Consider the following 45152-nt stretch of genomic DNA (forward strand, 5'->3'; position numbering starts at 1 on the left):
AAAGCGCCGGAAGGGTGAGGGTCTGTTCTCGCCGGCAAACCGGCAAAAGCCATTGCCGCAACCGGCAAGCCTTTGCCGCCTTCGCCTCCTTCCCCCGGCAAAACCCACCCAATCGCCTTCGGGACGGCAATTGGCACGCCCCTTGCTGACCTATCGCGCAGGATTTCACGCGAGGTGACGGCAATGGCCGACAACACTCTGTTCGGGATACATGGGGCGGCGCTCGAAGTGCGCGGTCAGCGCATGGGCGTGCTTGCCTCCAACATCGCGAACGCCTCGACCCCCGGGTTCAAGGCGCGCGATATCGACTTTCAGCAGGCGCTGTCCTCGGCGACCGGCTCGGGCGGGCTGACCGACACCGGCCTCGCGGGCGCGACGAAATATCGCGTGCCGCTGCAGCCCAGCCTCGATGGCAATACCGTCGACCTGTCGACCGAGCAGACCGCCTTCGCCGAGAATGCCGTCCAGTATCAGACGACCTTGTCCTTCCTGAACGGGCGGATCGGCCAGATCACCCGCGCGCTGAGGGGCGAATAATCATGAGCAACGGACCGCTCACGATCTTCCAGGTCTCCGGCCGCGCGATGAGCGCGCAGTTGGTGCGCCTGAATACGACAGCCTCCAACCTGGCCAATGCCGGGTCGGTCGCGAGCTCGGCCGATACCGCCTATCGCACGATCAAGCCGGTGTTCCGCACCAGCTTCGACAAGGCATCGGGCATGTCTACGGTCGACGTCGAAAGCGTCGTCACCGCCGGCGAGACCCCGACGAAACGCTACGACCCCGCCAACCCGATGGCCGACAAGGACGGCAATGTCTGGGAATCGGCGGTCGATGAGACCCGCGAGCTGGTCGACATGATGGAGACCAGCCGCAGCTACCAGAACAATGTCGAAGTCATGCAGACCGCCAAGTCGCTGATCCTCGATACCCTCAAGCTCGGGAAATAAGAGATGACCTCGACCTTCGATACCACGCTCGCCAATATCGGCATCGGGCGCACCGGCGCCTCGACGCCGGCGGTGGCGCCGGCCGGATCCGGGCAGACGCTCGGCCAGGCCGATTTCCTGAAGCTGATGACCGCGCAGATGCAGAACCAGGACCCGTTCAACCCGGTCGACAATACCCAGATGGTCGCCCAGATGGCGCAATTCTCGTCGCTCTCGGGCATTTCCGAGATGAACTCGACGCTGAAATCGATCGCCGACAAACTGACCGGCACTTCGGCCAACGACGCGCTTGCCTATGTCGGCAAGACCGTGCTGACCCAGGGCGATACCGCGTTCGGCCGTACCACCGGCGGCATCGCCGGCGCAGTCGATGTCGATAGCGCGGCGAGCGACCTCAAGGTCACGATCCAGGACCAGAACGGCAATACGCTCAAGACGCTCGACCTCGGCGCGCAGACCAAGGGCACGGTCAATTTCGACTGGGACGGCAAGACCGAGGCCGGCGCCGACGCCGGCGCGGGTCCGTTCAAGGTCGTCAGCAACGCCAATGCCAATGGCGCCACCGTCGGTACCCACACTTTGGTCTGGGCGCCGGTCACATCGGTCTCGATGCCCAGCTCGGGCAGCCCTGTCCTCAACGTCGCCGGGATCGGCAACGTCGACCTCTCCGCCGTTCGCCAGATCGGCTGATCCAACCCATCTCCCAAGGAGCCTGAACCATGTCCTTCTATACGTCGCTTTCCGGCCTCACCGCCGCCCAGACCCAGATGTCGACGATCTCGCACAACCTCGCCAACGTCGACACCAACGGCTTCAAGAAGAGCGTCACCGAATTCGCCGACGTCATCGCCTCGAGCGTCAATCTGTCGCCGACAATGATGGTCGGCGCCGGCACGATGGTGAAGGGCAACGTCCAGCAATTCAGCCAGGGCAATTTCATCCAGTCGGCCTCGGCGCTCGACCTCGCGATTTCGGGTGACGGCTTCTTCGCGATCAAGCCGCAACTCAATGGCTCGAACGTTAATTACACCCGCAACGGCGGCTTCAAGGTCGATCCCGACCATTATGTCACCGACGCGCAGGGCGATTATCTCCAGGTCTATCCGGTCGATGGATCGGGCGCGGTCGTCGCGAGCGGTCTCGACCAGGCCATCAGCCTGCAGCTGCCGGCCACCAGTGGCACGCCCAGCCCGACCCAGAATGTCGGCATGACGGTCAATATGCCGGCAAGTGCCGCGGTGCCGACCACCGCGACCTTCGATCGTTTCGATCCGTCGAGCTACAATCAGTCGGCGCAGACCACGGTCTATGACTCGTCGGGCAATCCGCAGACCATGACCACCTATTTCAAGCGCGAGACGACTGGCACGCCGTCGACCTGGTCGGCCTATAGCTTCATCGGCGACAAGGCACTGACCTCGGGCGGGTCGGACCACATCACCATGTCGTTCGATGCGACCGGCGCGATGACCGCGCCGACCGGCGCGACGACGTTCGATCCGGTCACCCCGACGGGCGCCACCGCCGCGCAGACGATCGCCTTCACCCTGGGCGCTGCGAGCGCACAAACGCCGACGGCGTTCAACGTCACGTCGCGTAGCGCCGACGGTGCCGCGATCGGCCAGCTCCAAGGCGTGACGGTCGACGGCGACGGGACGGTCAAGGCCAGCTTCTCGAACGGCGACGTCAAGTCGCTGGGCAAGGTCGTGCTGGCCAACTTCACCAATCCGGCGGGCCTGCGTCAGCTGGGCGATTCCACCTGGGCGGCGACCGGCGTGTCGGGCGCGCCGGTGGTCGGTTCGCCGGGCAGCGACGGCTTCGGCAATTTGATGTCGTCGACGATCGAGCGGTCCAATGTCGACATCACCGAGGAACTGGTCAGCCTGATCGCGGCGCAGCGCAATTTCCAGGCGAATGCCAAGGCGCTCGATACCGCCAGCCAGATTTCCCAGACGATCTTCAACATCCGCAGCTGATGATCGAAAGGTATCGGGAGCTAAAGCATGGATAAGCTGATCTACACCGCGGCGTCGGGGCTGAAGAGCCACATGGCGGCGCAGGCGGCGATCGCCAACAATATGGCGAACGCGTCGACGATCGGCTTCCGCGCCGAAAAGGTCAACTTCAACAGCCTGTTGCTCAAGGGAGCGGGCTTCGACAGCCGCCAGCCGGCGTCGGAGAACGTGACCGATTTCGACCGCAGCGCGGGCGCCGTCACCACCACCGGACGCAGTCTCGATGTTGCCATTCCGGGCGACCAGTGGATGGCGGTTCAGGCGAATGATGGTAGTGAGGGCTATACGCGTCGCGGCGATCTAAACATCTCTGCGACGGGCGTTTTGGAAACCGGCGACGGTTTCCCGGTGATGGGGTCGGGGGGCCCCATCACCGTGCCGCCCGCGACATCGGTCTCGATCGCGCAGGACGGGACAATCTCGATCATTCCGGTCGGCGGCGACGCCAAGAACCCGCAGGTCATCGACCGCATCAAATTCGCCAGCGCGCAAGGCTCTCAGACCGTCAAGGGTCTCGACAATCTGATCCATGTGCAAGGCGGCGGCATTCTGCCGACCGACGAGAATGCCAAGTGCATCTCGGGCGCGCTCGAACAATCGAACGTCAACATGACGCAGTCGCTGGTCGACATGATCGAGAACCAGCGCAGCTACGAAGTACAGGCCAATTTGATGAAATCGGCCAAGGACATGGACGAAAGCGCCGCATCCGTGATGCGGATGCCGAGCTAAGGAGTAGAATGAGATGAGCAGCGCAGCGATGCACATCGCCCGCACCGGCCTGGACGCCCAGGACATGCGGATGCGGGTGATCTCGAACAACCTGGCCAACGTCAACACGACGGGGTTCAAGAAGGACCGCGCGTCGTTCGCGACCTTGTCCTACCAGACGGTGACCGCCGCCGGCGCGCAATCGTCGAGCGACAGCAAATACGCCACCGGGCTCAACCTCGGCACCGGCGTGCGCATCCAGGGCACGTCGCGGATGGAAACCCAGGGAACGATGCAACAGACCGGCAACGCGCTCGATCTGGCGCTCGACGGCGACGGCTATTTCCAGGTGCAGCTGCCCGGCGGCCAGCTCGGCTATACCCGCGCGGGCAATTTCTCACGCTCGCCCGAAGGCCTGTTGGTCACCAACGAAGGCTATCAGGTGATGCCCGGCATCACCGTGCCCGAGGGTGCGACCCAGATCACCGTCGGCACCGACGGCACCGTCTCGGCGACGGTCGCCGGCCAGACCGAGCCGGCCCAGCTTGGCCAGCTTCAGGTCGCGAATTTCCCCAATCCGGCCGGCCTGCAGTCGAAGGGCGACAATTACATGCTCGAAACCGCATCGTCGGGCGCCGCCAATCTCGGCGTACCGGGCCAGGACGGCCGCGGCATGGTCCGTCAGGGCATGCTCGAGGCGTCGAACGTCAACGTCGTCGAGGAACTGGTCGACATGATCGAATGCCAGCGCGCCTATGAGGTCAATTCCAAGATGATCTCGGCGACCGACGACATGCTCAAATACGTCAATCAGAACATCTGATGCGCATCGTCACCACCATCGCCCTCGGCACCGCCGCACTCGGGCTCGCTTTGTCGGCCGGCGCGCCGGCCGAGGCGCGCCTGCTCGGCAAGAAGAAGCCGGCCGAGGATTATTCCGCCGCCCCGCCGGCGGCGCCGCCACCCGCGCCAGCCAACGGATCGATCTTCCAGCCGCAGAACGGCTATGCCGCGCTGTATGAGGGCTCAGTGGCGAGGAAAGTCGGCGATCCGCTGACGATCGTCCTGGTCGAGAACACCCAAGCGTCGAAGTCGTCGTCGTCCAAACTCGATTCGGGCGGCGGGTTCAGCCTGACTCCGCCGAGCACCGGTGCGCTATCGCTGTTCAAGCCCAGCGACGCCTCGGTCAGCGGCGCGCGCAATTTCAACGGCAAAGGCACCGCCGACCAGTCGAATTCGCTGTCGGGCGAAGTTTCGGTCACGGTCGTCGCGGTCTATCCCAACAACACCATGCTGGTGCAGGGGCAGAAGCGCGTCACGCTCAACCGCGGCGATGAGTTTGTCCAGATCAAGGGGCTGGTCCGCTTCGCCGATATCAGCGCCGATAATCGTGTGCTGTCGACCCGCGTCGCCGATGCCCGCATCGCCTATACCGGCAAGGGCGACGTCGCTCGCGCCGGCCGCCAGGGCTGGCTCGGCCGCTTCTTCTCGGTGATCAGCCCGTTTTGATGCTCGCGATGGTTAGCACAGCTTTAACCATCTCCGTGCCAGACCGCCGGGCGACAATGATTGGATATCGTCCCATGCTGCGTGCCCTGCTCGTCTTCCTCGCCCTGATGACCGGTTTCGCCGCGACCCCGGCCATGGCCGATCGCGTCAAGGACCTGGGCGGATTCCAGGGCATCCGCAGCAACCAGCTGACCGGTTACGGCATCGTCGTCGGTCTGGCCGGCACGGGTGACGACAATCTCGAATATACCATGCAGTCGATGAAGGCGGTCGCCTCGCGCTTCGGCCTGCAGCTGCCCGCCGGCGTCAATCCCGGCCTCAAGAACGCCGCGGTGGTGATGATCACCGCCGAATTGCCAGCCTTCGCCAAGCCCGGTCAGCGGATCGACATCACCGTTGCATCGATGGGCAAGGCCAAGTCGCTGCGCGGCGGCGCCTTGATCATGACCCCGCTAATGGGTGCCGACGGCCAGATCTACGCGATGGCGCAGGGCAACCTCGCGGTCGGCGGCCTGGGCATTGAGGGCAAGGACGGATCGTCGGTCGTCGTCAACGTCCCCTCGACCGGCCGTATCCCCGAAGGCGCCACGGTCGAACGCACGGTCGATACCGGGTTCGAAACCGCGCCGACGCTCGTCTTCAACCTCGCCCGCTCCGATTTCACCACCGCGCAGAACGTCGCCACCGCGATCAATGCGCGGTTCGGGGGCGGCGTCGCCGACGCGGTCGATGGCGTGTCGATCAAGGTCAACGCGCCCGCCGGTGCCGATGTCCGCGCGACGATGATGAGCGAGATCGAGAACCTGACCGTCACCTCGGCCGACCCGCCCGCGCGCGTGATCGTCAATGCTCGCACCGGCACCGTCGTGATCAATTCGACCGTCCGCGTCGGCGCCGCCGCGATCACGCATGGCAAGCTGACCGTCCGCATCGACGAGAAGCAGACTGTCGTGCAACCTGCCCCGTTCAGCAACGGCACGACCGCGAACGAACAAAAATCTGGCGTCAACGTCGAGGAAGAGAAGCGCCCGATGTTCCTGATGAACCCGGGTCCCAAGCTCGCCGATATCGTCAAGGCGGTGAACGCGATCGGCGCCACGCCGTCGGACCTCGTCGCGATCCTCGAAGCGCTCAAGGAAGCTGGTGCGCTCAAAGCGGACCTGATCATCCTGTGACCGATATTCCTTCACCAACCCTGCCCTTGGCCCAGCCGACGGCGGGCATCTCGACCGACAACAGCCGGCTGACGTCTCGCGCCAATTTGAAAAAGGCGGGCCAGCAGTTCGAATCGGTGTTCATCGGGATGATGCTGAAGTCGATGCGCCAGGCCAATCTGGGCGACGGATTGTTTGACTCCAAGAATTCGGAAACCTTTCGCGACATGCAGGACAAGCAAGTCGCGGAGAGCATGGCCGCGCACCAGCCGATCGGCATCGGCAAGGCGATGACCGAGTTCCTCGCGAAGTCGCAAAAGGCGCTGCAGGATGCAGCGGCCGCCTCAGCCACATCGGTCGCGTCCCCCGCGCCGGCCACGCCTGACGCAGGAACCACGTCATGAGCGACATGCTGTCGATCGGCGCGAGCGGGCTAAAGGCCTATCAGGTCGCGCTCAACACCGTGTCGGAGAATATCTCCAACGCGGGCACGATCGGTTATTCGCGCCGCACCGCCTCGACTTCCGAGGTCGCCGCGGTCGGCAAGAACACGTCGCTCAATGGCATGGGCTCGCTGGTCACCGGGATCGTCCGCGCCGGCGATTTCTACGCTGCGGCCCAGGTCCGCACCGCGGGTTCCGACCTGGCGCGGACCGAAACCAGCGTCACCTGGCTCGATCGCATCGAATCGAGCCTCGACGGCAATCAGCTGAGCACCCGGTTGTCGGACTTCTTCACCGCCTCGACCACGCTCGCCGCGGATCCGACATCGCTCGGCGCGCGCGCCTCGATGCTCGAAGCCGCGTCCGGCGTCGCCAGCGCCTTTTCGAGCACCGGCAAGGCGCTCGATCAGGTTGCCCAAGATCTCGACGGCACCGCGCGCTCCTCGGTCGAATCGCTTAATTCCGCGACTGCTACGCTCGCCCGGATCAATGACGGCCTCAGCCGCGCAGCCGCCGGCACTGCCGGCGCCGCGGCGTTGCTCGACCAGCGCGACCAGGTGCTCGAACAGATGAGCGCGCTGACCGATATCTCGGTCGACTTCGATGCGATCGGCCGCGCCACCGTGCATGGCGGCGGCAGCGCCGGCCCCGTTCTGGTCTCCGGCGCGCAGGCCGCGACGGTCATCTACGCCTCCAATTCGGCCGGCGCGGTGTCGTTCAATGTGCTCAACGGCGCCGCGCAACAGAGTCTCGCCCCGAGCGGCGGCGCGCTAGCGGGCGTGGTCGATTCGATGCAGCGGGTGGTAGACGCCAAGAGCCAGCTTCAGGCCGTGGCCCAGGATTTTGCCACTGGGGTCAATACGGTCCAGGCCGGCGGGCGCGACCTCGACGGCAATCCCGGCCAGCCACTGTTCGCGCTCGGAACCGGTGGCACTGCCGACATGACGGTCACCCTCGACGACCCGCGCGGCATCGCCGCGGCGGCGGTCGGCGGCGGGACCCGCGACAATACCAATCTCGCGGCGCTCGCGGCGCTGCGCACGTCCGCCGGTTACGAGAATCGCATCGTCGACATGACGACCGCCAATGCCGCGACCCTGTCGCAACGCAAGGCGGTGGCTGCGGCGCAGGACACGATCCACAACAACGCGGTCGCCGCGCGCGATAGCGCCTCGGGCGTCAATCTCGACAGCGAGGCGGTCGATCTGATGCGCTTCCAGCAAGCCTATGCGGCGACCAGCCGTGTCATCCAGGTCGCGCGTGAAACGATGCAGACGATCCTCGATATCAGGTAACCCCGATGCAGATCTCGACCAGCCAATTCTACGCGTTCAACCAGCAGAACATGCAGTCGCTGACCGCGACCGCCGACAAGCTGCAGACGCAGATTTCGACGACCAAGCGGATCAACGCGCCGTCCGACGACGCGGTGTCTTGGCGGCGGCTGCAGAGCCTGGCGCGCGATGGCGCCGACGACACCGCTTATGGCGGCAATCTGACGCTCGCCGGCACGACCTTGAGCCAGGCCGACAGCACGCTGAGCTCGATCACCGACGCGCTCCAGCAAGCCAAGGAGCTCGCGGTCAAGGCGAACAGCGGCACGCTGTCGCCAAGCGATCGCGTGGCGATCGCCGATCAGCTCGACGCGATCGTCACCAATCTGGCCGGCTATGCCAATGTTAAGGATTCGCGCGGCGCCGCGGTGTTCGCCAATGGCGATGCCGATGCCGTGACCAAGAATGCCGATGGCACGTTCAGCTTCGCCGCCACCGGCCCGACATCGATCCCGGTCGGCGCCAACGAGGCGATCCAGCCCGGCGATTCGGCCGCGCGCGTGTTCGTCGATTCGAGCGGCGGCAACATCCTCTCGGCCATTTCCTCGCTTTCCACCGCGCTCAGGGGCACCGGTAACCTGTCGACTATCGCCGGTGCGACCGGCGACGCGCTGCAGGCGGCCAACGACCAGGCAGCGAGCGTCCAGGCCGGGCTCGGTGCCCGCGCCGCACGGGTCGATCTGGAAACCTCGCGACTCAAGGATATCGCCACCAATCGCGAAGCGGCCCGATCGGCGCTCGAGGATACCGACGTCACCGCGACGATCACCAATTTGCAAAAGACCATGACGGTCCTGCAGGCGACCCAGGCGAGCTTCACCAAGCTCGCCAGCATGTCCCTGTTCGACTTCCTGAAATAAGTCTCGCGGCGCCAGCCTCCGCAGCCGTTCCGACGGTGCTGCGGAGGGTGGCGCCGCACCCGGTTCCAGCTGTGCGGAATCGACAAACCGCAACGTCCTTAACCGGTTGGCTACGAAAAGCCGGTTAACCATCGGTCGAACCGGTCGTTATCCGGTTAGGCCGTGATTGCAGGGGGTAGTTAGAACTAAGATGTTTCCGGCAATCGGCCTCGTCGTTCTTCTCGCGATGGTCTTCGGCGGGTTCGTCTTCACCGGCGGCGCGCTGGGACCGATTCTCGAGGCCATTCCCCATGAAATGCTCATCATCGGCGGCGCCGGGGCCGGCGCGCTGATCATCGGCAATTCGCCCAAGGAGCTTAAAGCGCTTGGCGGCGGCATCATGAAAGTGATGAAGGGGCCGAAATACAAGAAACAGGATTATCTCGACGTCATCTTCCTCGTCTCGAAGCTGATGAAGATGCTGCGGATGGACGGGCCGATCGCGCTCGAACCGCACGTCGAGGACCCCAAATCCTCGGCGATCTTCGCCGAATATCCTCGCCTGCTCGCCGACCACACATTGGTCAATCTGATCGCCGACACGCTGCGCCTCGTCGTCGTCTCGTCGGGCACGCTCGACGTCCACGCGGTCGAGGAAGTGATGGATAACGCGATCAAGACCCACCACCACGAGGTCGAGGGGCCGCAGGGGACGCTGCAGAATCTGGCCGACGCGCTGCCCGCTTTGGGCATCGTCGCGGCGGTGCTCGGCGTCGTGAAGACGATGGGCTCGATCGACAAGCCCCCGGCGATCCTGGGAGCGATGATCGGATCGGCGCTGGTCGGCACCTTCCTGGGCGTGTTGCTTGCTTATGGCATGGTCGGCCCGCTCGCGACGCGCCTCAAGCAGATCATCGAAGCCGACGCCGCGATCTATCACGTCGTCAAGCAGATCATCATCGCCTCGCTGCACGGCCACCCGCAGCCGCTGGTGATCGAAGCCGCGCGCTCGGGCATCGCCCATTCCAACCAGCCGGCCTTCGCCGAGGTCTTCGATGGCCTGCGTGGACGCTGATCGTGGGGGCTCCTGCTTTCGCTTTTGATGTTCGCGCAGAGGCGCAGAGGACGCAGAGCTGTTCTCCCCCGCGTCAGCGCAGCTGTTCTAGACCACTCGGAGCTAAGGGCCGCTGGCGCGGCGACGCATTCGCTCTCTGCGCCCTCCGCGCCTCCGCGCGAATCAATATTTCCTTGAAAGCGGACGCCAACTGATGGCCGCCGCCCGCGCTCCTCATGGCAGCAACCAGCCGCCCAAGGTCATCGTCAAGAAGATCTATATCGAGGCCCATGGCGCGCATCACGGCGGCGCGTGGAAAGTCGCTTATGCCGACTTCGTGACCGCGATGATGGCGTTCTTCCTGTTGCTGTGGATTCTCGGCGCGACCACCGAGAAGCAACGCAAGGGGATCGCCGACTACTTCTCCCCGACCCTGGTCAATATGAAGGAGAATAGCGCGGGGTCGAACGGGATGTTCGGTGGATCGTCGATCACCGACAAGGACAATTACCCGCACAAAGCCTCGCAGACCGGCACCAAGTCGCTGACCATTCCCGTCGGCGCGACCGGCGGCTCCAATATCGGTTCGGGCGAAAAGGGGTCGCTCAAGGCGCGGCTGACCGTCGAGGACCGGAAGAATTTCGACGAGATGAAGCGCAAGCTCGAACAGGCGATGAAGACGCCTGCTTTCGCCAAGCTCGCGAGCCATGTGAAATTCATCCAGACCCGCGACGGCCTGCGCATCGACTTGGTCGACGACGCCGATTACTCGATGTTCGCGCTCGGCACGACGCAGCTGGTTCCGGCCGCGAGCGACCTGATCGGAATGATCGCCGGGTCGGTAAAGGCGATGGAAAACCCGATCATGATCCGCGGCCACACCGACAATCTGGCTTATGGCAATCCGCTGGCGATGAACAATTGGATGCTGTCGACCGGCCGCGCCGAAGCGACACGCCGCCGGCTGGCATCGGGCGGCCTGGTCGACGATCGCTTCTACCGCATCGAGGGCGTCGCCGACCGCGAGCCGATGATCGAGAACAACCCCGCCGACCCGCGCAACCGCCGTGTGTCGATTACCTTGCTCTACCGCGCGGGATCGTTCGATGACGGCGGCAGCACCAGCATCCCGACTTCGCCGGGCATATTGAGCAAATAGCGCCTAGTACGAATCGAGGCGAAAGGTGCGCGACGGCGCCTTTCGCCTCGATTTCAGTCGTGCGGGCTTATTTGAAGCGGAAGCCGATGCTTCCCATCACCCGCTGACGCGACGTGTGGTCGCTATATTGCGAGTAGACATATTGCGCGCCGACATAGACGGGTAGCTTCGCGTCGGCGCTGGTCAACGTATATTCCAGGCCGCCGCCGAGCTGATATCCGTCGCTGCGAAAGTGGTCGTAATAACCGGTCTGTCCGGCCGGCGCGTCGAACCGCTTGCGCTGTTCGTTGTTCACATAGCCACCCTTGCCGTAAACCAGGACGTTCGGCGTCACGAGATAGCCGACGCGCACGGCGGCGCCCCACTCCTCGAAAGATTTGTGGCAGACGTCGCCCCCCGGACCAGCCGGCGTGCAATTTTCCGTCCAGTCGTTGGCACGCCAATAGCTGCCCTCCGGCCCGACCACGATCTTGCCGCCGATCACGCCATCGAAGCCGATCGTGGCGCCATAGCCGAACTTGTCGTTGTGAACGCCTTGCGACTGGAACCGATCGCCGCCGACATTGCCTTCGATCCGAATGCCACGAAATGACGTCGAAGAATCTTGAGCGGCCGGAGTATCCTGAGCAGAAGCGGTTTGCGGGGCGATCGCCGTGACGCCGATGGCGAGGGCAGTCAGAAGCAGGGTACGCATAACAGAATTCCTTTATCGCATGATGAGCGGGCGGGAGGCGTAACCTTCGAGCGCTTCGGTTGATCCGCGAATTATTCGACAAAAAATCAGACTGTTGCCTCATCGCAACAGACACGTGATCCTTGAGCTCAAGGTCGGAACTTGCACGCTCGAACGGAGTTTGCCGTCCGCCGCCGCGCGCGAATGCGGTCGTTGCAGCCAGCCTGGTCTGGCCCTAGCCTCGCGACATGCTGTCCTTCCTCCTCTTCGCCGCGGCGAGCGCCGCGCAGCCCGTCGCTTCGGTCCGCGTCACGTTCGATCGCAAGGGGGAGACCTCCGCGCGCGCCGAGGGCTTCGCCGATCCTGCGGTCAATCGCGGCGTGACTCCCGACGATCCGGTGCGGATCGCCTCGATCTCCAAGTTGGTGACGACGGTCGCGGTGATGCGGCTGGTCGAGCAGGGCAAGCTCGACCTCGACAGCGACGTGTCCGGATGGCTTGGCTACAGCTTTCGCAATCCGGCCTTTCCCGACACGCCGATCACGCTGCGCCTGTTGCTGTCGCATCGCTCGGGCCTGACCGACAATATCGACTACGTCCTGCCGCTCGACGGCGACATGCACGCGACGCTTGCCAATCCCAAGGCCTGGGACGCCGAGCACGCGCCAGGCACCTTCTTCCGCTACACCAATTTCAACTTCCCCGTGGTCGCCGCGGTGATGGAGCGCGCGACCGGCGAGCGATTCGACCGGCTGATGGATCGGCTGGCGCTGAAGCCGCTCCGGCTAAAGGCCTGTTATCAATGGGATACGTGCGACGACGCGACGATCGCGCACGGCGTGGTGCTGTTTCGCGGCGGCCAGGTGACGCGCGACGACAATCACGGCAAGCGCCCGGCCTGCCCGGTCACCCCGGCGACCGACGGCAGCTGCGACCTGTCGCGCTGGAAGGCCGGCGCCAACGGCGCGATGTTCGCGCCGCAATCGGGGCTGCACATTTCCGCGCGCGGGCTCGAGCGGATCGGGCGGATGCTGCTCGGCAACGGCAAGGTCGACGGCGTGCGCTTGCTCTCCCCCGCCTCGGTCAAGCTGATGGAGACGCCGGCCTGGACCTATGACGGCAGGAACGGCGACATCGGCGACGGCTGGGTGTGCAGCTATGGCCTGGGCATGTTCGTGATCGCGACGCCGCAGGCGGGATGCCGTGACGATCTGTTCGGCGACGGCAAACGCCGGTTCGGCCACCTCGGCGACGCTTATGGCCTCAAGTCCGGATTATGGATCGATCCAACCGCCGGTACCGGCATCGCCTATTTCGCGACCGACGTGCCGGCCGACAAAGGTATGCGTTCGAGCTATACCTCTACTGAAGAGTCGCTAGCCCATCCTTGACGCCGCCCGCCGCGACCGAAAGGATCGCGGCCATGAAATTGCGCACCGCTCTCGCCGCCACCTTGCTCGCCGGTTGTTCGATCGGCGCCGCTCCCTCCCCCGCCATGCAAGCCGACCTGATCCTGCGCGGCGGCACCGTCTATACCGGTGACGACGCGCCGTTCACCGGCGACGTCGCGATCAAGGACGACAAGATCGTCGCGGTCGGGCCCAATCTGAAGATCGCCGCCGCACGGACGATCGATGCGACCGGCATGATCGTCGCCCCCGGCTTCATCGATCCGCACACTCATGCCGGCCCCTGGCTCGCCTCGGCCGATGCCAAGACGCGACTGGTCCCGGCGTTCCTGCTACAAGGCGTGACCACCGCGTTCATCGGCAATGACGGCGGCGGCAGCACCAATGTCGCGGCGACGCTGGCGACGCCGAGCACCAAGCCGGTCGGCCCCAATTTCCTGACCTATGTCGGCTTCGGCGCGATCCGCAACCAGGTCATCGGCGGCGCCAACCGCGCGCCGACTCCCGCCGAGCTCGACAAGGAAAAGGCGCTGGTCGCCAAGGGCATGTGCGAAGGCGCGATCGGCTTTTCGACCGGGCTGTTCTATGCGCCGCAGAGCTTTTCCAAGACCGACGAAGTGATCGCGCTGTCGCAGGAAGCGGCCAAGCGCGGCGGCTATTACGACAGCCATATCCGCGACGAATCGAGCTACACCGTCGGCCTTGCCGCCGCGATCGACGAAGCGATCGACATTGGCAAGGCGACCGGCATGCCGATCCATATCAGCCACATCAAGGCGCTGGGCGTCGACGTCCAGGGCACGGCGCCCACGATCATCGCCAAGATCGACGCCGCGCGCGCCGCCGGGGTCAACATCACCGCTAGCCAATATCCCTGGTCCGCATCGGGCACGAGCCTGGTCGCCTCGCTGATCCCTCTCTGGGCGCAGGACGGCGGCACCGCGGCGCTGGTCAAGCGGTTCGACGATCCCAGCCTCACGCAGAAGCTGCGCGAGGGCATCGCCGAGAACATGCGCAAGCGCGGCGGCCCGCATTCGCTGCTGATCACCGAAGGGCAATGGCGCGGCAAGCGGCTCGACGAGATCGCGGCAGCGATGAAGACCGACCCGATATCGGCGGCGATCGCGGCGATCCGCGTGCACGATGCCGGCGTCGTTTCGTTCAACCAGAGCGAGGCCGATATCGCCGCGTTCATGAAACAACCCTGGGTGATGACCGACAGCGACGCGTCGAGCGGCCATCCGCGCGTCTGGGGCACGTTCGCCCGCAAATATGCGAAGTACGTCGTCGCCGATAAGGTGATCAGCCTGCGTGAGTTCATCGAGCGCAGTTCGTCGGTCACCGCCAAATGGTTCGGGCTGACCGGACGCGGCGAATTGAAGCCCGGCGCGTTCGCCGATGTCGTGGTGTTCGACCCCAAGACCTATGCCGCGCAGGCGACCTACGAACAGCCGACGCTTCCCGCGACCGGCGTGAAGACCGTCGTCGTCAACGGCAAGGTCGCGGTCGACAACGGCCAACTCACCGGCGCGGCCGCCGGCCGCGCGCTGCCGCATACGCCAACGGCCGGCACGTGCGGTTGAGCCCCGCAATCTACCCCCTTCGTCATGTCGGGCTTGTCCCGGCATCCGCCGTGCAACAACTCCCCCCTCCGCTTGTGGCACAGTGGACCCCGGCCCAGGGCCGGGGTGACGAAGCAGCATAGTCCCGGCGATGCGCTTCTGGTTCGCCATCCCCTTGTGGCAGCGCGTCGTCGGTGCGCTGATTCTCGGCGTGATCTTCGCGCTCGTCTGGCCGGCAGGCGCACCGTACGTCCAGTTCATCGGCGACCTGTTCGTCCGCGCGATCCGCATGCTGGTCGCGCCGATCGTGCTGGTGACGATCGCCGCCGGCATCACCAGCCTGGCCGATCCCAAAAAGCTCGGCAGCCTGGGCGCGCGGACGATCGGACTGTTCGCCGCGACCACCGCGATCGCGGTATCGGTCGGCATGCTGGTCGCGACCGTGATCCGACCCGGCGCCGGCGCGCCGCTCGGCACCGCCGCGCCGCACGCGCTGGGCGTGGCGGTTACGCCTTATGACCAATTGATCGGCATCATTCCGCTCAACATCGTCGACGCTTTGGCCAAGGGCGATATGCTCGCGCTCATCTTCGTGGCGATTCTGTTCGGGGTCGGCACGGTGCTGACCGGCGACGCCGGCAAGCCCTTCGCCACGTTCCTCCAGGCGACGTCAGCAGTGCTGCTCAAGGTCGTCACGATCGTGATGGAAGCGACCCCGTTCGGCGTGTTCGCGCTGATCGCCAATGCTGTCGCTGCCAATGGCACGGCGGTGTTCGTCCATGTCGGCTGGCTTGCCCTCGCGGTGGTCGCGGGATCGCTGATCCAGATGCTGGTGGTGCACAGCCTGTTGCTGCGCCTCATCGCCAAGCTGCCGGTGCTGCCGTTCTTCCGCGGCATCGTCGATGCGCTGGTCGTCGCTTTCTCGACCGCGTCGAGCGGGGCCACCCTGCCGGTCGCGATGCGCGTGTCGGAGGACAATCTCGGCATCAGCCGCCCGGTCTATTCGACCGTGCTGCCGTTGGGCGCCAGCATCGGCAAGGACGGCACCGCGATGTATGTTGGCTTGCTCAGCCTGTTCGCGCTTCAGGCGTTCGGCACGCCGCTGACGGCGTCGGTCTATCTGCTCGTGCTGCTGACCGGATCGCTGGCCGCGTTCGGCACCGCGCCGGTCCCCTCCGCTTCGCTGTTCATGCTCGCCGCGGTGTTGTCGGCGGTCGGCGTGCCGCCCGAACAGACCGCACTCGTCGTTGGCTTCGTCCTGCCGTTCGACCGCCTGCTCGACATGACCCGCACGGTACCCAGCGCCTGCGCCAATCTCGCGGTCGCGACCACTGTCGCGCGCTGGGAAGGCGAGCTCGACGACGCCGTCTATCGCTCGACCGACGATGAGTGACGCCGACCTGATCGAAGCGAGCCTGTTCGCGCTGGACGGCCGTGAGGCCGCAATGCGCGAGCTGTTGTTCGACCGCTTCCTCGCCCGCTTCCCCGAGCGCCGCGCGATCTTCATGCACGTCGACGCGACCTCGGTCCGAATGACCGACGAGACGCTGCAATGGCTCCATGGGCTCGCCCAGGACCGGAAATGGGTCTGGAGCCAGGTCGCCGAACTCGTCTTCAATCACCGCAATTACGGCGAGCTGCGCCAGGACGAATATGATGTGTTCGTCGACTTCGCGATCGATGCGCTGCGCGACACTATCGACACCTGGAACGGGGCAACCGAGGGTGCGTGGCGGCGGCAAGCGGCGACGCTGAAGACACTGATCGCGCGGGCACGCGCCGAATGGGCGGCGTCGCCGCTCGCATTTTCCTGATCGGGGGACGCAATAGATGACGAAACAGGTTCTGGCACTTGTCGCCGCGGTCGCCATCGCGGTTCCAGCCGCGGCGCAGGATAAGGACCTGACGACGCGGGTCGAGGCGACGCTGGCGCAGCTGGCTGGACCCGGTACGCGCTTCGGCATCGTCGTGGTCGACGATCAGGGCCGTGACGTGGTCGCGATCAATCCCGACGCGCGCTTCATCCCGGCGTCGAACACCAAGATGTTCACCACCGCCACCGCGCTGACGACGATGGGCGATCTCACCCAGCCCGACACCACCGGCGGCGCGGCGGTACGGCTCGACGGGCGCGAAGTCGTGCTGATCGGCAATGGCGATGCACGGCTGTCGGGCGCCGACGATTGCACGGTCGATTGCCTGACGACGCTCGCCGATGCGGTCGCGCAAAAGACCCGCGTGGTCGGCGACGTGATCGGCGACGACACCCTCCTGCCCGACGAGCGCTGGGGCCCGGGGATGAGCTGGAACAACATCCCGACGCGTTCCGGCACCGCCACCTCGGCGCTGACGATGGACGATAATGAATTGCCGGTGACCGTGACACCGGGCGCGGTCGGCGCGGTGCCCAAGGTCGAACTGCCGGCTTATTACACGGTCGACAATCGCCTGATGACCGTCGCGGGCAGCAAGAATTCGGTCGAGTTCGATCGCGCGCCCAATGGCTATGAGCTTCGCCTGACCGGCACGATCGGCGCCGATGCCAAGCCCGACAAATTGCGCGTCGGGATCGACGATCCGGCGCGCTACGCCGCCTGGCGCTTCGCCAATCTGCTCAAGGCACGCGGGGTCAAGGTCACCGGCACGGTCGGCGTCCGCCATCGCCCGCTGATGCCCAGCGACGATCCCGCGATCCGCGGCAACGCCCCGCCCGCGCGGCCGCCGCTGCCGCCGGTGCTCGCCAAGCTGACGCCGCCGCCGCTGATGGACGACATGCATCTGACGATGAAGGTCAGCCAGAATCTTCATGCCGAACTCTTCCTGCGCCGCTCGTCGCTGGTCGCTGGCAGCGGATCGATCGCCGATGGTCAGGTCGCGGTGCGCGCGATGCTCGCCAAGGCCGGCGTACCGCGCGCGGCGTTCGATTTCTCCGACGGCTCGGGCATGTCGAGCTACAATCGCGTCGCCCCGCGCGGCGCGGTGATCATGCTGCGCTGGATCGCGACCCAGCCCTGGGGCGCGGCCTGGCGCGAGACGCTGCCGGTCGGCGGCGTCGACGGCACGCTGGCGAAGCGTTTCGGCGGCACGCTGCTCGACCATAAATTGTTCGCCAAGACCGGCACGCTCAACGCCTCGGCCGGCCTGTCCGGCTATATGATCGCCAAGAGCGGCCGCACGCTGACCTTCTCGACCTATGCCAACGACATCCCGCCAGGCGTCGAGGCGACCAAGGCAGTGGACGCCGCGCTGGAGCTGATCGCCGCGGAGAATTGAAAAGAGGACGTCGGCGACGGGTCGTCCATACGCCGCGCGACAATCAATGCCTAGCGTAGCCGGTCGGGACGAGTGCGAACGCCTGCCGTCGACGGGAAACGGTCGGACCGCTCCGGCAAGAGATCAAGAGTAGCACCCGGCGTCATTGCGCCGGAACACCCATGTTTTTCCTTACATCTTCCAGCTTGAGAGGCTGTGCCGGCAATGCGAAGCGCGCGGCCGGTATTGTGTCCTCGCTGATGGCATCGAGTTGCATGCCGGTGAATACCAGAGGAGCCCCGGTCTTCAGAATTTCCTGCATGTTCTTGAATGGGTTCGAGTCGCCGAGCACCTGACCCATCATCGCGACCGACATGTCGAATTGATGCGCCATGGCAGCACCGAGTGGCGCCAGCTGGGGGTCGGTGCTGATCACGACGATGGGCTCGCCGATTGGAGCGCCGCTGGTTTCTTTACCGCTGTAATATGCAATTCCCTGGCGACCTCTGATCGTTACCACGCCTCCCTTTACCAGTCGCCACGCGGGCGCATCCTTGCCCTTGTCCGCTGGCAAGTTCGGCATCATCTTTTTCATCTGTTCGGCCATCACTGTGGCCATGTCCTCGACGCGCATTACCGCCGGACCGTTGAAACTGGCCTGAATGATATAGCCGTGACCGTCATGCGTGATGAAATAGCTGTTCGGATTGGAAGTGGCCCCTCGCACATCGCCATTCGAGGCGACTTCGATTTTCAGGGTCATGGCGTTGTTGAGACCGACATAATTTCCCGTGATGTCCGCGGAAGCTGGCGCGCCCAGGGCCAACAGCGAGATGACGGACGATCGTACAACAAGGTTCATGAGAAGCCCCTTCATCAAACGGGCCGCACATATGCGCTGATGCACGAATGTCGACAATCGAGCTTACGTTCATTCCTGCTGGGCGTAGACCGTTGCTGTGGCGCGCAGGCCAGTTCCGCCGACGGGATTTCCACAAAGTCCGCCTAGCTCAAATGACGGCCATCGCATCGTCGGAATCCCCGACCCGAACGGCGCCCGATCAGACCCCACGCATCGCCCATTAAAAAAATTTGCGAAGCCATGTCGATTTCCGACAAGCTCGTTCGTCGTCCCGATGAGACGCCAATTGGGGCCGGCTCGAGCAAGGAGACTGACGATGCGTGTCATGATGCTGGTGAAATCCACCAAGGAGACCGAAACGGGCCTGGCGCCCACGCCCGAGATGCTCGAGGCGTTCGCGGCGATGGACCGGTTCACCGAGGAACTGGTCGAGGCCGGCGTCTTCATCGCCGGTGCCGGGCTCAAGCCCAGCGCCGACTCCAAGCGCATCGCTTATGAGGGCGCCGGCAATACGGTGATCGACGGGCCGTTCGCCGAGGCGCGCGAGCTGGTCGCGGGCTTTGCGATCTGGGACGTCAAGGACTTGGACGAGGCCGTGGCCTGGGCCAGGCGCTGCCCGATGATGGATGGCAGCGTGGTCGAGCTCCGGCCGTTCTACGAAGCAGCCGACCTGGCCGACTTCGTGACGCCCGAGGAGCTCGCCAATCCGCGCGGCGGCGACCGCGGCAAGCTCGGCGTCGCCTGATCGACCCCGGCCGGAGGGGCACATCCCCTCCGCAAGCCGCAACTCTGCGGTGCTGACGACCAATATGTCGACGCGCCATGCCACCATCGGAGACTGACGATGACCATCACCATCACCGCGTTCGAACGGTCGCCCGACGGCGGCAAGGGGCTGGCGCGCGACACCCGCGTTCGCTGGGCGCTCGAGGAAGCGGAACTGCCGTACGATGTCCGGTTCGTTTCCTTCGCCGAGATGAAGCAACCCGCGCATTTGGCCGTGCATCCGTTCGGCCAGATCCCCACGTTCGAGGATGGCGACCTCACGCTGTTCGAGACGGGCGCGATCGTCTTCCATATCGCCGAGCGGCACACCAACCTGTTACCGGCAGACCCCGATGCCCGGGCGCGCGCGGTCACCTGGATGTTCGCCGCGCTCAGCAGCGTCGAGCCGCCGGTCCTCGACCTCCAGACCGCCAAATTCGCGGAAGGCGACAAGCCCTGGGCGCAGGAGCGGATGCCGCTGGTGTTCGACCGTATCCGCGCCCGGCTGCGTCAGCTTGCCGATCGCCTGGGCGATGCCGAGTGGCTCGAAAGCAGCTTCAGCGCGGGCGACTTGTTGATGGTGTCGGTGCTGCTCCGGCTCAGAATGTCGGGCATCCTCGATGAGTTTCCAACCCTGGCCGCTTATGTCGCGCGCGGCGAAGCGCGCCCCGCGTACAAGCGCGCGTTCGCCGCGCAATTGGCGGTCAACGCCCCACCCACCGACTGACCGATCGGCCGCTTGCGTCGCCGCCGCCCCTGACGGACAAGGGGCGGCGTGACCGCAGGCGAGACGCACCCAGGCGAAACCCATCGGGCGATCGAGGCGACCTTTCGCATCGAACGGGCCAGGCTGGTCGCGGGTCTGGCGCGGATGGTGCGCGACATCGACCGTGCCGAAGAGCTGGCGCAGGAAGCGCTGGTCGTTGCCCTGTCCGATTGGCCGAAGACCGGCGTTCCGGCCAATCCGGGGGCCTGGCTGATGGCCGTCGCCAAGCGGCGTGCGATCGACGCCATCCGGCACGACCAGATGCGCGATCGCAAGCATGAGGAAATCGCACGAACGCTGGACGAGGAAGCCGAGGATGCGACCGCGGCGCTCGACGCCGCGCTCGACGACGATCTCGGCGACGAATTGCTCGGGCTGATCTTCACTGCCTGCCACCCGATGCTGTCGCGTGAGGCGCGCGCCGCGCTTACCTTGCGCGTGGTCGGCGGCCTGACCACCGACGAGATCGCGCGTGCCTTTCTGTCCAGCGAGGCGACGATCGCGCAGCGTATCGTCCGTGCGAAGAAAGCGATCGCCCAGGCCGGTCTGGCGTTCGACGTGCCGCGCGGCGGCGAACGAGCAGCGCGGCTGTCGTCGGTGCTCGAGGTCATCTACCTCATCTTCAACGAAGGCTATGCGGCGACGGCGGGTGACGATTTGGTCCGGCCGGCGCTGGCGCGCGAGGCACAGCGGCTCGGCCGCATCCTGGCGGGGCTGTTGCCCGAGGAACCTGAAGTGCTTGGCTTGCTGGCGTTGATGGAGATCCAGGCGTCGCGCCTCGGCGCGCGAACCGGGCCGGACGGCGCCTTCGTGACCCTCACCGAGCAGGATCGGTCGCGCTGGGACGGGTTGCTGATCCAGCGGGGGCTCGACGCCCTCGCCCGCGCCGAGGCGCTGGGTGGTCGCGGGCCTTATGTGCTGCAAGCCGCGCTCGCCGCCTGCCACGCCCGCGCGCGCCGGGCGGTCGATACCGACTGGCCCCGTATCGCCGCGCTCTATGACCGGCTGCGCGTGGTGACGCCCTCGCCCGTGGTCGATCTCAACCGCGCCATCGCCCACAGCATGGCGTTCGGACCCGACGCCGGCCTCAAGCTGGTGGACGAGATTGCCGACGCCGACGCGCTACGCAATTATGCTCCCTTCCCGGCGGCGCGAGGCGACTTCCTGTTCCGGGCCGGCCGGTTGGTCGAAGCACGGTCGGCGTTCGGGGCTGCCGCCGCGCTTACCCGCAACCTGCGCGAAAGAGCGTTTCTGCTCGCCCGGGCGGATGCCTGCGACGGTCAGGACTGACGCCAATCGACCGACACCATGTCAAAGCTGGCGTTGGGCGTCCCAAGCGGCGATCACCGCGTCACCGGTCGCTGGCCTGACCTCGAAGATGCTCTTCCCCGCCTCGCTGTGCCGCGACGGATGGACGCGGTTGGTCAGCAAGGTCCAGGCGATCCCGCGCTCAAAATCGACCCACAGCCCGGTGCCGGTGAAGCCGGTATGCCCGATCGTCTCGCCCGAGCAGGCCGGCCCGCCCGACCAGCCATCGAAGCGCCGTTCCCAGCCGCAGGTGCGGTGCTCGTAGAAGGGCGTACGGATCGCCTCGATCATCGCCGGCGAGGCGCCGCTGCCGTCGAGCAGCCCCTGCGCGAAATCGAGCACGCCCGCCACCGTCCCGAACAGCCCGGCGTGGCCAGTCTCTCCGCCCATCGCGAAGCAATTCTCGTCGTGCACTTCGCCCTTGAGCACGCGCCCACGCCACTGGCAGAGCTCGGTAGCCACTGCGGGACCGGGCGGCGGGCCGTAGCTCAGTCCCGCGCCGAGCGGCCAGGCCGAGAGCGGCTGCCCGGTGATCCGCTCGATCGCGATCCCCAACAGGATGAAGTTGATGTCCGAATAGACCGGCGGGCCGTGCCGCCATTCGCGCTGCAGCACGAACGCGCGTAACCGCGCCGGGTCGCCGCCATAGGTGTAGATCGGCTCGACCGCCGGCAGGAAGCTGCGATGCGCCAGGCAGTCGCGAAAGGTGAGCTTGCGCTCGGCGGCGTTGGCGACATCGTATTGGCGCAGATCGGGGATCGCATCGGTCAGCGGCCGGTCTAGATCGAGCCTGCCTTGATCGGCGAGGCGCAAGATCATCGTCGTCGTAGCGATCACTTTCGATACCGAGGCGAGGTCGAACCAATGGTCGAGCGTCAGCACCTCGGGCTCGGGCAGCAATGCGGCCATCCCGGCATGCGCCACCCAGCGCTGCCCGTCGGCTGCCACCACGCCCAGGGTCGCGCCGGGAATCCTGCCCGCCGCGACCGCGGTGGCGGCGGGAGCGAAGGCCTGTTCGATCATGCTGCCACGGCTCCGGTCGCGTTGGGATCGTCATCGGGCCGCGGTTTCGCACGGACAATGAACGGCAGCAGGACCAGCACCGCGACGCTCATCGTGCCCGCCATGATGAAGAAGCCGTCATAGCCGATCGCTTTCTGGAACACTCCCGACAGTCCCGCGAGCAGTCGGGGGATCAGGAAAGCGAGGCCGGAGAACAGCGCATATTGCGCCGCCGGGTAGCGCGGATTCACCAGCAGCGAGAGGTAGACGACGAACACCGCGCCTTCGAACCCATGGCCGAACTGATCGACCGCCATGGCGAGATAAAGATCGAGGTCGCCGGATGTCACGCCGAGGCCGAACAGCGAGAACAATACCGGCCCGCCGGGCGTCTGATGCGCGAGCCATGCGAAGATCCAGTTGCTGAGCGCGGACATCACCCCGCCGATCACCAGCGCCCAGCCCATCGAGACCCGGGCCGCCAGCAGCCCGCCCAAGGTCACGCCGAGCAACCCCGACACCAGAGCGACGACGCCATCGGCCGCGCTGATCTGCTTCAGCCCATAGCCCAGGAAATTGAACATCGGGTGCGACAGCGTGTTCGCCATCACATCGCCGGTGCGATAGATCGAGATGAACAACAGGATCGGAATGACGACGAGGCCGTATCGCCACGCCACGTCGACATAGGGCCCGACCGCCAGCGATCGGCGCAGCGGCGCGTGCCAGGGCAGTTTGCGAAGCCAGGGCACTGCCGCGCCGAGCACCAGGAACGGCAGCAGCCCGAGCCCGGCCACCCAATATTTCATGATGTCGGGATTATCGATCCCGACCGAGCCGATCGCGGACAATAATATCCAGCCAATCACCGCGGTCGCCGCGGTTATCGCAGCGATCGCCACCGCGCTGGTCAGCAAACCGGCCAGCAACGCGGGGATCCGACCGTCGACGCGCCCGCTCTCGGATCGCATCGCGGCCAGTAGCGGGAAAGGCAGGAACGCCAGGACGCCAATGGCCAGATAGGCGAATGTCCAGTCGGACACCGCAGCGACATAGATTGCGCCGCCGCCGGCCACCACCATCGAGATGCGATAACCCCATTGGTTGACCGCGACGAGCGGCCCCTGCTCTTCGGCCGTCGGCGCCAGTTCGACGCGCCATCCGTCCGCCGCGATCTCAAGCGTGCTGGTCCAGAAGGCGAGAAGCAATGCGAACAAGGCTGTCAGCGGCAGGCACTTGTCCGATGCGGTGAACGCCATCCCGATCGTCGACAAGAAGATGCCCAACTGGGACACCATGATCCAGCCGCGCCGCCGCCCCCAGAAGCGGCCGAACCCCGGCATGTCGTATTTGTCGAGCAAAGGCGCCCAGGCGAATTTGAACGTCGGCAGCAGCGATACCCAAGCGAAATAGCCGATCGTGACGATGTCGACATTGTGCCGCGCGAGCCGCAGGAACAACACGGTATTGAACATGTAGAATGGCAATCCGGCAGAGAAGCCGAGCAACGCGTATAGCGCCAGCCGCCCGAAGCCGGGACGTAGCGCCGCGCGTTCCGCCGCACCGGCATCCGCCGCTCCTATCGTCATGCACGCCGTCCGATCTTGCGGCTGATCAAATGCTGCATCGGCGATCCTCTCTCAGGCATTGGAGCCACGGTCCGATGCTCGCGGGGCCGCGTCAATGGCTGCGGTGTTGCAACCGCGCAACGCTTTGCCCCTGCCGCACACAAAAAGGGAACCGGTTTCATCGCTTGGCGCAAAAGGAAGGTGACAAGACCTGTCCATTTTGATGCTTAATGTCGCCAATGAAAGCGCCTCGGGAAGGGCGCGTCCAGGGGGACCATATCATGACAGGATCGAACTCGCTTCGTCTGGTGCTGGCGTCGGGGACGGCGCTTACCGCCTTGTGCCTGCTGCCGAATGCTGCCTTCGCTCAATCGACCGATAGCGATCAGACCACCGCGCCCGCGGCGACGCCGACCGGGGCTGCGTCGCCGGTATCGGACGATCAGGGCGACAGGGCCGGCAAGAGCAACGAAATCATCATCACGGGGTCGCGCATCAAGCAGGACCCGAACCGCAGCGCGCTACCTCTGCAGATCATCACTACCAAGGATCTCAGCCGCGAAGGCATCAGCAGCCCCGAGCAGCTGATCTCGTTCCTGGCCAGCAACGGCAACGGCGCCGACAATCTCGCGTCCAATTCCGACGTCGTCAGCGGTGCGGCGCGCGGCACCAACGGTCTGTCCGCCGCCAATCTGCGCGGCCAAGGCAGCGCGTCGACCCTGATCCTGCTCAACGGCCGCCGCGTCGCCGCGCATGGTCTGCAGGGCTCGGCGGTCGACGTGAACCAGATTCCGTTCGCCGCGATCGACCGGGTCGAAGTGCTCAAGGACGGCGCCTCGGCGATCTATGGCACCGACGCGATCGGCGGCGTGATCAACTTCATCACCAAGACCGATTTCACCGGCATCGACGTCCAGGGCTTCACCGACATCACCGAACAAGGCGACAGCCCGATCTATCGCCTTTCGGCCACCGTCGGCTGGGGCAAGCTCGACCAGCAGGGCTTCAACGTGATGGGCGCGGTGAGCAAGAGCTGGAACAGCATCCTGCGCGGATCGGATCGCGACTTCGTCAACGGCAACCAGCCGAATCGTGGCCTGTCGATCGACACGCGCGGCACGCCTTTCGCCACAGCGTTCCCGATCAACCCGACGGGTAGCAACGTGGGCATCACGCAAGGCGGGACGCTGCTCGGCGACGCGACGCAGTGCAACAAGACGGTGGCGAGTGTTTGTACGATCCCAAATCCCAATTATCTGGGCAATGGCGCAGGCTTCAACATTCCAGGAACGAATGTCCCGGCTACGGGCGGCGTAAATCCGCTGCGCCTACCTGGCGGCGCCGGTTGCGATTCCGTCGATGGCGGAATGAACTACGATGCAGCGCTATGGGCCACCCCCAGCGCCGCGCTTGCCTGTTCGTGGGACACCGGCCGCGCGGCGACGCTGCAACAGCCGCTCCAGACGCTGACCTATTACGGTCGCGCGACCGGAAAGCTTGGTGAACATCAAATTTATCTTGAGGTGACGGGGTCCGATGCGACCTCGCACAAGATTTTCTCGAACAATCAATACAGTGCCAACAATACGACGATGCCGATCGCCTATCCGCTCAATGCGTTGACGGCGCCGACCTATAATGCGGTCTATAACAGCATCGTGTCGGTCCTGCCGGCAGTTGCGGGCAATTACGGCAAGCCGATCGCCTTCCGCTGGCGCTGCACCGATTGCGGGCCGCGCGAATATGTCACCAATACCAAGACATTCCGCGCCGCGCTCGGGATCGACGGGCCGATCGCGCCTGGCTGGGACTATCGCGCCGGCGCCTCCTATGCGTCGAGCCGGGCGACGTCGATCCTGGGCAGCGGCTACAGCTATCGCGGCGTCTATGCGAGCGCCGCAGCGGTCGCCTATGCCAAGGCGCATGGCGACCCGAATGCGGTGCTGGGCGGCCCCGATCCGCGCGCGCCGACCGCCCCGGGCGCCAGCGCTCCCGGCATTGTCGGGCTGTTCAACAGCGGTATCCTCAACCCGTTCTCGCTGCAGCAGACGCCGCAGGCGCTTGCCGCGCTCGACGCGGTATCGGCCAAGGGCGTCAAGCTCTATGGCGGCAAATATGAGGTGCGGCAGTTCGACGCCTCGATCTCGGGCGAGTTGTTCCGCTTGCCCGGCGGCATGGTAAAGATCGCGGCAGGTGTGGATTACCGGCGCGAAAGCTACAGTTTCAACGGATCGTCGGCGGCCGACGCTTCGGCGCCTGACATTTTCAACGTCGCGTTCGACAACGTCAACGCGCTCAGCAAGGTCAACCGTGACGTCAAGGCGGCGTACGGTGAAATCCTGTTCCCGGTTTTCAAGATGCTCGAACTGTCGGCCGCGGGGCGCATCGACGATTACACCGGCTTCGGCTCGACCTTCAATCCGAAGTTCACCGCCAAACTGACACCGGTCGAGTGGCTGATGTTCCGCGGATCTTACAATACCGGCTTCCGCGTGCCGAGCTTCAACCAGATCTTCAATGGCGTCACCCAATCGCCAAACCCGGGCAATACGCTCGTCGACCCGACGCGCTGCCCGCAAGGCACAACGGCGGGGCCGCAACCAGCCTGCGCGCCGATCACGCCTGATTCGCTGAGCGGCGGCAATGTGAACCTCGGCCCGGAAACATCGAAGGAATATAGCTTCGGCACGGTGCTCCGGCCGACGTCACGTTTCAGCTTTTCGGCTGATTATTGGTCGATATCGGTGGATAATGTCATCGGCACGATCACCATACCGCAATTGCTCGCCAACATCGGCGCATTCGGCGATCGCATCCAGCGCGACCCGAACGGCATCATCACGCTGGTAGATCTGCGTACGGGCAATTTCGGGTCGCGCCGCACGCGCGGCATCGATTTTTCGGCGCGCGGCAGCGTCGACGCCCTGGGCGGCGCGATCTCGGCCGGGTTCGACGGGACCTTGCTGCTCGAGAAGAAGGAGAAGCTGCTGCCCAATCTGAAGTATACCGATCTGCTCGGTGTCTTCAGCCTGTCCGGCGACCTCGGCCTCAAGTGGAAGCACAATGCGTTCATCAGCTATACGAACAATGGTTTCGGGCTGACCTTCTCGCAAATCTATCGCGACGGTTATCAGAACCAGGCGTTGCCGGGCAGCGCAGGGCGTCCCGACTTCAACCCGCGGGTGAAGGCCTATGTCGTCTACAATGCATCGGTGTCGCAGAGCTTCGCCAATCACCTGACGCTGACCGCCGGGGTCAGGAACATCTTCAACACCGATCCGCCGTTCGCCATCACCTACGATTCGAACACCGGATCGGGCAGCTCGTGGGAACCGCGCGTCGCCGATCCGCGGGGCCGCTCTTTCACGATGACCGCCGAAGTGAAATTCTAGGCATTCCGATCGAGACGAAAATGAGAGGGGCGTCCGGCAACGGGCGCCCCTTTATCTGTCGACAGAGCGCTTGCCGCGAGTAGGTGAACGCCGGCTATCCGCGAGTCCAGCACGCTAAATCGCGACCGAAACGTCACCAGTCGTCGCACGACCTCCCCAATCCGACGACAAAAACTGCGCAAATTGCGCACTTGGCCTTCTGCCAGCGTCAACGGTCGTGCAACATGCGTGCGCGCAAACCCCTCGCCCATCATCGAAAAGGTTTGCATGCGACCGACGGCGACATTCTCCCCGGGCCCTCCCAGCCCCTGGCCAGCACTAGCGCCGGTCGGAGTGTTCCTGGTCGCCGCCGCGGTGCTGATCGTCGGACGCACGCCGCCGGCGATGATGTGGCTGGCGCCGATGTGCTTCGGCGCCTTCGCCTCGCTGATCCTGGTGTGGCGATCCGGGGCGCCGGTATTCGCCCAATCGGGCCTGTCGATGCTCGTCATCACCGAGCTCATGATGGTCGGCGTGCGCAGCGACGCGTTGGGGATGCGCCAGGTCGAAGGCCAAGTGTCGACCGCGGTCGCGTCCTCCGACGCCGGGGACGCTGGTCCGGCGGTGGCGACGACGCCCTCGCCGGCATCGCGCGTATCGATCGCGACGACCTCTACGGACGCCGCAGGCGAAGCGGACGACTTGTCGCGCAGGATCCAACAAAATCTGCCCGAGCACCTGCGTAACAGCGAAATACGAGGTGAATTGAAGGTCGACCGGCTCCGCTCGGATACCAGGCTGGCGCTGTCATGGTCGATCGGACCGGCGGGCAGCGCGACCTGGTGCGGATCGACCAGTGTGTTCGCCGCCGACGCCCAAGCGGGAGTCGCGCTGCTCGCCGAGGAAGTGGTAAAACGGCTGTCGCCGCCGCCCGGCGCGCGCCCCGGGTGCGGCAGTCAGCGGACGTAAAACTGCGCAGTTTGAGCAATCGCACCACGCCGGCCGCTAGCGATTTCGGCACTGCCCCAGCCTACCATGTCGTCATGACGAGCCGTGACGCCTTCCTGCCTCGCTACCGCAGCCGCCGCCGGCGGCTCCTTCATGACGAACGCGGTGCGGCGCTGGTGGAAATGGCGATGGTCCTGCCAGTGCTGATGCTGCTGATCATGGGCATCATCGTCTACGGACAATGGCTGGGTTGTGCGAATGCCCTGCAGCAAAGCGCGAATGAAGGCGCGCGCGCCAGCCTGTCGGGCCTGTCGCAGGACGAGCGCGCCCTGACCGCGCGTCAGACGGTCACCGACTCACTGTCGCATTATGACGGAATCGACCAGCGCAAGGTGGTGGTCGGCATCCAGGACGATGGCGCCACGCTTAACGTCACGGTCAATTACGACATGTCTGATCAGCCGGTGATGAAGCTGCCGTTCGTACCCATTCCCGACAAGATCCTCTCGCGCAGCGCCGCCGTGCGGCTGACCAATTTTTGAGGGGGCAAGAATGCGCACCAGACCTTCCCTGCTCGCCTCGACCAGCGGCAACGTCACGATCATGTTCGGCGGCGGCTTGCTCGCCTTCCTGGGGGTCGCCTCGCTCGCGGTCGACGCAACCAATCTCTATTTGGCCAAGCGCCACGCTCAGGGGATCGCCGATGCGGCGGCGATGGCCGCGGCAAGCAATATCGATGATGCGAGCGACGCCGCAGCCGCGGCGCGCAACGCCAATTCGATGCCGGGACTGTCGATCATGAGCGTCGAGCCGGGCCATTATACCGACGATTCGACGATTGCGGCGAGCACGCGATTCGTCGTGGGCGCCGATGGTGCCAACGCCGCGCGCGTTCGTGTCCATGCCGACGTGCCGCTCTATTTCGCCCGGATTTTCGGCAAGCCGACCGTGCCGGTCGAAGCATGGGGCACCGCCGCCCGGATCGACCTGGCCGCCTTCTCGATCGGCTCGCGGCTGGCCGGCGTCAGTGGCGGCCTGCCCAACGCCATGCTGTCGCAACTCGCCGGCACCGACCTGCAACTCAGCGCGATGGACTATCAGGCACTCGCCGGCGGGCAGATCGACATCCTCAAATTCAGCGAGGCGCTGCGCTCGCAGCTCAACGTCCAGGCCGCGACCTTCGGCGACTTGTTGAACATGCAGGCTACCTTGCCCCAGATTTCGCGCGCGATGGCCGCGTCGGTCACCGACGCCCAGGCGTCGTCGGTGCTGAGCGCCATTGCCAATCGGCTGCCGCAAACCTCGACCAAATTATCGTCGCTGATCGACCTTGGGCCGCTTGCGGAGAATACCCAGTCCGACCCGTCGCGACCGATCACCGTCGACGCTTACTCCTTGCTGCGCGGCACGCTCGAGCTTGGCGGACAGCATCAGATCAGCACCGATCTCGGCGCCACCGTGCCGGGGCTCACCTCGACCAAGATCTGGATCGCGATCGGCGAGCGGCCGGCAAATTCGCCCTGGCTCAGGGTCACCTCGGCGCATGATGTCGAGGTCCGCACGGCGCAAACGCGAATCTATCTGGACACCCAGGTCGCGCCGCAACTCGGCCTCGCCTCGCTCAGGGTCCCGATCTTTGTCGAATTGGCTGCCGCCAGCGCGAAGCTGAAGACCGTGTCCTGCTCCGGCGGGGCGAACAAGGCGACGGTCACGTTGACCGTGACGCCATCGTTGGGCGAAGCGGCGATCGCCGATGTCGATCCGGCCGCGCTGGGGAATTTCCAGGCCGCGCCGGCGCTCAATCGCGTGACGATGCTGCGCACGCCGGTCGCCAGCGTGTCCGGCTTCGCCGACGTCAAGCTGGGCGGCGCCGATCCACAGGACGTGTTCTTTTCGGCGAGCGATATTGCCAACCACACGGTGAAGCAGGTCAGCACCAACGACCTGTTACAAGGCGTTGCGTCCTCGCTGATTTCGCGGATCGACCTCAACGTTAACGTGCTGGGGCTAGGCCTGGGCCTGGGCACGCTGACGGCATTGGTCGGCCAGGTGCTCAATCTGGCGGCCGCGCCGCTCGACGGTGTGTTCGGCCAGGTGACATCGCTGCTGGGAGTTCATGTCGGGCAGGCGGACGTGTGGGTGAATGGCGTGCGGTGCGGCACGCCGGTGTTGGTCGGATAGCGACCGGGGTGGGGAGGAAATGGGTAGATCGAATTTAGTCTTCCGGCGCGACGATACCTGGCGGCCGCTCAGCTATCGGCTCGAACTGCCGGCCGAAATCCGCGAATTCCGATCGTGCCGCCTCGACATATTGCTGCTCGAACTGTCGGTCGCCGGCTGCGGATTATGGGCTGGATTCACGATCCGCATCGAACGACCGATCACCCTGTTCGTCGACGGCTTCGCGCCGATCAAGGCGAGCACTGCCTGGAGCGACAGCGGCTTCGCCGAACTGCTGTTCGACCAGCATCTGCATCTTAGCGTCGTTCAGCACATGGCCCGGGAGTCGGCTGCCTGTTGCCGTCGTGTCATGCCGTACGGCGTGCCAAGCGCCGCGCATGCCGAATTCGCGACGCTGTCCCAGGAGTTGGGGAAGCCGCTGCAAATCTGAGCGGGTGCGGCGGCGCGGGCTGGCGCCGCCCGAACCAAGTCTATTTGCGCGTCACCACCATCACCGCGCCTTCGCTGCCATAAACGCCGCGCAGATCCTTGATCGCCCCGACCGCCGGGACAGTGGTGCCGTCGTTGCGCAGGAATTCGGTTTCGAACCGTTGCGTACCGCCATGGCTCAGCACGGTCTCGATCGCTTCGCGCAGCATCACGCGCTGCCCTACCGGGACGAGGTCGACGACGGAGACGTTGGACAGCCGCTCGCGGGGAAGCTGCAGCAGGTCGCTCATCGCGGCGTCGACTTCCTCGATCCGTCCGCGCACATTGAACCAGATATAGCCGATCCCACCATGCGCCAGGATCGCTTCGATCAGCGCCTTCTTGGTGTCGGCCAGCCGATAGGCCTTCACGTCGTCGGTAATATCGCGCGCTAGCATCACCACACCCTGGTGCGTCCGGAACGTCTCCATCCGGTGCCAGGTGTCGGACCCGAATAGACCCGGCAGCTCGAACGAACACGGCTCACCCGTGCGCTCGGTCCGATTGCAATAGCTCTCGAACATGGTTTCCCTGAGCGCCGGAAAAGCATCGAACAAGCCGCTCCCGGGAAGCGCCCCTTCCGCTTTGCGCGCCATCGCATGCGCGGTGCGATTGGCCATGATGATATTGCGCTCTTCATCGACGACGACGAGCAATAATGGCAGCCAGTCGGCGAGTTCCTGGTTGGAAAAGAGCGAGTCATGATCGTCGCTTTTCGCGGTGGCGATAAATTCGTGATAATTCGCGATCGGGAGCAGAGCGTGGGTTTCGCGCCCATGATGCGTGACGAATACTGTCCTACCGGCCTGACTAAGATGGCCGAATTGGCGCGCAAATTCCGACGCTCTTACAAAAATCCCTTGCACCACGCCCCCCTCACACGGCTGACGCTTTATACTTCCGGCATTGATTACCACACTAGGCAACTTGAGTTTATAACGTATGTATCGGACAATCACTATCTTCTGGTAAATCTAACTCAAAATGGGTACGATTTATACGTCGGAGATATCGAAAGATGTTGGCCGATGTCGCTTCCATACTATTACGGTAGCGTGCGGGGCCGCGCGGCCAAAAAGCGGGGAGATTCGAGTCTGTCCGAGTCGCTACCAGATCGCCGCCCGATCGACGGGCGCCAGATATAGCGGGTCGGCGGCGCTGACTCCGAACGCACGCACCCACGCCTCGAGGTTGCGCGCGGTCCACACGCGTTGCGCGGCGGGAGCATGCGGGTTGGTCAGCAGCCGCCTCCTGAGGTCGGCGTCGCGATATTTCAGCCGCCAAATCTGCGCCCAGCCCAGGAAGAAACGCTGGTCGCCCGTCAAGCCCGCGATCACCGGTGCCTCTCGCCCACCCAGCGAGGCGCGATACGCGTTATAAGCGATCGTCAGCCCGCCCAAGTCGGCTATATTCTCCCCGAGGGTCAGCGCACCGTTGACGTGAAGCGCGGGCAGCGGCTCGTATTTGTCGAATTGCGCGGCCAGCACTGCGGTGCGTTTCGCGAACGCGGTACGATCGGCCGCCGACCACCACGATGCCAGCCGCCCCTGCTCGTCATATTTGGCGCCTTGATCGTCGAACTGGTGCGTCATCTCGTGCGCGATCGACGCGCCTATGCCGCCATAATTGACTGCGGGATCGACCGCCGGATCGAAGAAGGGTGGCTGCAGAATCGCGGCCGGAAAGGTGATCGCGACCTTGGGGTAATTGGCGAAGGCGTCGACGGTCATCGGCGTCGCGCTCCATTCCCAGCGATAGATAGCTCGCCCGATCTTGGCCGCTTCCCAATCGTGGCGAAACTCGGCAGCGCGCATGGCGTTGCCGAACGCGTCGCCGTCGCGCATCGTGAGGCCGGCATAAACGTGCCAGCGGTCGGGATAGCCGATCTGGGCATGGAACGCGGCAAGCTTGCGGTGCGCGCGCACTTTCGTCTCCGGCGTCATCCAGTCGAGCGCGTCGATCCGGCGGTTAAAGGCCGCGACCAAATTGCCCACCATCGCCTCGGCGGCGGTGCGCGTCGCCGGCGCGAAATGACGCGCGACGTAGAGTTTGCTGACCTCGTCGGGTACTGCATCGAGGACGAAGGCGATCGCCCGGCGCCAGCGCGGCTCCGGCGTGTCGACACCGTCGATCACGTGACCGTAAAAAGCGAAATCGGCGCCGCGTGGCTCCGCGGGCAGGACTTCAGCATAACGATGCAGCGTGCGGACGATCAGCATCGCACGCATCGTGGCGACGGGCGCGGCATCGATCAGGCGCAAGGTCCTGGCAACGGCATCGGGCTGGCGCACGATGATCCGCGCGGTGCGATAGCCCAGCGCCCGCACCAGTGCGGCGACGCGATAGCGGGAGCGCCCGGCATCGAGCGACGACACGGCAACGGGATTGTAGGTCCGCGCCGCGTCGCGGCTATCGGCCGCCGACCATTGGCTTGCCGCGATCGCCGTCTCCAGGCGAAACACGGCGTCCGCGGTGCTGTCAGGTCCCGCGACGCCCGCGACCTTCAACATCCGGATAAGGTAATCGCGATACGCGGCGCGCGCCTGTCGCATCGCCGGGATGTCGGAAGTATAATAATCGCGATCGGGCATGCCGAGCACGCCTTGCGACACGGTGAGCGCATAATGGCCGGGATCGCGATCGTCGGGCTCGACCGCAAAGGCAAGCGGCAGATCGACCCCGCGCCGGCCAGCCCGTGCGGCAGCGGCCCAATAATCGTCAGGCGACCGGGCCGCCCGCAGCCTCGCGAGCCAAGCGTTCGCCGACGCCATGCCCAGCCGGTCGATACGATCCTGGTCGCGGAACGCGCGATAGGCGGTGCCGGCGCGGCTCGCGCGATCGCGTGCCAGTTCGTCGAGGATGGCATGGACCCGGGTCCGGCTGAGATCGTCGAGCTGACCAATCGTGCCAATGCTCGACCGGTCGGCGGGAATCGCGGTGCGTCGCTCCCAGGCGCCATTGGCGTAGCGGAAGAAGTCGGTCCCCGGGGCGACGCTGCGGTCCATGCCGCTGACGTCGAATCCCGAGGCGGCGGTCGGGCCGTCCGCACCACCCCGGCCGGGAATCGCGATTGCAGCCAAGATGGCCAAGCCCGGCGCGCACCTGCGGGCAACGCCGATCAATCGCGCGATCGCAGGCCATTGAAATGGTTGACTCATCCGTCGCGGCTCCTCCGGAACCGCCTAGCAGCGCGCGGCCCGCCCGGGCTAGTCCAACAATTCGGCGATATTCGCGGCAAAGGTATGCGCGTCGCCCGGCCAGCGCGCGGAGACATACTTGCCGTCGCGCACCACCCAGGCAGGGCGGGCATCGTCGATCGTATCGCGCGCCAGCCCACTCGTCTTGCGCCGGAAATCCGGCGCGCCATGTGGCACGTCGACATAATCGCCAGGGCTAGCCAGCGCGCGCATCACCTCGGCCTCGACCGACATATAGCCCTCAGGCTGGCCCGGTTCCTCGACATAGGTGCGGTAATAATCGCGATCCCACCAGCGCCCGACATGCGCGAGCGCGCTGGCGGCGCGCTCCTGCGCCCAGGTCAACGATGCCGTGCGGCGGCCGTACAGCACCGACTTGCCATCGTCGCGATGGCTGCGCGCGGCGAGCAACACGCCGTGGCAGATCGCGCCGACCGGCTTGTCGGCATCGAAAAAGGCCACCACCAGCCGCTGCAGCACCGCGCTTTCGAGATAGTCGCGCATCCCGCGCGCCCGATGGCCGCCGGGCAGCACCAGCCCATCGAAATCACCGGCCGAGGCCTGATCCCAGCGCAGCGGCGTGTGGAAATGCGGGTCGCGTTCGAGTTCGGTAAAAGCACGCCGCGCATCGCGATTGGCGCGCAGGACCAGCCCGATCAGGCGGACGCGGCGTAGTCCCGGCACTCGGCTCCAAGGATCGAGCCCCACACCGTCGAGCATGATGGGATCGGCCGGTGCCGGTCCACCATCCGGCGTCGCGAAACGGACCTCATGTCCGCGATCGGTGAGCACGCGCCAACTGACCGCCACCTCGGATGGATCGAAATCGCGATGCGGCAGCGGCATGATGACGCGGGCCATCGGCAATCCTTTCCGGTCGATCGCGTGATGGTGCCGCAGCGACCGGGGCAAGGCAATCGACGCGCAAGCGATTGACGGTTGGACGCGACTCGCGGCCGGGACCCGATCAGAATCGCTCGAATCCCAAATGACTTTCGTTTCGTCGCTCTGAAGGCACGGCTCATCGTCATTACAGCTCGGTTCGTCGCGAGAATGATCGCGAGACAAAGTGTCGCCGCCGAAACGATCCGTGTTTTAGTCGCAAGGATCGTCAGCTGGTCCCTAAAACAGCTGAAAAATTCTACCGATAGTAACGAGATCGAATACTGCCGCCCGATTCTTGCCACGCTTTCGCGGATAGATCACGCCTAATACGCGGATGAGACATTTAGCCTGCCCCAATTACGTCAATTTGTTGATGGGACCTAAATATAGTCTGCTACTGTTATAAGTAATTATCGCCGTATCTCAATTAAATACTGTTGCCTGTTAGCCGAACTAGGCGTATCTGGACACCATACTCGAACTAACGGGTTCACCATGCCATTGCCATTCATAGTATTGGACCGCTCCGCGGTTCTCCTCCTCGGCGTGTGCGCCGGTTCCGCTATAGGTCTCGGCTTTGCCGGACACGCCGGTTCTAGCGCGCCCGCAGTAAAAGCCCCCGTCTGCGCCATTCCCGCCACGACGAACGCCGCACCGCCCGAAGTGATTGCAGCACGCCTGTGTGGATCGGTGCCGCAAAAGCAGTTGATCGCCACCTTGCGCCAAGGCCGTCCGGTGCGCGTCGCGGTATTCGGCGATTCGTACGGCGATGGCGTGTGGTGGGCGCTGCAGCAGCAATTGCCACGTGCGAGTTTCGACGTCGTCAAATATAGCCAGCCGGCAACGGGCTTCACTCACTACAAGCGGCTCAACATCGAGGCGCATACCGCCGAGCAGATCGGGTCCGAAGCGATCGACATCGCCGTGGTCTCGTTCGGCGCCAACGATGCCCTGGGTATCGTCACCGACGACGGCAAATACGGCCCGATGCTCGGCGAGCGCTGGAAAACGCAGATCGCGGCCCGGCTCGACCGTTTCGTCGGGCTGCTCCGCCGGCACCATGCGATGGTCTATTGGGTCGGCCTGCCGCGGATGCGCGAGGCGCAAACCGACGCCGATATCGGCGCGGTCAACGCTTTCTACGCGAGCGAAATGGCCAGGCTCGACGTGCCGGTCATCGACACCCGCCCGCTCGTGTCGGACAAAAAAGGTCAATATGCCGACTATCTGCCTGCCCCCGGGAGCGGCAAGCCCACGTTGCTGCGCGCAGGCGACGGCATCCACATGTCGATGGCCGGCTATCTGTGGATCACCAAGGGATTGGCGACGCGGATCAGCGATTATGTCGACGCGACCCGCGCGATCGACACGGCTCCTGCTTCGGCGCCCGAGGTCGCACAGTGAAGGCGCTCGCTCTTGCCCTGGCGTTGCTCTTCCCCAGCGCCGCCGCTGCCGACGATTGCCAGCGCGAGGCTTGCAATCTCGCGACGCTCAGGCCGGTCTTCACCCGGCTCGACGCGGCGCGCGCGCGGACCCCAGGCATGCGGCCGGTGCATATCGTCCAGATCGGCGACAGCCATACCGCGGGCGATGTGCTGACCGGCGCGTGGCGCGACCTGCTCCAGGCACGTTACGGCAATGGCGGGCGCGGCGTGCTCGCCGCCGGGCGGCCATGGGATGGCTACATCACCCATGGGATTACAGCGACGATGTCGCCCGGCTGGCGGATCGCCGCGAGCTTCGGCAAGGGGTCGGACTATGCGGCCGTCCCACTCGGCCTGTCGAGCTATTCGCTGACCTCGCTCGAGCCCGGCGCGACGATCGGGCTGACCACCGACAGCCCGGCGATGGATTTCGACCGCTTCGTGCTGTGCGCGATGGCCGGCCCCAATGATGCGACGCTGACCGTGCGGCTCGGCGGAGTCGACCAGCGCATCACGCTCGACGCTCCCGTCTCGACCCCGCGCTGCACGACGATCCGCAGCGCTACGCGGCAATCGTCAGTCACCGTGACCGCCGGCGATCGTCCCACGACGATCACCTCCTGGGCGACGTTCCACGACCAGGGCGGCGTGGTGCTGTCCAATCTCGGTGTGGTCGGCGCGCAGTTGCGGCATTTCGGCCGCACCGACGATGCGGTGATCGCCGAGGAATTGCGCGCTTATGCGCCCGATCTGATCGTGCTGGCCTTCGGCACCAATGAGGGGTTCTCGCCGCACCTAGATCCGCTCGACTACGAAACGGTTTTGCGCGGTCAAATCGATCGGTTGCGCACGCTCGCGCCCGGCGTCCCATTGCTGATGCTCGGCCCACCCGACGCGTTGACCCGTAATCAGGCGCTCAAGGCCAATGCGGAGGGCGCGCTGCTCGGCTGCCCCGATGCGGTAACGCCCCCTTTGATCGCACCGCCGGCGCTCGGGCGGGTTCGCGGCATCCAGCGCGACGTCGCGCGCGATCTCGGCATCGCCCTCTGGGATTGGCAAGCAGCGATGGGCGGCCCGTGCGCTGCACGCGCGTGGACGAACGCAGTGCCGCCGATGATGCGCCCCGACCATGTCCATTTCCGCTGGCCCGGTGGTCAGGCGCTCGCCGCCCGGCTCCAGGCCGATCTCGACGCTGCTACGAGCGAGTGACGCGATGCTGTTCCCGACGCTGACCTTCGGCCTGTTCTTCCTGGTCGTCTTCCCCGCGGTGTGGGCCGCGCGATCGAACGAATGGCGCAAATTGCTGCTGCTCGTCGCGAGTTGGGTATTCTATGGCGCGTGGGACTGGCGTTTCGTACCGCTGTTGATCGGCTCTGCGCTGATCAACTGGGGCATCGCCGCGCTGATCGCGCGTAGCGACGATGCACGTGCCCGCAAGACGCTGCTGATCGGCGGCGTCGCGGCCAATCTCTTGGTGCTCGGTTTCTTCAAATATTTCGACTTCTTCGCGGAGCAAGCGGGCAGCCTGCTCACCCTGTTCGGGATCGGTCAGGACGCGCCGCTGATGCAGGTGATCCTGCCCGTCGGCATCTCGTTCTTCACTTTCCAGGGAATCAGCTACGTCGTCGATGTGCATCGCGGGCGCGTCCCCGCCGCGCGATTGCTCGACATATTGCTGCTGATGTCGTTCTTTCCGCACCTCGTCGCCGGGCCGATCGTCCGCGCCGCCGATCTCGTGCCCCAGTTCCAACAGACTCCAAAGCTCAATCGCGGGATGGTCTCGATGGGGCTGCTGCTGATCGTCTGGGGATTGTTCAAGAAAGCGGTGACCGCCTCCGAGCTGGCGACGCAATTCGTCGACCCCGTTTTCTCGGCGCCTTCCGCCCATGGCTCGCTCGACCTGATCGTCGCGGCCTATGGCTATGCGGTCCAGATCTATTGCGATTTCTCGGCCTATTCGGACATGGCGATCGGCATCGCCGCCTTGCTCGGCTATCGCTTCCCACGCAATTTCGATCGGCCTTACCGATCGGCCTCGCTCCAGGAATTCTGGCGGCGCTGGCATATCAGCCTATCGCGCTGGCTGCGCGATTACCTCTATATCGAGGGGCTGGGCGGCAGCCGCGGCGGCAAGTTCAGGCTCTATCGCAACCTGATGATCACCATGCTGCTCGGTGGGCTGTGGCATGGCGCCGCCTGGACCTTCGTGATCTGGGGCGGGCTGCACGGCGCGGCATTGGTGGTCGAGCGGGTCTGGGCAACGAGCCCGCGCACTCGAGAGATCGTCCTGCCGCATTGGGCGAAGGTCGTGCTGACCTTCCATGTCGTGACTTTAGGATGGATCTTCTTCCGCGCGGCGAGCTTCGGTGACGCGCTGGCCTATCTCGGCGGGATTGTCGCGCCGGCGACGGGTGCGGTCACCGTCACGCCGCTGATCGTCGTGCTGATCGCGTTCGGCCTCGCCATCCACGCGTTGCGCTGGGACTCGATGACGCGGTTCGCCGAGCGGCTGCGCAGCTTGCCCGCTCCCGCACTCGCCGGCGCATTGGTCGCGGCGATGCTGGTGGTCGACGCGATGCGCTTCGAAGGGATCGCGCCCTTCATCTACTTCCGTTTCTGAGAGAGCCGATCATGTCCGACCTTTACGAATTCCCCGTCGATCTTCCCGATGAAGGCGATGACGGCCAGGCGACGCTCAAATGGGCCAGCATGATCGTTGCGCTGGCCACCCTGGGGCTGGCGATATTCAATCCGACCGCGATCAGCGGCTGGGTCGACGACCTGCCGCCGGGGCCGACCAATGTCCGCGTCGCGGCGATCGGCGAAGGCTGGGCCGAGACCGCCGACCGGATCGGCCTGGGCATGGGTCACGCCAGGCTTCACGCGGCGTGGAAGACCGCCGAGCGCACCGATTGGAAAGGCCGTCAGCCGGTCGAGATGGCGGCGACCGACCAGCCCGCTACGCCGTGAGGTCGCGTAGGCATGCGATCAGCGTGCGCCGCGCGAGCACGATCTTGAAGTCGTTATGGCCGTACCCGCGCGCATCCTTGAGCAACGCGTCGGCAGCCGCCTCGAACGCCTCGGTTCCGGCAGCCTTGCCGACCAGGGCCGCCTCTGCCTCGGCACTGCGCCACGGCATCGGTGCCAGCCCGCCGAAAGCCAGTCGCGCCGAGGTGATCACATCATCCTCAACCGCCACCACCGCCGCGATCGACACCAAGGCAAAGGCATAGGACGCGCGGTCGCGTACCTTGCGATAGAGTTGCCGCCCCGGTGGCGGCGCGGGCAGCTCGATCGCAACGATCAGTTCGCCTGGCTGGAGGTTGGTCTCGATTTCGGGCGTATCGCCCGGCAAGCGGTAGAGATCTCCGAGCGCGATCCGCCGTTCTGCCCCATCGGGCAGCGCCGTCACCACCACCGCATCGAGCGCGCGCAACGCTACCGCCATGTCCGATGGGTGGGTCGCGATGCACGAAGCCGACGCGCCGAGCACCGCGTGGATGCGGTTGAACCCACCAATCGCGTCACACCCGCTACCAGGCTCGCGCTTGTTGCAGGCCGCCGCCGTCTCGTAGAAATAATAGCAGCGCGTCCGCTGCAGCAGATTACCCGCGGTCGATGCCTTGTTGCGCAATTGCGCCGACGCTCCCGCCAGCACGGCCCGGCTCAGCATCGGATAATGCGCGCGGATCAGCGGGTGCGCGGCGAGATCGCTATTGGGCACCAGCGCCCCGATCCGCACGCCGCCGCCATCGATTTCTTCGACTCCATCGAGCGCGAGCCGGCTGATGTCGACCAGCTTGCCCGGCGTGTCGACCTGCAATTTCATCAGGTCGATCAGATTTGTCCCGCCGGCAATATACCGCCCGCCGCTGGCCCCCGCCGCCAGCGCCTCGTCCACCGTTTCGGCGCGCGCATAGTCGAACGGCTTCATTCCGCCGCCTCCGCCAGCGCGCCATCAGCCTCGGCCACCTCGCGGATCGCCGCGACGATCGTCGGATAGGCCGAACAGCGGCAAATATTGCCGCTCATCCGCTCGCGTATCTCCATGTCGTCGAGCACGACATGGTCGAGATCGTCGCTGACATGGCTCGGCCAGCCCTGCGCGACTTCGTCGAGCATCGCGGTCGCCGAACAGATCTGCCCCGGCGTGCAATAGCCGCATTGGAAACCGTCATGATGGAGGAACGCCGCCTGCAACGGGCTGAGATGGTCGGGCGTGCCGAGCCCCTCGATCGTCACCACCTCGTCGCCCTCATGCATCACCGCCAGGCTGAGACAGGCGTTGATCCGCCGCCCGTCGACCAGCACCGTGCACGCGCCGCACTGGCCGTGGTCGCACCCCTTCTTGGCGCCAGTCAGACCGAGATGTTCGCGCAACAGGTCGAGCAAGGTGGTGCGGACGTCCGCCTCCACCTCACGCGCTTCGCCGTTGACGGTGATCCGCATCGCCTTCTCCCGGGAAAAACCGCGCCGTCAGGAAGGCACCGAAACGGCACAATTCTGCGACAATTCGAATGTAGTGGCCTGCATTGCTCCCGACCAGTAGCGGATAATAAATGCGTCGTTCGATTAGCCTTGCCCTGTTGCTTGCCGGCAGCGCGCCCGTCGCGCTCCACGCCCAGACCGCGCCTGCGCCCGCGCCGAGTCCCGCACCGCCGCAGTCGAAGCCCGCGTCCGCACCGCAATCGGCGGACGATGGCGCGGACGAGAGCGACATCGTCGTCACCGGCTCGCGGAGCCTGCCCGGTGCGGTCGTCGGCGACATTCCGCCCGAACAATCGCTCGGCCCGGCCGATGTGCGTTCGTACGGCGTCAACAGCGTCAGCGACCTGCTCAACGAACTCGCCCCGCAGATCCGCAGCGACCGCGGATCGGGCGGCGCGCCGGTCGTGCTGCTCAATGGCCGGCGCATCTCGAGCTTCGCCGAAATCCGCGACTTGCCGACCGAGGCGATCGCGCGCGTCGACATCCTGCCCGAGGAAGTCGCGCTCAAATACGGCTATGCCGCCGACCAGAAGGTCGTGAACATCGTCCTGCGCCAGCGTTTCAAGTCGATTACCACCGAGCTAGGCGACCAGGTCGCGACCGAAGGCGGCCGCAACACGCCGTCGGTGACCGGCGACATCGTCACGATCCGCCGCAACAACCGTTTCAGTTTGCACGCCGGCTATACCGATAGTTCGCCGCTGTACGAAAATGAGCGCGACATCCTGTCGCCGATAAGCAAGCCCGCCGTACCGGGGACGATCGATCTCAATCCGGGCTTCGACCAGCGACCCTATCGCACGCTCTTGTCGTCGAGCCGCAATTTCCAGACTAACCTCGTCTACGCCCGACCGCTGGGCAAGGTGAATGCGACGATCAACGGTACGTTTCAGTACACCGAATCGACCGGCGCCCAAGGCCTGCCGACGCTCGATTTGACCTTGCCCGCGGGCAATCCGTTTTCGACCTCCGCCGGCGATGTCGACATCGACCGTGTCGCGACCGGCTACGATCCGCTCAAGCAACGCAGTTCGGCGCTGACCTATCATCTCGGCACCGGCTTTAACGGCCAGTTCGGGACGCAATGGCGCTGGTCGCTGACCGCCAATTACGACCGCGTCGACAGCGAGACGTTCAGCGAGACGGGGTTCGACGTCAGCGCGCTTCAGGCCAGGCTCGATGCGGGCGACCCGACCTTCAATCCGCTCGGCCCGATTAATCCGCTCGATTATGCAGTGGCGCCGGCCAATCGCGGACAATCGACATCGAATAGCGGTGGCATCGACGCGCTGGTCAACGGCAAGCTGCTCAAGCTGCCCGCCGGCGACATCTCGACCGCGATCCGCGTCGGAGGTTCCTTGTCGAGCCTCGACAGCCAGTCGTATCGCTTCGACTCGCAGAGCGGGTTGGTCAGCACCAGCGGATCGACCACGCGCAACGAGGCCTCGGGTCAGATCAATCTCGATGTGCCGATCGCGAGCAAGTCCAAACATGTCCTGGCGTTCATCGGGGACCTGTCGCTCAACGGCAATTACGCGGTCCATCAGTTGTCGGACTTCGGCACGCTGACCACTCGTGGTTACGGCGCTAATTGGCAGCCGATCCAGGGCGTGCGGTTCATCGCCTCGGTGACCGATCAGGACGATGCCCCGTCCGCGGCGCAGCTTGCCAATCCCACGGTCGTCACGCCGAATGTCCGCGTATTCGACTATGTCAAAGGCGAGACGGTCAGCGTCACCAGCACGACCGGTGGCAATCCCTTCCTCAACGCCGACAGCAAGCATACGCTGAAGATCGGCCTGACGTTGAAGCCGTGGGAAAAGACCGACTTCACGCTGACCGCCAATTACGTGAAGTCGAGCGTGCGCAACGCGATCTCCGGCTTCCCGTCGGCGACCGCCGCGGTGGAGACCGCCTTTCCCGACCGTTTCACGCGCGACGCCGATGGTGACTTGACCGCGATCGATACGCGCGCGGTGAATTTCGCGCGCACCGACCGCTCCGAATTGCGCTGGGGCTTCAATTTCTCTCATCCGCTCAAGTCGAAGCTGCAGAAACAGATCGAGGCGTTCCGTGCCGGCAAGGGTCCCAATCCGTTCCAGGGCTTGCGCCTGCCTAACAACCGCCGCTTCGGCGAACGGCCACCAGGCGATGGCAGCACACCCAATGGCACCGGCACGCCGCCAGCAGACGGTAACAACCCTAACGCGACGCAGCCCCAGGATGGCGCAGCCGGCGGCGGCCGTCCGGGTGGCGGACGCTTTGGCGGTGGCGGGTTCGGCGGCGGCGGCTTCGGTGGCGGCGGTGGGCGCGGTGGCGGCGGACGCGGTGCGTTCGGCGGTGGCGGCGGGCGCTTGCAATTCGCTTTCTACCACACCTGGCATTTCACCGATCGGGTCGAGATTTCCCCGACGCTCCCGGTTATCGACTTGCTCAACGGCGGCGCGATCGGGTCGGGTGGCCAGTCGCGCCACGAACTCGAGGCGCAGGCCGGCTATTCCAATAACGGCCTGGGCGTCCGCCTGTCGGCCGATTGGCAGAGCGGTACGCATGTGTTGGGCGGCACCCCGGGCAACCCGAACCCGCTCGATTTTTCTAGCCTCGGGACGATCAATCTGCGCTTCTTCGCCGACCTCACCCAGCAGCTCAAGTTCCTCAAGAAGAACCCCTGGGCCGCGGGGATGCGGGTGACACTGGCGCTCAACAACGTCCTCGATTCGCGCCAGCGCGTCCGCGACGCCAATGGCGACACGCCGATCAGTTATCAGCCCGATTATCTCGACCCGATGGGCCGGACGATCCGACTGAGTGTGAGGAAGGTGTTTTTTTAGGCCCAGCGTCCCCCGGAATAGCGGCCGCTATTCCGGGAGAGACGCCGGCCCGGCCGGCGACGCCAAAGGCGCCGTCCGACGCGGCTTTGCCGCGGCGAGAAGCCGGCTACCGCGCTCGCGCCACCAGCGCTCCCGCGCGCCCCTACAACCCCACTTTCTTCTCCAGCCACCGCGCCGCCGCATCGGGACTGACCTTCCCGACGTCGCGATCGACCATGTAATTGGCCTCGCGCATCGCCTCGATCGGCACGCGGCCGATCAGCGGCTTCAACGCCGCGATCATCCGCGCATCCCTGGCGTGGCGCGGGGCGATGGTCAGGATCGCATCGTAATTGGGGATAGCTCCCCTGGGATCGCTCAGCACGGTCAGCCTGTCCGCCGCGATCCGCCCGTCGGACGAGAAAGCCGAGATGACGTCCGCCTGCCCGCTTTCGAGCGCGCGATACATGAAGGTCGGGTTGTAGGCATGGGCCGACCCGAAGCGGATCGGATAGGCGGCGCGCACCGCTTTCCATTCGGGGCGTTCGAGGAATTCAAGATCGGCGCCGAACTTCAGATCGGACGCCTTGGCCACCAGATCGTCAAGGCTGGCGATCCCCAGCGCCTTGGCGCGATCGCCGCGCATCGCGAAGGCATAGGCATTTTCGAACCCCATCCGCCCGAGCAAATTGAGTCCCTGCTTCGCTTGCCAGTCGCGGATCGCCGCCAGCATCGCATCGCGTGGCGGCGTGTCGGTCCGCTTCATCTCGTTGGTCCAGATCGTGCCGGTATAATCGACCGCGACGTCGACATCGCTCGACGTCAGCGCGGCGAACATCACGCCCGATCCCAGCCCTTCCTTGTAGCGCACGCGATAACCCGCCGCCTCGAGCCGATGGCCGATCATCCGCGCCAGGATATATTGTTCGGAAAACCCTTTGGCCCCGATCGTCACCGTTTCCTGCCGCGCCGGCAGCGCGGGGAGCAAGGCGACCACGACGCCGAGCGCGAGGGCGCCGAACGCGATCCACGCGCCGAGCCGCTT

Annotated in this window: 41 protein-coding genes; 31 read left to right on the forward strand and 10 right to left on the reverse strand. The window is 65.2% G+C overall.

Annotation, left to right across the window (positions count from 1 at the left end):
* Positions 1–183 precede the first annotated feature (183 nt).
* The 13 genes from flgB (at position 184) to SAS01S_RS11200 (ending at position 11168) form a co-directional block, all read left to right on the forward strand.
* Entirely contained in the window at positions 184–537 is a 354-nt protein-coding gene (gene flgB, locus SAS01S_RS11140) for a flagellar basal body rod protein FlgB (protein WP_066807891.1), read from the forward strand.
* 2 nt (positions 538–539) lie between these two features.
* Entirely contained in the window at positions 540–950 is a 411-nt protein-coding gene (gene flgC / locus SAS01S_RS11145; protein WP_066807893.1) for a flagellar basal body rod protein FlgC, read from the forward strand.
* Between the two features lie 3 nt (positions 951–953).
* On the forward strand, positions 954–1640 hold the full coding sequence (locus SAS01S_RS11150) for a flagellar hook assembly protein FlgD (protein WP_066807895.1): 687 nt from the start codon (positions 954–956) through the stop codon (positions 1638–1640).
* Positions 1641–1669: 29 nt separating this feature from the next.
* The gene (locus tag SAS01S_RS11155; RefSeq protein WP_066807897.1) at positions 1670–2926 is read left to right on the forward strand and encodes a flagellar hook protein FlgE; all 1257 of its coding nucleotides are present in this window, start codon (positions 1670–1672) and stop codon (positions 2924–2926) included.
* A gap of 27 nt (positions 2927–2953) precedes the next feature.
* Complete coding sequence (gene flgF, locus SAS01S_RS11160) at positions 2954–3697, forward strand: flagellar basal-body rod protein FlgF (protein WP_066807899.1); 744 nt, start codon at positions 2954–2956, stop codon at positions 3695–3697.
* Positions 3698–3710: 13 nt separating this feature from the next.
* Positions 3711–4499, forward strand: a complete 789-nt coding sequence (gene flgG, locus SAS01S_RS11165; RefSeq protein WP_066807901.1) for a flagellar basal-body rod protein FlgG — start codon at positions 3711–3713, stop codon at positions 4497–4499.
* Positions 4499–5185: a flagellar basal body L-ring protein FlgH gene (locus SAS01S_RS11170; RefSeq protein WP_066807903.1), complete on the forward strand. Its 687-nt coding sequence runs from the start codon at positions 4499–4501 to the stop codon at positions 5183–5185. Before flgG ends, SAS01S_RS11170 begins: the two co-directional genes overlap by 1 nt.
* A gap of 74 nt (positions 5186–5259) precedes the next feature.
* Positions 5260–6360, forward strand: a complete 1101-nt coding sequence (locus SAS01S_RS11175) for a flagellar basal body P-ring protein FlgI (RefSeq protein ID WP_066807905.1) — start codon at positions 5260–5262, stop codon at positions 6358–6360.
* Complete coding sequence (locus SAS01S_RS11180; protein ID WP_066807907.1) at positions 6357–6743, forward strand: rod-binding protein; 387 nt, start codon at positions 6357–6359, stop codon at positions 6741–6743. The genes SAS01S_RS11175 and SAS01S_RS11180 overlap by 4 nt, the downstream gene beginning before the upstream one ends.
* Positions 6740–8077: a flagellar hook-associated protein FlgK gene (flgK, locus tag SAS01S_RS11185; protein ID WP_066807909.1), complete on the forward strand. Its 1338-nt coding sequence runs from the start codon at positions 6740–6742 to the stop codon at positions 8075–8077. Before SAS01S_RS11180 ends, flgK begins: the two co-directional genes overlap by 4 nt.
* Before the next feature lie 5 nt (positions 8078–8082).
* The gene (locus SAS01S_RS11190) at positions 8083–8976 is read left to right on the forward strand and encodes a flagellin N-terminal helical domain-containing protein (RefSeq protein ID WP_066807911.1); all 894 of its coding nucleotides are present in this window, start codon (positions 8083–8085) and stop codon (positions 8974–8976) included.
* A 190-nt stretch (positions 8977–9166) separates the two neighbouring features.
* Positions 9167–10030, forward strand: coding sequence for a flagellar motor stator protein MotA (gene motA, locus SAS01S_RS11195; protein ID WP_066807913.1), 864 nt, complete (start codon positions 9167–9169; stop codon positions 10028–10030).
* 193 nt (positions 10031–10223) lie between these two features.
* Entirely contained in the window at positions 10224–11168 is a 945-nt protein-coding gene (locus SAS01S_RS11200) for a flagellar motor protein MotB (protein ID WP_066807915.1), read from the forward strand.
* Positions 11169–11235: 67 nt separating this feature from the next.
* Here the strand turns inward: SAS01S_RS11200 and SAS01S_RS11205 are convergent, their stop codons facing one another.
* Positions 11236–11862: an outer membrane protein gene (locus SAS01S_RS11205; RefSeq protein ID WP_066807917.1), complete on the reverse strand. Its 627-nt coding sequence runs from the start codon at positions 11860–11862 to the stop codon at positions 11236–11238.
* Positions 11863–12089: 227 nt separating this feature from the next.
* On the opposite strand from SAS01S_RS11205, the gene SAS01S_RS11210 reads away from it, so the two are divergent.
* The 5 genes from SAS01S_RS11210 (at position 12090) to dacB (ending at position 18085) form a co-directional block, all read left to right on the forward strand.
* The gene (locus SAS01S_RS11210) at positions 12090–13232 is read left to right on the forward strand and encodes a serine hydrolase domain-containing protein (protein ID WP_066807919.1); all 1143 of its coding nucleotides are present in this window, start codon (positions 12090–12092) and stop codon (positions 13230–13232) included.
* 32 nt (positions 13233–13264) lie between these two features.
* Complete coding sequence (locus tag SAS01S_RS11215) at positions 13265–14833, forward strand: N-acyl-D-amino-acid deacylase family protein (RefSeq protein WP_066807961.1); 1569 nt, start codon at positions 13265–13267, stop codon at positions 14831–14833.
* Positions 14834–14963: 130 nt separating this feature from the next.
* Positions 14964–16205 (forward strand): dicarboxylate/amino acid:cation symporter, encoded by a 1242-nt coding sequence (locus SAS01S_RS11220; protein WP_066807921.1) that lies wholly within the window; start codon positions 14964–14966, stop codon positions 16203–16205.
* Positions 16198–16626, forward strand: a complete 429-nt coding sequence (locus SAS01S_RS11225) for a globin family protein (protein WP_066807927.1) — start codon at positions 16198–16200, stop codon at positions 16624–16626. Before SAS01S_RS11220 ends, SAS01S_RS11225 begins: the two co-directional genes overlap by 8 nt.
* Positions 16627–16642: 16 nt before the next feature.
* Positions 16643–18085: a D-alanyl-D-alanine carboxypeptidase/D-alanyl-D-alanine endopeptidase gene (gene dacB / locus SAS01S_RS11230; protein WP_066807928.1), complete on the forward strand. Its 1443-nt coding sequence runs from the start codon at positions 16643–16645 to the stop codon at positions 18083–18085.
* A 142-nt stretch (positions 18086–18227) separates the two neighbouring features.
* On the opposite strand, the gene SAS01S_RS11235 is transcribed toward dacB, so the two are convergent.
* Positions 18228–18926, reverse strand: coding sequence for a hypothetical protein (locus SAS01S_RS11235; protein WP_066807929.1), 699 nt, complete (start codon positions 18924–18926; stop codon positions 18228–18230).
* 316 nt (positions 18927–19242) lie between these two features.
* On the opposite strand from SAS01S_RS11235, the gene SAS01S_RS11240 reads away from it, so the two are divergent.
* From SAS01S_RS11240 to SAS01S_RS11250, 3 genes are all read left to right on the forward strand, one after another.
* Positions 19243–19671 (forward strand): YciI family protein, encoded by a 429-nt coding sequence (locus SAS01S_RS11240; protein WP_066807930.1) that lies wholly within the window; start codon positions 19243–19245, stop codon positions 19669–19671.
* A 99-nt stretch (positions 19672–19770) separates the two neighbouring features.
* Complete coding sequence (locus SAS01S_RS11245; RefSeq protein WP_066807931.1) at positions 19771–20418, forward strand: glutathione S-transferase family protein; 648 nt, start codon at positions 19771–19773, stop codon at positions 20416–20418.
* A 48-nt stretch (positions 20419–20466) separates the two neighbouring features.
* On the forward strand, positions 20467–21747 hold the full coding sequence (locus SAS01S_RS11250; protein WP_066807933.1) for an RNA polymerase sigma factor: 1281 nt from the start codon (positions 20467–20469) through the stop codon (positions 21745–21747).
* A 21-nt stretch (positions 21748–21768) separates the two neighbouring features.
* On the opposite strand, the gene SAS01S_RS11255 is transcribed toward SAS01S_RS11250, so the two are convergent.
* Together SAS01S_RS11255 and SAS01S_RS11260 are read right to left on the reverse strand one after the other, a co-directional pair.
* On the reverse strand, positions 21769–22788 hold the full coding sequence (locus SAS01S_RS11255) for a serine hydrolase domain-containing protein (protein ID WP_066807935.1): 1020 nt from the start codon (positions 22786–22788) through the stop codon (positions 21769–21771).
* The gene (locus SAS01S_RS11260) at positions 22785–24356 is read right to left on the reverse strand and encodes an MFS transporter (RefSeq protein ID WP_245656855.1); all 1572 of its coding nucleotides are present in this window, start codon (positions 24354–24356) and stop codon (positions 22785–22787) included. Before SAS01S_RS11260 ends, SAS01S_RS11255 begins: the two co-directional genes overlap by 4 nt.
* A gap of 260 nt (positions 24357–24616) precedes the next feature.
* On the opposite strand from SAS01S_RS11260, the gene SAS01S_RS11265 reads away from it, so the two are divergent.
* The 5 genes from SAS01S_RS11265 (at position 24617) to SAS01S_RS11285 (ending at position 31265) form a co-directional block, all read left to right on the forward strand.
* Positions 24617–27727 (forward strand): TonB-dependent receptor domain-containing protein, encoded by a 3111-nt coding sequence (locus SAS01S_RS11265; RefSeq protein WP_084238859.1) that lies wholly within the window; start codon positions 24617–24619, stop codon positions 27725–27727.
* A 267-nt stretch (positions 27728–27994) separates the two neighbouring features.
* Positions 27995–28675 (forward strand): hypothetical protein, encoded by a 681-nt coding sequence (locus tag SAS01S_RS22805; protein WP_169804946.1) that lies wholly within the window; start codon positions 27995–27997, stop codon positions 28673–28675.
* Between the two features lie 74 nt (positions 28676–28749).
* Positions 28750–29196, forward strand: coding sequence for a TadE/TadG family type IV pilus assembly protein (locus tag SAS01S_RS11275; protein WP_066807940.1), 447 nt, complete (start codon positions 28750–28752; stop codon positions 29194–29196).
* 10 nt (positions 29197–29206) lie between these two features.
* Positions 29207–30835 carry a TadG family pilus assembly protein gene (locus SAS01S_RS11280; protein WP_066807942.1) on the forward strand — a complete coding sequence of 543 codons (1629 nt, stop codon included), beginning with the start codon at positions 29207–29209 and terminating at the stop codon, positions 30833–30835.
* 19 nt (positions 30836–30854) lie between these two features.
* Positions 30855–31265: a hypothetical protein gene (locus SAS01S_RS11285; RefSeq protein WP_066807944.1), complete on the forward strand. Its 411-nt coding sequence runs from the start codon at positions 30855–30857 to the stop codon at positions 31263–31265.
* A 40-nt stretch (positions 31266–31305) separates the two neighbouring features.
* Here SAS01S_RS11285 and SAS01S_RS11290 read toward each other — a convergent pair whose 3' ends face one another.
* From SAS01S_RS11290 to SAS01S_RS11300, 3 genes are all read right to left on the reverse strand, one after another.
* Complete coding sequence (locus SAS01S_RS11290; protein ID WP_157082777.1) at positions 31306–32169, reverse strand: PAS domain-containing protein; 864 nt, start codon at positions 32167–32169, stop codon at positions 31306–31308.
* 240 nt (positions 32170–32409) lie between these two features.
* The gene (locus SAS01S_RS11295; RefSeq protein ID WP_084238849.1) at positions 32410–34461 is read right to left on the reverse strand and encodes a M13 family metallopeptidase; all 2052 of its coding nucleotides are present in this window, start codon (positions 34459–34461) and stop codon (positions 32410–32412) included.
* Between the two features lie 48 nt (positions 34462–34509).
* Positions 34510–35361: a type 1 glutamine amidotransferase domain-containing protein gene (locus tag SAS01S_RS11300; RefSeq protein WP_066807963.1), complete on the reverse strand. Its 852-nt coding sequence runs from the start codon at positions 35359–35361 to the stop codon at positions 34510–34512.
* Between the two features lie 687 nt (positions 35362–36048).
* On the opposite strand from SAS01S_RS11300, the gene SAS01S_RS11310 reads away from it, so the two are divergent.
* The 4 genes from SAS01S_RS11310 to SAS01S_RS11325 are packed head-to-tail and all read left to right on the forward strand — an operon-like array spanning position 36049 to position 39779.
* Positions 36049–36789 (forward strand): SGNH/GDSL hydrolase family protein, encoded by a 741-nt coding sequence (locus SAS01S_RS11310; protein ID WP_245656857.1) that lies wholly within the window; start codon positions 36049–36051, stop codon positions 36787–36789.
* The gene (locus SAS01S_RS11315) at positions 36786–38018 is read left to right on the forward strand and encodes a GDSL-type esterase/lipase family protein (RefSeq protein ID WP_157082778.1); all 1233 of its coding nucleotides are present in this window, start codon (positions 36786–36788) and stop codon (positions 38016–38018) included. Before SAS01S_RS11310 ends, SAS01S_RS11315 begins: the two co-directional genes overlap by 4 nt.
* Before the next feature lie 4 nt (positions 38019–38022).
* Positions 38023–39429 carry an MBOAT family O-acyltransferase gene (locus tag SAS01S_RS11320; RefSeq protein ID WP_066807954.1) on the forward strand — a complete coding sequence of 469 codons (1407 nt, stop codon included), beginning with the start codon at positions 38023–38025 and terminating at the stop codon, positions 39427–39429.
* 11 nt (positions 39430–39440) lie between these two features.
* Positions 39441–39779, forward strand: a complete 339-nt coding sequence (locus SAS01S_RS11325; RefSeq protein ID WP_066807955.1) for a hypothetical protein — start codon at positions 39441–39443, stop codon at positions 39777–39779.
* Here the strand turns inward: SAS01S_RS11325 and SAS01S_RS11330 are convergent.
* Complete coding sequence (locus tag SAS01S_RS11330; RefSeq protein ID WP_066807957.1) at positions 39769–40743, reverse strand: FAD binding domain-containing protein; 975 nt, start codon at positions 40741–40743, stop codon at positions 39769–39771. The two genes, SAS01S_RS11325 and SAS01S_RS11330, sit on opposite strands and share 11 nt — an antisense overlap.
* On the reverse strand, positions 40740–41258 hold the full coding sequence (locus SAS01S_RS11335) for a 2Fe-2S iron-sulfur cluster-binding protein (protein WP_084238851.1): 519 nt from the start codon (positions 41256–41258) through the stop codon (positions 40740–40742). Before SAS01S_RS11335 ends, SAS01S_RS11330 begins: the two co-directional genes overlap by 4 nt.
* A 110-nt stretch (positions 41259–41368) precedes the next feature.
* Here SAS01S_RS11335 and SAS01S_RS11340 point away from each other — a divergent pair, with 110 nt between their 5' ends.
* Positions 41369–44128 carry a TonB-dependent receptor gene (locus SAS01S_RS11340; protein WP_066807959.1) on the forward strand — a complete coding sequence of 920 codons (2760 nt, stop codon included), beginning with the start codon at positions 41369–41371 and terminating at the stop codon, positions 44126–44128.
* Between the two features lie 142 nt (positions 44129–44270).
* Here SAS01S_RS11340 and SAS01S_RS11345 read toward each other — a convergent pair.
* Positions 44271–45152, reverse strand: an 882-nt coding sequence (locus SAS01S_RS11345; protein ID WP_281179321.1) for a glycine betaine ABC transporter substrate-binding protein, incomplete at its 5' end; no start/stop codon positions are given.

This window comes from Sphingomonas asaccharolytica NBRC 15499, assembly GCF_001598355.1.
GTDB lineage: Bacteria > Pseudomonadota > Alphaproteobacteria > Sphingomonadales > Sphingomonadaceae > Sphingomonas > Sphingomonas asaccharolytica.

Bases quoted from the DNA above. Each gene is read 5' to 3' on its own strand.
- SAS01S_RS22805 (WP_169804946.1), top strand. From the start codon at position 27,995: ATGCGACCGACGGCGACATTCTCCCCGGGCCCTCCCAGCCCCTGGCCA.
- flgG (WP_066807901.1), top strand. From the start codon at position 3,711: ATGAGCAGCGCAGCGATGCACATCGCCCGCACCGGCCTGGACGCCCAG.
- SAS01S_RS11150 (WP_066807895.1), top strand. From the start codon at position 954: ATGACCTCGACCTTCGATACCACGCTCGCCAATATCGGCATCGGGCGC.
- SAS01S_RS11255 (WP_066807935.1), bottom strand. From the start codon at position 22,788: ATGATCGAACAGGCCTTCGCTCCCGCCGCCACCGCGGTCGCGGCGGGC.
- SAS01S_RS11325 (WP_066807955.1), top strand. From the start codon at position 39,441: ATGTCCGACCTTTACGAATTCCCCGTCGATCTTCCCGATGAAGGCGAT.
- SAS01S_RS11275 (WP_066807940.1), top strand. From the start codon at position 28,750: ATGACGAGCCGTGACGCCTTCCTGCCTCGCTACCGCAGCCGCCGCCGG.
- SAS01S_RS11320 (WP_066807954.1), top strand. From the start codon at position 38,023: ATGCTGTTCCCGACGCTGACCTTCGGCCTGTTCTTCCTGGTCGTCTTC.
- SAS01S_RS11200 (WP_066807915.1), top strand. From the start codon at position 10,224: ATGGCCGCCGCCCGCGCTCCTCATGGCAGCAACCAGCCGCCCAAGGTC.
- SAS01S_RS11245 (WP_066807931.1), top strand. From the start codon at position 19,771: ATGACCATCACCATCACCGCGTTCGAACGGTCGCCCGACGGCGGCAAG.
- SAS01S_RS11175 (WP_066807905.1), top strand. From the start codon at position 5,260: ATGCTGCGTGCCCTGCTCGTCTTCCTCGCCCTGATGACCGGTTTCGCC.
- SAS01S_RS11235 (WP_066807929.1), bottom strand. From the start codon at position 18,926: ATGAACCTTGTTGTACGATCGTCCGTCATCTCGCTGTTGGCCCTGGGC.
- SAS01S_RS11295 (WP_084238849.1), bottom strand. From the start codon at position 34,461: ATGAGTCAACCATTTCAATGGCCTGCGATCGCGCGATTGATCGGCGTT.
- SAS01S_RS11260 (WP_245656855.1), bottom strand. From the start codon at position 24,356: ATGACGATAGGAGCGGCGGATGCCGGTGCGGCGGAACGCGCGGCGCTA.
- SAS01S_RS11210 (WP_066807919.1), top strand. From the start codon at position 12,090: ATGCTGTCCTTCCTCCTCTTCGCCGCGGCGAGCGCCGCGCAGCCCGTC.
- SAS01S_RS11265 (WP_084238859.1), top strand. From the start codon at position 24,617: ATGACAGGATCGAACTCGCTTCGTCTGGTGCTGGCGTCGGGGACGGCG.
- SAS01S_RS11240 (WP_066807930.1), top strand. From the start codon at position 19,243: ATGCGTGTCATGATGCTGGTGAAATCCACCAAGGAGACCGAAACGGGC.
- SAS01S_RS11330 (WP_066807957.1), bottom strand. From the start codon at position 40,743: ATGAAGCCGTTCGACTATGCGCGCGCCGAAACGGTGGACGAGGCGCTG.
- SAS01S_RS11215 (WP_066807961.1), top strand. From the start codon at position 13,265: ATGAAATTGCGCACCGCTCTCGCCGCCACCTTGCTCGCCGGTTGTTCG.
- SAS01S_RS11190 (WP_066807911.1), top strand. From the start codon at position 8,083: ATGCAGATCTCGACCAGCCAATTCTACGCGTTCAACCAGCAGAACATG.
- flgF (WP_066807899.1), top strand. From the start codon at position 2,954: ATGGATAAGCTGATCTACACCGCGGCGTCGGGGCTGAAGAGCCACATG.
- SAS01S_RS11220 (WP_066807921.1), top strand. From the start codon at position 14,964: ATGCGCTTCTGGTTCGCCATCCCCTTGTGGCAGCGCGTCGTCGGTGCG.
- SAS01S_RS11280 (WP_066807942.1), top strand. From the start codon at position 29,207: ATGCGCACCAGACCTTCCCTGCTCGCCTCGACCAGCGGCAACGTCACG.
- SAS01S_RS11155 (WP_066807897.1), top strand. From the start codon at position 1,670: ATGTCCTTCTATACGTCGCTTTCCGGCCTCACCGCCGCCCAGACCCAG.
- flgB (WP_066807891.1), top strand. From the start codon at position 184: ATGGCCGACAACACTCTGTTCGGGATACATGGGGCGGCGCTCGAAGTG.
- flgC (WP_066807893.1), top strand. From the start codon at position 540: ATGAGCAACGGACCGCTCACGATCTTCCAGGTCTCCGGCCGCGCGATG.
- SAS01S_RS11335 (WP_084238851.1), bottom strand. From the start codon at position 41,258: ATGCGGATCACCGTCAACGGCGAAGCGCGTGAGGTGGAGGCGGACGTC.
- SAS01S_RS11285 (WP_066807944.1), top strand. From the start codon at position 30,855: ATGGGTAGATCGAATTTAGTCTTCCGGCGCGACGATACCTGGCGGCCG.
- motA (WP_066807913.1), top strand. From the start codon at position 9,167: ATGTTTCCGGCAATCGGCCTCGTCGTTCTTCTCGCGATGGTCTTCGGC.
- dacB (WP_066807928.1), top strand. From the start codon at position 16,643: ATGACGAAACAGGTTCTGGCACTTGTCGCCGCGGTCGCCATCGCGGTT.
- SAS01S_RS11300 (WP_066807963.1), bottom strand. From the start codon at position 35,361: ATGGCCCGCGTCATCATGCCGCTGCCGCATCGCGATTTCGATCCATCC.
- SAS01S_RS11340 (WP_066807959.1), top strand. From the start codon at position 41,369: ATGCGTCGTTCGATTAGCCTTGCCCTGTTGCTTGCCGGCAGCGCGCCC.
- SAS01S_RS11205 (WP_066807917.1), bottom strand. From the start codon at position 11,862: ATGCGTACCCTGCTTCTGACTGCCCTCGCCATCGGCGTCACGGCGATC.
- SAS01S_RS11170 (WP_066807903.1), top strand. From the start codon at position 4,499: ATGCGCATCGTCACCACCATCGCCCTCGGCACCGCCGCACTCGGGCTC.
- SAS01S_RS11225 (WP_066807927.1), top strand. From the start codon at position 16,198: ATGAGTGACGCCGACCTGATCGAAGCGAGCCTGTTCGCGCTGGACGGC.
- flgK (WP_066807909.1), top strand. From the start codon at position 6,740: ATGAGCGACATGCTGTCGATCGGCGCGAGCGGGCTAAAGGCCTATCAG.